At 69.5% G+C, this 55,763-nt stretch carries 54 protein-coding genes, 2 tRNA genes and 1 pseudogene (2 of these 57 cut by a window edge); 20 read left to right on the top strand and 37 right to left on the bottom strand.

The genetic code is table 11. The features are described 5' to 3' along the window. The 6 genes from ACH34T_RS07820 to ACH34T_RS07795 form a co-directional block, all read right to left on the bottom strand. On the bottom strand, positions 1–407 hold the 5' portion of the coding sequence (locus tag ACH34T_RS07820) for a TetR/AcrR family transcriptional regulator C-terminal domain-containing protein (protein WP_395991303.1). It extends 319 nt beyond the left edge of the window; only the first 407 of its 726 coding nucleotides appear in the window; its start codon is at positions 405–407; its stop codon lies beyond the left edge, outside the window. An 83-nt stretch (positions 408–490) separates the two neighbouring features. Next, a complete protein-coding gene (locus tag ACH34T_RS07815; protein WP_395991302.1) occupies positions 491–1,348 on the bottom strand; it encodes an SAM-dependent methyltransferase in 858 nt (285 codons plus the stop codon). 69 nt (positions 1,349–1,417) lie between these two features. Continuing rightward, a complete protein-coding gene (locus ACH34T_RS07810; RefSeq protein WP_395991390.1) occupies positions 1,418–2,563 on the bottom strand; it encodes an RNA polymerase sigma factor in 1,146 nt (381 codons plus the stop codon). A 5-nt stretch (positions 2,564–2,568) separates the two neighbouring features. Further along, positions 2,569–2,976 (bottom strand): YciI family protein, encoded by a 408-nt coding sequence (locus tag ACH34T_RS07805; protein WP_395991301.1) that lies wholly within the window; start codon positions 2,974–2,976, stop codon positions 2,569–2,571. 142 nt (positions 2,977–3,118) lie between these two features. Then, on the bottom strand, positions 3,119–3,616 hold the full coding sequence (locus tag ACH34T_RS07800; protein WP_395991300.1) for a pyridoxamine 5'-phosphate oxidase family protein: 498 nt from the start codon (positions 3,614–3,616) through the stop codon (positions 3,119–3,121). Between the two features lie 197 nt (positions 3,617–3,813). Beyond that, on the bottom strand, positions 3,814–4,212 hold the full coding sequence (locus tag ACH34T_RS07795) for a hypothetical protein (protein ID WP_395991299.1): 399 nt from the start codon (positions 4,210–4,212) through the stop codon (positions 3,814–3,816). Positions 4,213–4,843: 631 nt separating this feature from the next. On the opposite strand from ACH34T_RS07795, the gene ACH34T_RS07790 reads away from it, so the two are divergent. Next, positions 4,844–5,977, top strand: coding sequence for a serine hydrolase domain-containing protein (locus ACH34T_RS07790; protein ID WP_395991298.1), 1,134 nt, complete (start codon positions 4,844–4,846; stop codon positions 5,975–5,977). A 164-nt stretch (positions 5,978–6,141) separates the two neighbouring features. On the opposite strand, the gene ACH34T_RS07785 is transcribed toward ACH34T_RS07790, so the two are convergent. Next, positions 6,142–7,239 carry a tellurite resistance/C4-dicarboxylate transporter family protein gene (locus ACH34T_RS07785; RefSeq protein WP_395991297.1) on the bottom strand — a complete coding sequence of 366 codons (1,098 nt, stop codon included), beginning with the start codon at positions 7,237–7,239 and terminating at the stop codon, positions 6,142–6,144. Positions 7,240–7,564: 325 nt separating this feature from the next. On the opposite strand from ACH34T_RS07785, the gene ACH34T_RS07780 reads away from it, so the two are divergent. Further along, positions 7,565–8,905 (top strand): ADP-ribosylglycohydrolase family protein, encoded by a 1,341-nt coding sequence (locus ACH34T_RS07780; RefSeq protein ID WP_395991296.1) that lies wholly within the window; start codon positions 7,565–7,567, stop codon positions 8,903–8,905. 179 nt (positions 8,906–9,084) lie between these two features. Here ACH34T_RS07780 and ACH34T_RS07775 read toward each other — a convergent pair whose 3' ends face one another. From ACH34T_RS07775 to ACH34T_RS07765, 3 genes are all read right to left on the bottom strand, one after another. Then, positions 9,085–9,549 carry an NUDIX domain-containing protein gene (locus tag ACH34T_RS07775; RefSeq protein ID WP_395991295.1) on the bottom strand — a complete coding sequence of 155 codons (465 nt, stop codon included), beginning with the start codon at positions 9,547–9,549 and terminating at the stop codon, positions 9,085–9,087. A gap of 143 nt (positions 9,550–9,692) precedes the next feature. Further along, positions 9,693–10,427: a class I SAM-dependent methyltransferase gene (locus tag ACH34T_RS07770; RefSeq protein ID WP_395991294.1), complete on the bottom strand. Its 735-nt coding sequence runs from the start codon at positions 10,425–10,427 to the stop codon at positions 9,693–9,695. A 470-nt stretch (positions 10,428–10,897) separates the two neighbouring features. Then, on the bottom strand, positions 10,898–11,110 hold the full coding sequence (locus ACH34T_RS07765) for a hypothetical protein (protein WP_395991293.1): 213 nt from the start codon (positions 11,108–11,110) through the stop codon (positions 10,898–10,900). Between the two features lie 52 nt (positions 11,111–11,162). Here ACH34T_RS07765 and ACH34T_RS07760 point away from each other — a divergent pair. The 4 genes and pseudogenes from ACH34T_RS07760 to ACH34T_RS07745 all read left to right on the top strand — a co-directional run. Next, positions 11,163–11,279 (top strand): annotated as a pseudogene (locus tag ACH34T_RS07760) (GntR family transcriptional regulator); the annotation flags it as partial. A gap of 321 nt (positions 11,280–11,600) precedes the next feature. Beyond that, positions 11,601–12,200, top strand: a complete 600-nt coding sequence (locus tag ACH34T_RS07755) for a dihydrofolate reductase family protein (protein ID WP_395991292.1) — start codon at positions 11,601–11,603, stop codon at positions 12,198–12,200. A gap of 752 nt (positions 12,201–12,952) precedes the next feature. Beyond that, complete coding sequence (locus ACH34T_RS07750) at positions 12,953–14,086, top strand: serine hydrolase domain-containing protein (protein ID WP_395991291.1); 1,134 nt, start codon at positions 12,953–12,955, stop codon at positions 14,084–14,086. After that, positions 14,083–15,597, top strand: coding sequence for an alpha/beta fold hydrolase (locus tag ACH34T_RS07745; protein WP_395991290.1), 1,515 nt, complete (start codon positions 14,083–14,085; stop codon positions 15,595–15,597). The genes ACH34T_RS07750 and ACH34T_RS07745 overlap by 4 nt, the downstream gene beginning before the upstream one ends. Before the next feature lie 470 nt (positions 15,598–16,067). Here ACH34T_RS07745 and ACH34T_RS07740 read toward each other — a convergent pair. Both ACH34T_RS07740 and ACH34T_RS07735 read right to left on the bottom strand, forming a co-directional pair. Next, positions 16,068–16,156 (bottom strand) — tRNA-Ser (locus ACH34T_RS07740). A 154-nt stretch (positions 16,157–16,310) separates the two neighbouring features. Next, complete coding sequence (locus ACH34T_RS07735) at positions 16,311–16,745, bottom strand: hypothetical protein (RefSeq protein WP_395991289.1); 435 nt, start codon at positions 16,743–16,745, stop codon at positions 16,311–16,313. Between the two features lie 188 nt (positions 16,746–16,933). Here ACH34T_RS07735 and ACH34T_RS07730 point away from each other — a divergent pair. Next, positions 16,934–17,006: transfer RNA gene (locus ACH34T_RS07730), tRNA-Arg, on the top strand. Positions 17,007–17,075: 69 nt separating this feature from the next. On the opposite strand, the gene xerC is transcribed toward ACH34T_RS07730, so the two are convergent. From xerC to ACH34T_RS07680, 10 genes are all read right to left on the bottom strand, one after another. Continuing rightward, a complete protein-coding gene (xerC, locus tag ACH34T_RS07725) occupies positions 17,076–18,407 on the bottom strand; it encodes a tyrosine recombinase XerC (protein WP_395991288.1) in 1,332 nt (443 codons plus the stop codon). Then, on the bottom strand, positions 18,407–18,586 hold the full coding sequence (locus ACH34T_RS07720; RefSeq protein WP_395991287.1) for a helix-turn-helix domain-containing protein: 180 nt from the start codon (positions 18,584–18,586) through the stop codon (positions 18,407–18,409). The genes xerC and ACH34T_RS07720 overlap by 1 nt, the downstream gene beginning before the upstream one ends. Before the next feature lie 52 nt (positions 18,587–18,638). Further along, positions 18,639–19,982, bottom strand: a complete 1,344-nt coding sequence (locus tag ACH34T_RS07715) for a replication initiator (RefSeq protein ID WP_395991286.1) — start codon at positions 19,980–19,982, stop codon at positions 18,639–18,641. Positions 19,983–20,124: 142 nt separating this feature from the next. Continuing rightward, the gene (locus ACH34T_RS07710) at positions 20,125–20,280 is read right to left on the bottom strand and encodes a hypothetical protein (protein WP_395991285.1); all 156 of its coding nucleotides are present in this window, start codon (positions 20,278–20,280) and stop codon (positions 20,125–20,127) included. 19 nt (positions 20,281–20,299) lie between these two features. After that, the gene (locus ACH34T_RS07705) at positions 20,300–20,449 is read right to left on the bottom strand and encodes a hypothetical protein (RefSeq protein WP_395991284.1); all 150 of its coding nucleotides are present in this window, start codon (positions 20,447–20,449) and stop codon (positions 20,300–20,302) included. After that, on the bottom strand, positions 20,449–20,871 hold the full coding sequence (locus ACH34T_RS07700; protein ID WP_395991283.1) for a hypothetical protein: 423 nt from the start codon (positions 20,869–20,871) through the stop codon (positions 20,449–20,451). Before ACH34T_RS07700 ends, ACH34T_RS07705 begins: the two co-directional genes overlap by 1 nt. Positions 20,872–20,895: 24 nt before the next feature. Next, positions 20,896–21,705: a DUF2637 domain-containing protein gene (locus ACH34T_RS07695; protein ID WP_395991282.1), complete on the bottom strand. Its 810-nt coding sequence runs from the start codon at positions 21,703–21,705 to the stop codon at positions 20,896–20,898. Further along, positions 21,702–22,007 (bottom strand): hypothetical protein, encoded by a 306-nt coding sequence (locus ACH34T_RS07690; RefSeq protein WP_395991281.1) that lies wholly within the window; start codon positions 22,005–22,007, stop codon positions 21,702–21,704. Before ACH34T_RS07690 ends, ACH34T_RS07695 begins: the two co-directional genes overlap by 4 nt. Positions 22,008–22,104: 97 nt before the next feature. Then, complete coding sequence (locus tag ACH34T_RS07685) at positions 22,105–23,448, bottom strand: FtsK/SpoIIIE domain-containing protein (protein WP_395991280.1); 1,344 nt, start codon at positions 23,446–23,448, stop codon at positions 22,105–22,107. A 14-nt stretch (positions 23,449–23,462) separates the two neighbouring features. Next, complete coding sequence (locus ACH34T_RS07680) at positions 23,463–23,852, bottom strand: hypothetical protein (RefSeq protein WP_395991279.1); 390 nt, start codon at positions 23,850–23,852, stop codon at positions 23,463–23,465. Positions 23,853–23,942: 90 nt separating this feature from the next. Between ACH34T_RS07680 and ACH34T_RS07675 the strand changes: the two genes are divergently transcribed. The 5 genes from ACH34T_RS07675 to ACH34T_RS07655 all read left to right on the top strand — a co-directional run bounded on the left by ACH34T_RS07675 (position 23,943) and on the right by ACH34T_RS07655 (position 26,444). After that, a complete protein-coding gene (locus ACH34T_RS07675; RefSeq protein WP_395991278.1) occupies positions 23,943–24,695 on the top strand; it encodes a GntR family transcriptional regulator in 753 nt (250 codons plus the stop codon). Positions 24,696–24,791: 96 nt separating this feature from the next. After that, entirely contained in the window at positions 24,792–25,058 is a 267-nt protein-coding gene (locus ACH34T_RS07670) for a hypothetical protein (RefSeq protein ID WP_395991277.1), read from the top strand. An 86-nt stretch (positions 25,059–25,144) separates the two neighbouring features. After that, on the top strand, positions 25,145–25,285 hold the full coding sequence (locus ACH34T_RS07665) for a hypothetical protein (RefSeq protein ID WP_395991276.1): 141 nt from the start codon (positions 25,145–25,147) through the stop codon (positions 25,283–25,285). Between the two features lie 202 nt (positions 25,286–25,487). Continuing rightward, on the top strand, positions 25,488–25,880 hold the full coding sequence (locus ACH34T_RS07660; RefSeq protein ID WP_395991275.1) for a hypothetical protein: 393 nt from the start codon (positions 25,488–25,490) through the stop codon (positions 25,878–25,880). Between the two features lie 183 nt (positions 25,881–26,063). After that, complete coding sequence (locus ACH34T_RS07655; RefSeq protein WP_395991274.1) at positions 26,064–26,444, top strand: DNA-directed RNA polymerase subunit alpha C-terminal domain-containing protein; 381 nt, start codon at positions 26,064–26,066, stop codon at positions 26,442–26,444. A 291-nt stretch (positions 26,445–26,735) separates the two neighbouring features. On the opposite strand, the gene ACH34T_RS07650 is transcribed toward ACH34T_RS07655, so the two are convergent. Together ACH34T_RS07650 and ACH34T_RS07645 are read right to left on the bottom strand one after the other, a co-directional pair. Then, positions 26,736–29,324: a class I SAM-dependent DNA methyltransferase gene (locus ACH34T_RS07650; RefSeq protein ID WP_395991273.1), complete on the bottom strand. Its 2,589-nt coding sequence runs from the start codon at positions 29,322–29,324 to the stop codon at positions 26,736–26,738. 1,369 nt (positions 29,325–30,693) lie between these two features. Next, the gene (locus ACH34T_RS07645; protein WP_395991272.1) at positions 30,694–31,443 is read right to left on the bottom strand and encodes a glycosyltransferase family 2 protein; all 750 of its coding nucleotides are present in this window, start codon (positions 31,441–31,443) and stop codon (positions 30,694–30,696) included. A gap of 97 nt (positions 31,444–31,540) precedes the next feature. Between ACH34T_RS07645 and ACH34T_RS07640 the strand changes: the two genes are divergently transcribed. Beyond that, on the top strand, positions 31,541–32,197 hold the full coding sequence (locus tag ACH34T_RS07640) for a dihydrofolate reductase family protein (protein WP_395991271.1): 657 nt from the start codon (positions 31,541–31,543) through the stop codon (positions 32,195–32,197). On the opposite strand, the gene folP is transcribed toward ACH34T_RS07640, so the two are convergent. Both folP and ACH34T_RS07630 read right to left on the bottom strand, forming a co-directional pair. Then, positions 32,194–33,096, bottom strand: coding sequence for a dihydropteroate synthase (gene folP / locus ACH34T_RS07635; protein WP_395991270.1), 903 nt, complete (start codon positions 33,094–33,096; stop codon positions 32,194–32,196). The two genes, ACH34T_RS07640 and folP, sit on opposite strands and share 4 nt — an antisense overlap. A gap of 52 nt (positions 33,097–33,148) precedes the next feature. Continuing rightward, positions 33,149–34,303, bottom strand: coding sequence for a tetratricopeptide repeat protein (locus tag ACH34T_RS07630; RefSeq protein ID WP_395991269.1), 1,155 nt, complete (start codon positions 34,301–34,303; stop codon positions 33,149–33,151). Between the two features lie 154 nt (positions 34,304–34,457). Here ACH34T_RS07630 and ACH34T_RS07625 point away from each other — a divergent pair, with 154 nt between their 5' ends. Next, entirely contained in the window at positions 34,458–34,646 is a 189-nt protein-coding gene (locus tag ACH34T_RS07625; RefSeq protein WP_395991268.1) for a hypothetical protein, read from the top strand. A gap of 546 nt (positions 34,647–35,192) precedes the next feature. Here ACH34T_RS07625 and ACH34T_RS07620 read toward each other — a convergent pair. The 4 genes from ACH34T_RS07620 to ACH34T_RS07605 form a co-directional block, all read right to left on the bottom strand. Next, on the bottom strand, positions 35,193–36,524 hold the full coding sequence (locus tag ACH34T_RS07620; protein WP_395991267.1) for an ATP-binding protein: 1,332 nt from the start codon (positions 36,522–36,524) through the stop codon (positions 35,193–35,195). Then, positions 36,521–37,213, bottom strand: coding sequence for a response regulator transcription factor (locus ACH34T_RS07615; RefSeq protein WP_395991266.1), 693 nt, complete (start codon positions 37,211–37,213; stop codon positions 36,521–36,523). The genes ACH34T_RS07620 and ACH34T_RS07615 overlap by 4 nt, the downstream gene beginning before the upstream one ends. A gap of 54 nt (positions 37,214–37,267) precedes the next feature. Then, positions 37,268–37,777, bottom strand: coding sequence for a DUF5666 domain-containing protein (locus tag ACH34T_RS07610; RefSeq protein ID WP_395991265.1), 510 nt, complete (start codon positions 37,775–37,777; stop codon positions 37,268–37,270). A gap of 118 nt (positions 37,778–37,895) precedes the next feature. Further along, positions 37,896–38,483, bottom strand: coding sequence for a TetR/AcrR family transcriptional regulator (locus tag ACH34T_RS07605; RefSeq protein ID WP_395991264.1), 588 nt, complete (start codon positions 38,481–38,483; stop codon positions 37,896–37,898). Between the two features lie 60 nt (positions 38,484–38,543). On the opposite strand from ACH34T_RS07605, the gene ACH34T_RS07600 reads away from it, so the two are divergent. Continuing rightward, positions 38,544–40,241, top strand: a complete 1,698-nt coding sequence (locus ACH34T_RS07600; RefSeq protein ID WP_395991263.1) for a flavin monoamine oxidase family protein — start codon at positions 38,544–38,546, stop codon at positions 40,239–40,241. A gap of 759 nt (positions 40,242–41,000) precedes the next feature. On the opposite strand, the gene recQ is transcribed toward ACH34T_RS07600, so the two are convergent. Both recQ and ACH34T_RS07590 read right to left on the bottom strand, forming a co-directional pair. Beyond that, complete coding sequence (gene recQ, locus ACH34T_RS07595) at positions 41,001–42,839, bottom strand: DNA helicase RecQ (RefSeq protein ID WP_395991262.1); 1,839 nt, start codon at positions 42,837–42,839, stop codon at positions 41,001–41,003. A gap of 43 nt (positions 42,840–42,882) precedes the next feature. Further along, on the bottom strand, positions 42,883–43,542 hold the full coding sequence (locus ACH34T_RS07590; RefSeq protein ID WP_395991261.1) for an HAD family hydrolase: 660 nt from the start codon (positions 43,540–43,542) through the stop codon (positions 42,883–42,885). A 246-nt stretch (positions 43,543–43,788) separates the two neighbouring features. On the opposite strand from ACH34T_RS07590, the gene ACH34T_RS07585 reads away from it, so the two are divergent. Continuing rightward, entirely contained in the window at positions 43,789–44,307 is a 519-nt protein-coding gene (locus ACH34T_RS07585; RefSeq protein WP_395991260.1) for a hypothetical protein, read from the top strand. A gap of 105 nt (positions 44,308–44,412) precedes the next feature. Beyond that, on the top strand, positions 44,413–44,823 hold the full coding sequence (locus ACH34T_RS07580) for a phage holin family protein (RefSeq protein ID WP_395991259.1): 411 nt from the start codon (positions 44,413–44,415) through the stop codon (positions 44,821–44,823). Between the two features lie 3 nt (positions 44,824–44,826). Here the strand turns inward: ACH34T_RS07580 and ACH34T_RS07575 are convergent, their stop codons facing one another. Both ACH34T_RS07575 and ACH34T_RS07570 read right to left on the bottom strand, forming a co-directional pair. Continuing rightward, positions 44,827–48,054, bottom strand: a complete 3,228-nt coding sequence (locus ACH34T_RS07575; protein ID WP_395991258.1) for a hypothetical protein — start codon at positions 48,052–48,054, stop codon at positions 44,827–44,829. 80 nt (positions 48,055–48,134) lie between these two features. Beyond that, the gene (locus tag ACH34T_RS07570; protein WP_395991257.1) at positions 48,135–49,094 is read right to left on the bottom strand and encodes a cation diffusion facilitator family transporter; all 960 of its coding nucleotides are present in this window, start codon (positions 49,092–49,094) and stop codon (positions 48,135–48,137) included. A gap of 63 nt (positions 49,095–49,157) precedes the next feature. Here ACH34T_RS07570 and ACH34T_RS07565 point away from each other — a divergent pair, with 63 nt between their 5' ends. After that, positions 49,158–49,502, top strand: coding sequence for a hypothetical protein (locus tag ACH34T_RS07565; protein WP_395991256.1), 345 nt, complete (start codon positions 49,158–49,160; stop codon positions 49,500–49,502). Here ACH34T_RS07565 and ACH34T_RS07560 read toward each other — a convergent pair. Continuing rightward, the gene (locus ACH34T_RS07560) at positions 49,479–50,492 is read right to left on the bottom strand and encodes a hemolysin family protein (RefSeq protein ID WP_395991255.1); all 1,014 of its coding nucleotides are present in this window, start codon (positions 50,490–50,492) and stop codon (positions 49,479–49,481) included. The two genes, ACH34T_RS07565 and ACH34T_RS07560, sit on opposite strands and share 24 nt — an antisense overlap. Continuing rightward, positions 50,480–52,123, bottom strand: coding sequence for a hemolysin family protein (locus ACH34T_RS07555; protein ID WP_395991254.1), 1,644 nt, complete (start codon positions 52,121–52,123; stop codon positions 50,480–50,482). The genes ACH34T_RS07560 and ACH34T_RS07555 overlap by 13 nt, the downstream gene beginning before the upstream one ends. 446 nt (positions 52,124–52,569) lie before the next feature. Here ACH34T_RS07555 and ACH34T_RS07550 point away from each other — a divergent pair, with 446 nt between their 5' ends. Then, a complete protein-coding gene (locus ACH34T_RS07550; RefSeq protein ID WP_395991253.1) occupies positions 52,570–53,784 on the top strand; it encodes a hypothetical protein in 1,215 nt (404 codons plus the stop codon). Between the two features lie 232 nt (positions 53,785–54,016). Here the strand turns inward: ACH34T_RS07550 and ACH34T_RS07545 are convergent, their stop codons facing one another. After that, positions 54,017–54,355, bottom strand: coding sequence for a hypothetical protein (locus tag ACH34T_RS07545; protein WP_395991396.1), 339 nt, complete (start codon positions 54,353–54,355; stop codon positions 54,017–54,019). Here ACH34T_RS07545 and ACH34T_RS07540 point away from each other — a divergent pair. Continuing rightward, positions 54,291–55,763, top strand: partial view of a tetratricopeptide repeat protein gene (locus ACH34T_RS07540; protein WP_395991252.1) — the 5' portion only. The gene runs 564 nt beyond the window's last position; only the first 1,473 of its 2,037 coding nucleotides appear in the window; the start codon lies at positions 54,291–54,293; its stop codon lies off the right edge, out of view. The two genes, ACH34T_RS07545 and ACH34T_RS07540, sit on opposite strands and share 65 nt — an antisense overlap.

Below are 55,763 nucleotides of genomic sequence, written 5' to 3'. Positions count from 1 at the left end.
ATGACGTGGTCGTAGTAGGCGATGACCAGCGGGCTCGTGGTGGTGCGGCTTTCGAGGACCTGCGGGGCCCAGCGGTGCCGCAGCAGTACCTCCCGGGCGGCGAGGATCTGCGCGCGCAGCGCGGCCTGCCAGTCCCGTTCAGGAGGTGGCGCCTCGACCTCCTCCACCGCCGCCACGATCTCCCCGAGGACCACCTCGACGATGCCGTCGAACACGGCCCCCTTGTTGGCGACGTGGTGGTAGAGCGACATCGCCTCGACCCCGACCTCCTGCGCGAGCCGGCGCATGGTGAGCGAGTCGAGGCCGTCCCGGTCGGCGAGCTCCACGGCCGCACGCAGCACCCGCCCGCGGCTCAGCGGGACGCGGGGCCGCTCGGTCACCTCGTCGGCGTCGGTCCGTGGGGTCATGGATCTTCCTTCCGGCGCACTCTACCCATACACGGTAAGCCGACAGCCCCCACCCGGACGGTCGCCGCCGTCCGGCCACCGCGTCATGGCTTGCGCAGGACGCCGCCGTATTCGCACATGTCCCGTGCCATCCGGGAGGCGCCGACGAACTGGGCCAGCTCCTCCGGAGCGGGAGGCAGCGGCGGCTGATCGGGGTCGGGTCGCCAGTGCAGCAGGTTGACGAGGCCCGGCTCGACCGGGTCCAGGCCGTCCAGCAGGAGGGCGTCGACCTCCTCGCGGGCGCGGTTCTGCCACGGGATTCCGGCGGCGTTCATGCGGGCGTCCAGGTCGGCGGCCCGCTCGGGTTCGGAGCAGACGATCTGGGAGAACGCGAGGTGGCTGCCGGACGCCGCCCGTCCCATGAGGGTCCGGACGATGCCGCGCGGATCGTCGGCGTCGGTCAGATGGTGGCCGACCGACAGGAAGAGCACGGCCAGCGGCTCGTCGAAGTCGATCAGCCGCCGGAGGTCGGGATGGCCCAGGACGGCGTCCACGTCGCGGAAGTCGGCGTTGATGACGACGGTGGAGCCGTCCCCGGCCAGCAGCGCGCGCCCGTAGGCCAGGACGATCGGGTCGATGTCGACGTAGACGACGCGGGCGTCGGGCGTGAACTTCTGGGCGACCTGGTGGACGTTGTTGTCGGTGGGCAGCCCGCAGCCCATGTCCAGGAACTGGCGGACCCTGCCCTCGGTCGCCAGGTACCGCACCGCGCGGTAGAGGAACAGCCGGTTCTGCCGCGAGATGTCGATCGACTCGGGGAACACGGGCGCGGTCTTCAACGCGAAGTCGCGGTCGACCTGGTAGTTGTCCTTTCCGCCCAGCGCCCACCCGTACACCCGCGCCGATGCCGGTACGTCGTGACGGATCTCGATCGGCGGTTCACGATGCTCAGCGTCCACCATGCGCTCCCGCTCCCGTCGTGCAGTCGTCCGAGCAGCCAACGGTAGCCGTCCGTCCTCGCCGTGCGGCGTTCAGTCCCGCAGTTGGGCGTTGAGGCGTGCGGCCTGTCGTGTGAGGTGGTCGCGTTCGGGGAGGTTGGACGCCGATCGGGCGGCTTCGGCGTAGAGCCGCGCCGCGGTGGCCGGGTCGCCGTCGCGCTCGTGGAGGTAGGCCGCGGCGGCGGTGTGGCGGGGCAGGGCGGGGTCGACCTCCGCCAGCGCGGCCAGTCCGGCCCGCGGGCCGTCGGCCTCGCCGACGGCGACGGCGCGGTTGAGGCGGGCCACCGGATTGTCGGTGAAGCGCAGCAGTTCGTCGTACCACTCGACGATCTGCACCCAGTCGGTCTCCTCGGCCGCCGGGGCGTCGGCGTGGAGCGCGGCGATGGCGGCCTGGGCCTGGAACTCGCCGAGCCGGTCGCGGGCGAGGGCCGCCTGGAGAATCTCGACGCCCTCGGCGATCAGGCGGGTGTCCCACAGGCCGCGGTCCTGGTCGGCGAGGGGTATGAGCCTGCCGCCTGGGCCGGTCCGGGCCGGGCGCCGCGCGTGGTGCAGCAGCATGAGCGCCAGCAGGCCCGCGACCTCCTCATGGTCGATCTTGGCGGCCAGCTGGCGGGTGAGCCGGATCGCCTCGGCGGCGAGGTCGACGTCGCCGGAGTAGCCCTCGTTGAACACGAGGTAGAGCACGCGCAGGACCGTCGCGACGTCACCTGGCCGATCGAACCGGACGCCCGAGATCGTCCGCTTGGCCCGGCTGATGCGCTGCGCCATGGTCGCCTCGGGGACGAGGTACGCCCGCGCGATCTGGCGCGTGGTCAGACCGCCGACCGCCCGCAGGGTCAGCGCGACGGCCGATGCCGGCGTCAGGGACGGGTGCGCGCACAGGAAGTACAGCTGGAGCGTGTCGTCCGCCGCCCGGCTCGGGCCCGGCACGGGCTCGGTCTCGACGCGTTCCTCGCGGTGCCGCCGGGACGTGTCGGCGCGTGCGGCGTCGAGGAACTTGCGCCAGGCCACGGTGAGGAGCCAGCCCTTGGGGTCCCGCGGCGGATCGTCCGGCCACACGCGCAGCGCTTCGACCAGGGCGTCCTGGACGGCGTCCTCGGCCGCCGCGAAGTCTGCTCCGCGACGGCCGAGGATGGCGATCACCGTGGGGGTGAGGGACCGCAGCACGGCCTCGTCCACGTGTGTCACTCCGTGATGGTCGGGGGCACGCTCAGGAACGGGCGCACCTCAAGCCATTCGTGGATCGGCTTGCCGCCCGCGCCCGGGGCCGCGGACAGTTCCCCGGCCAGCTCGACCGCCCGCTCCTGGCTCTCGACGTCGATCACGTACCAGCCAGCGATCAGGTCCTTGGTCTCCGCGAACGGGCCGTCGGTGACCGGCGGCCGCCCCTCGCCGTCGTACCGGACGAACATGCCCTCCGGGGCGAGCGCCTGGCCGTCGACGAACTCGCCGGTGGCCTCCAACCGGGCGGCGAAGTCCTCCATGTACTGCACGTGGGCCGAGATCTCCTCCGGCGTCCACTGGTCGATCGGCACGTCGTTGACCGCTGCGGGCGCGCCCCGGTAGTGCTTGAGAAGCAGGTACTTGGCCATCGTGTTCTCCTTGGTGCGGTACGGCCCGTTCCGGCCGTGTTCACTGCGGGGACGGAGCCGTCCTCAGGATCTCGACATCCCCTCCCCGACATTTCCGGGGGAATGTCAGCGGTCCGGCCGACGCGGGCGACCGTGCCGCCGCTCAGGCGCGCTGGCGCTCGTCCCGCTCCCGGATCAGTTCCTCGACCGCGCTCGGCAGGGTCGTCTCGAAGTCGATCAGCTTCGCCCACGTCGGGGTCACGACGATCCGGACCATGCCGTCGTAGAGCGAACGCACCCCGGCCTCCCACTCCACCCGTTGCTCGGGCGTCATCTCGTAGGTGCCGCTCGACTCCAGATACTCGTCCGGGATGCCGTCGACGACGTCCAGCTCGGCCCGGCCGCGGATGAGCAGGATCTTGGGCGGGTGCACCTCGGTGTCGATCGTGAGAGCGACCGCCGGGTTCGCCCGCAGCGACGGAAGCTTCGGGGCGTTCTTCGACGTGCACATGACGATCTCCGACCCGTTCCAGGTGAACCCGATCGGCACATTGCGGGGCGTGCCGTCCTTGGCGACGTAGGCCAGGCGGGTCAGGTCCCGGGCCAGCAGTTCCTGGCTGAGCGGCCGGTTCAGAACCTCAGTGACCTCGTTCGGTTGCATGGTCGTCTCCCACTGTCGTCTTCCCGGCCCGTCATGGCCGCTGGTGATCCTAGGACGGAGCCGTCACCGCATTCTCGACACCGGCGCGGCTAAAAGGATTTCAAGAGGCTCATGACGTCGCGTGCCGCCCAGTCGAGCCGTTCGGCGTCGTAGGAGTCGTGCAGGCTGCCGACGATCCGTTCGAGGAGATCCCGGTCCTAGTCGCCGCCGTGGTCGACGATGGCCACGACGCTCATCCACAGGTCCCAGTAGGACCATTCTGCGTCGGCGAAGGTGTCCCACTTCTCCGGGCCGTAGACGATGCCGAGGGGGAGCGCACGGTTGAGTTCGTCGTCCGCTATGCGGCCTGGCCGGGCCTTTCGGGCGACGTCCACCGGTACCGGCCTGGGGGCGGTGATCGCTCGTCCGGCCCACGCCAGGAAGTCGGTGCGTGCGGTGTCCGGACCGGCCGGAGGGAGGAGCCCGTCGGCCAGGAAGCGGACGGGCCAGGTGATCAGGGTGCCGGGATCCAGGTACACCCCGACCTTGCCGACGCGGTAGAGGTCGTCGACGTCGAGCCATGCGTGTGCGACGAGGTGCTGCAGGCGCCTGGCCACCCGGGTCCGGTCGCCGACGCACACCGCGATCAGGGCGCCGTCGAGGACGAGGTCGCCTTCCGCCCATCCGCGGACGAAGACCGGCTCGGCGACGCCTAACGCCCTGCCCGTCCGTGTCGATCCACCCGGGTGCGGTGGGGCGCAGGTCGGCGGCCTTGTCCTGGAAGGGCGGCGTGAGTTTTGCGTGTGTGGAGTACTGCCCCGCCATGCGGTCCGCCCATCCGCCGGAGACCAAGGGTCGGAGAGCGCGCGGCGCGCGATAGGGCGGCGCCTTCTGCGCGAGAATGCCCATCCGCAGGGCGAGGGCACGTTCGGCGTGCGGCCCGTGTGCCGCGGCGGACGTGGACGGCAGTTGCCCGGCCACCACCGACGCGTCGGCAAAGGTACGCGCACACCATTCGGTGACCAGGCCGAAATCCGATCCCTCGTTCCGTGATTCCGCCATCGGGCCCCTCGTGCCGGGATTCCGTGTATCGCGGGCGTATCGAAAAGCGCATACGCCACCGCAACATTCTCCCGTCTTCGGTGGGGGTGATTCACTGCGGTTTGCGCTGAGGGCATGGCGTGCCCGCTTTGGAAAGTGATGATGAGAGGAGCACGCTTCGTGTCCCACAAGAACGTTCGTCGGCCGTTGAAGACTGCCGGCCTGGCCGCCGGTGTCGTCATGGTGATGCTGGCCCAGGCCGGGCCCGCCATCGCCGCCCCGGCCCGGGTCGACAACGTGCAGAAAGCGATGGAGGAGCTGGCCAAGGCCCCTGGGGTGGTGGGGGCCGTCGGCGGCGCCTACGTCGACGGGAGGGCCATCGGGCAGGGCGGCGCCGGTTCCCGGTTGCTCGACGGAAAGGGCGGGAGCATCCCCGCGACCGCCCGCTTCCGGATCGGGTCGCAGACCAAGCAGATGGTGGCCACCGTGGTGCTGCAACTGGTCGACGAGGGCAGGCTGGGGGTGGACGACAAGCTCGGCGACCTGCTGCCGGAAGTGGTGGAGAAGGACCTGGTGACGCGGGCCGACGAGATCACGGTGCGGCAGATGATCCGGCACACGTCCGGCATCCCCGACTGGTACGCCAAGCCGAACCCGGACGGGAGCGAGGGAGAGGACCCCTCGTTCGACGTGTTCGACTTCACGACCCACTATCGGCCGCTCGATCTGGTGAAGTGGAGCCGCGGCCGGCCCCGGACCGGGGAACCGGGCGAGAAGTGGTCCTACTCCAACACCAACTACACCCTCCTCGGCGTGGTCATCGAGAGTCTGACCGGCCACGACCTGTCCGCCGAGCTGCACAGACGCCTGTTCGGCCCGCTCGGGATGACCAAGACCTACCTTCCCGTCAAGCCGCCTGAGGGCATCAAGGGGCCGCACGGGCACGGCTACTATCCCGACGCCCACGGCAGGCTGCGCGACGTGGACCGGTTCAACGCCAGCATCGCCGGAGCGGCCGGAGGGGTGGTCTCCACCGCGCACGACGTCAGCGCCTTCCAGCGGGCGTTCACCCAGGGAAGACTGCTGCCGCCGGACCTCCAGCGAATCCTGACCGACCCGCTGCCCAATGTCCCGCACCCCCGAGGCGAAGGCCGCGGCAGTTGCGGCGACGATCTCAAAATCGCGGGCGGGACCGCTCCCGGCTTCCTCGCCATGACCTTCTACTCGGAGGACGGCCGCCGCCAGCTCGCGGTGTCGGCCACTGTGAGCGTCAAGGACATCAGCGAGCCGGCCCAAGCCATGGGCAAGGCCGTGGAGACCGTATTCTGCCCGTCCTCGTAGCGCCGGCCGCGGGGCGCTACGCCCGCGTCCACGTCGTCCGGGACGGCGCCCGCCCGTCCGCGTCCCGTCGTCCGGGACGGCGCCCGCCCGCGCGCGTCCCGTCGACCGGACGGCGCGATCCGCCTCCGCGCGATCCGCCTCCGCGCGGCCTGCTGGTGCGGGGCTCAGCGGCGTGTCGGGCGAGCCGCGAAGGGTCGCCACAGGAGGGTGCGCCCCAGGTGGACGATCATGGCGGCGAAGACCAGCGTCCATGCGGTGAGGGCGATCCAGATCTCGTCCTCCCCGACCATCCGGACGACGGGCAGGCGGTCGGCCGCGCCGAGGTAGTGCCCCGCGACGCCGTACATCCCCAGCGGGAACACCAGGCTCCACAGCGTCGCCTCGTAGCGCAGCGGAACCCGGTGCGTGACGTGCCGCCACCATCCCGCCGCGACCAGCGGGGGGATGAGCCAGCTGCCGAACGCCCAGAACACCACCGAGGCCCCGGCGACCAGGTCGCGCGTCGCGGTGACCGCGGGCGCGTCCGCCATCTGGACGATGCGCGCCCCGGCCAGCACGGTGATCGCGGTGGCGCCCATGGCGACCCAGTACGGCGGGGTGAGGTCGTCGGGGCGCAGCGGGTAGAGCAGCAGGCGGGCGGCGACGAAGACACCGACGGCGGCGTACAGGAACACCCCCACCGACCAGGCGGCGACCGCGAGAAGGGCGAGCTCGCGGCGGCCGACCGCGGCCGACGGCTCCAGGACGGCGGCGAGCACGGCGACGGACTGGCTGGCGACCACCCAGATGAACCAGGTGCCGTTGGCGCCCGCCACGACCGGTCGTTCCGTACGTCCGATCACCGCCGTCCACGGCACCACGTAGCCGAGGATCAGCCAGCCGAGGCACCCCAGCCCCAGCAGCGCGAGCGCGATCCGATGATGGCCGGCCATGACCAGGCGGGTACCGAGCACATCGCCCGCGGCGACGAAGGTGAAGAACCCGAAGCCGCGCCGGGGGTCGGCGAAGTCGTCGCGCAGCTCGGCGGGAAAGGCGGCGGCCCGCCAGGCGGTCAGGACGACCAGAACGGCAAAGCCCCCCGCGGCCACCCACAACAGAACCATGGACAACACGACCAGACCATGGGCACTCACACCGATCGACACGATGCCGGTGCCCATGACAAAGGCGAAATAGCCAGGGTTGAGCGTGGCCACGGCCCGCGTAGCCGCGGCGGCGGAACGAGCACCCGCGCCCAGGGTGCCCGCGCCCTGGACGCTCATCTCAGCCGTTCATTTCGCTGACCGCACGCGTCCACCGGCGCCCGCTGCGAGACGGATATCCGCATCCGCATTCCGCTGACGGTACCGGACCATGAACGCTCACCGACTCCCGCCGCAGCTCCGGTCGATGCGAACCATTCGCACCAGATGCGAGCGGTAGTGAAAAAGAAATCCTGGCCAGTCCCATGGGGCCGTTTCGCTGAACTGAAACTGGCGCATACGCGCGATTCCGCAGCCCCCGCCAGTGGACAAACATCGCCCCAGGAATACCTCGAAGCGGGCGGAGCCATTCGCCGACGCGGCGCCCCGAGCATAATGGGACGTTGTGGATCTCGAAACCGCCCAGTTGGATCGCGCTTGCGGCGTTCTGCTCGCCGCCGCCGCCGGGGACGCGCTCAGCGTCGAAAACGAGCCCGGTGCGCCCCCGCCCCCGGACGCCCCGACCACCATGAAAAGTGACTCGGCACCGGGAGAATGGACCGACGACACTTTCAGGACGCTGGTGGTCGCGGAGGTGGCCGCCTCCGGCGCTGACCTGCGCACCGCGTCCGCCCAAGCCGCGATCCGCGCCCGCTGGGGGAAGGACGCCGGGAGCGGCCCGCTCACGTGGGCCGCCCCGGTCGCGCTGGCGTTCCTCGACGATCCCGACGGCCTCACCGAGGCGGCGACCGCGATCGGCGCTCTCACCGACGACACTCCGGAGGCGGGCGAAGCCCGCATGCTGTGGTGCCACGCCATCCGGCACGCCGTGCTCACCGGCACCCTCGATGTCCGCGTAGGCCTGGAACGGCTGCCCGAACCGGGCCGCACCCGGTGGGTCGAGCGGCTGAGGAAGGCGGAGCGCGCCCGGCCGCGGGACTTCACCCGCACCGGCCAAGCGGCAGAGGCATTGCAGGCGGCATGGTGTGCCATCACCACGACCGCGGTCCCGCAGGACGAGCCCGTCGACGGCTCCTTCCGCGTAGACCACCTGCGCCTGGCGCTAGAAGACGCGACGCTCGGCCGCCGAGACGCCGGTGCGGTCGCCGGAGGTCTGCTCGGCGCGGCCTACGGAGCGTCGGCCGTCCCCGCACGCTGGCGGCTGGACCTGCGTGGCCGATCCGAACGTGGGCCGCAGGACCTGATCGCCCTGGCGGCCGCGCTCGCCACCGGCGGAACGTACGCACCCCCGGTCTACGGCGGCGGGGACCGTCCCGCGATCACCGTGCCGCATCCCGACGACCCCGGCGTCCTGCTCGCCGATCTGGCCGCGGTGCGCGACCTGCCCGCGACCGTGACCGCGGTGGTGTCGCTGTGCCCGGTCGGCGAACAGGAACGGCGAACGATCCTGGCGCGGACGCCGCACTGGATCGAAGTCCGGCTCGCCGACTGCGACGAGCCCGCGGACAACCCGAACCTGGACTTCGTCCTGCATGACACCGTCACCGCCATCGAACAGCTGCGCACCGGTGGACACGTGGTGCTGGTGCACTGCGTAGCGGCCTACAGCAGGACCCCCACGATCGGCGCCCTGTACGCCATGCGCCGCACCGGCGCCGACCGGGACCAGGCCATCGCCGCGATGGAACGCGCCCTACCCGAGGCCGACCCAACCGACGCCTTCCGCGCCGCCCTAAGACGAGCACGCCCAGACAACGGCTGGCTGGCCAGACTCCACCCAGCCTAAGAACCACCTGACAACCAGCGCATCCACTGCCCCACGCCCAGCCGCGCGCGCCGAAGTCTGGCAGTAGGCCACCCGCGTCACCAGCATGCCCACCACCCACCCCCACCTGCACCCCGCGCGCCGCCGTGCCCGGACGAGCGACGAGCGTCGTAGCCGCCTCTGGCTCCCGGATGGTCCGGTCAAGACGGCAGGTAGGCCACGTAGCCGGTGCGGCGCGAGGTCAGCGCACGCCGCATCCGGTGGGCGGTCGTGGCCGGCATGCGTGAGGCGACGCTGTCGGGCGCCAGGAAGGCGTACTCGGCGATCTCGTCTTCCTGCACGGTGATGGTGGGGTCGGTGATGGTTCCGCCGTCGAAGACCAGGTAGATCATCGAACGGAGCCGGTCGCCGCTGGCGGCGACGAAGTCGACGGCCAGCAGCGGTCCGGCGGGACGGTCGAGGCCGAGTTCTTCGGCGATCTCCCGGCGGCATGCCAGGTGCGGCGGTTCGCCTTCCTCCGCGACGCCGCCGGGCAGCCCCCAGTCGTCGCGGTAACAGGTCTTGACCAGCAGCACCCGCCCATGGGTGTCGGTGAGCAGCATGCCCGTCGCCAGATAACAGGCGGGCAGCGCCGCGTACCAGGCCGTCGGGTCGATCCACGCCACCAGGCGATGCTAACCGCGCCCGCCCGGACCATCGGAAGTGATGACGACCGCGCGGGCCGCCCTGCTCGCCGGTGCGCAGCACGAAACCGCCGCGTAGCCACGCCAGGTGGCCATGGGGCCCGGGATCGTGCCGGTAGGTGTGTTCAGGGGGTGTCTGGTTTGCGGGCGGTGAGCAGGCGGGTCGGGACCCACGGACTGCCCCACCACGCGCGCCAGCCGAGGCCGCGCACGCGGATGTCCTGGGCGTTCAGCCGGGCCAGCACCGCAGCGTACTCGCGGGGGGTCCGCGCCAGGTCGGCGATCAGCAGGCGGCCGCCCGGCCGCAGTACCCGGTACGCCTCGGCGATCGCTTGGGCGCGGGCGTCCGCGCCGAAGATGGTGTGCACCGTCAGGCTGGACACCACCAGGTCGAAACTTGCCTCCGCGTACGGGAGTCTGCGCAGGTCACCCCCTTGCACGTGAACGCGGTCGGCGACGCCTTCGGCGCGGGCATTGCGCAGGGTCGCCGCTGGGGTGTTGCCGGACTGGTCCCGTCCGCGCCACAGGTCCACGCCGACCGCCCGGCCCTGCGGGAGGCGCCGGGCGGCGGCCAACAGGACGGCGCCGCGTCCGCAGCCGAGGTCGAGCAGCCGTTCGTCGCCGCGCAGGTCCAGCTCGTCCAGCACGTCCCGCCAGACCAGGAACTTGCCGCGCAGCGTGGCGTGCAGGCTCAAAGCCAGGCATCCCGCCAGCAGGGTGCCGGAGACCAGCGCGGGCAGCGCGGCGGCCAGATCGGCGGTGACCGCCAGCACCAGCCCGGTCACCCAGAACCCCAGCACGACCAGGCCCACGAAGCCGAACCCGTAGGGCGCATCCATCCCGTACCGCGCGCCAGGCATCCCGCCACCCTGCCACGAACCGGCCGCTCGGGGGCCGGCTATAACGCACTGGTCCAACGCCGACCAGCTCACCGCCGAATACCCGACACCGTGGTGACACCGACCCGGTCTTCATCCGCGACGGCGACGCGTGGACGGGCCCCGGGCTGAACGCGTGCCCAGACCTGACGCTCACGCCGGTCACCCACAACCACGGGCAGAACGTCGCACTGCGCGTGGCACGGCAGCTGGTGATTCACCGGAAACGGCCCGGCGGGCAGAGCCAGTTCAACGTTTCGCTCGACCCAGTCTCCACAGTCATGGGACAAGCTGTAGTCCGCACCCGCGCCAGCGACGGCGTCCTCATCAAGAACTTCACCGAACCCGATGGGCTCCACGTGCTGACCGGCCTCGCCGGGGCCGGCGCCGGCATCGTCATGCAGCTGCGCCAGGCGCTGACGCCCGGCGGGTGGCGCAGGACGAGGCGTCGCTCACGGCCGATGCCATCGCGGGTCGAGGGCGCCCCACGCCCTCGCAGCGCCCAGTCTGGTGTGGTCGCTGCCGACCATCTTCTTGTACGCAGACTCGTTCGGCTGGTGGAACGCAGTCGCGCTGGCCTCGTGGTGGCGGCCGGTCATCGCGCTCTGGCTGATCCAGATCCGGAGCGCCGGTGACGCGACGGCGGCGCGGCGAGCCATGGCCACCCGATGATCGTCATCGACGCCGCCTCGCCGACGCCGCCGTTCGAGCAAACTCCTGGCCCAGCCGGCGCGGCAGATCCAGAACCGCCCGCTCGCCGTCGGCACCAGGCCGCCGCCGATCCGCCGCCTCGCAGCCGACCTCGGCCTCGCCGGGAACACCGTCGACCGGGCCTACCGAGAACTGGAGGAGGCCGGACTGATCGAGACCCACGGACGGGCCGGCTCGTTCGTCTCGGCCGCCGGAGAGCCGGCCCGCGAGCAGGCCCGCCACGCCACCCGCGAAATACGGGCCGTCATCGCCAGCATCGGCATCGACCACCGAGCCGATCCAGATCGCCAAGGCGGCACTAGGCCATGCTCAAGCCCACAAGACCATCGGCTAACCGCCACCACCGCGTCCCCTGACAGGTGTCGGATCGGGTCAGTCGTGTTCGTGGAAGGGGTGAAGGCCGCTCACCTGAGGCGGCGCGAGGGCAAGGAAAGGGAGAGCACCATGAGCACCACCTTCACCGTCGACTTCTTCTGCAGCCTGGATGGCTACGGCATGGCCACAGGTTGGCCCGGATATTGGGGGAAGGAGGGCCCCGAGGTCCGCGAGGACCGGGTGCGTACGTTCGCGCAGGACCAGGTGCTCGTCTTCGGCGCGACGACGTTCCGGGCGTTCCGGGAATTCGTGGTCGAGTATGACGAGCCCTACTACGACAGCCTGAACGAGCTGCCGAAGATCGTGTTCTCCAGCACGCTCGAAGAGCCGCTCGGATGGCGGAACTCGACGGTTCTCAACGAGGATGCGGTGACGGCGATCGAGCGTCTGAAGCGCACCACTGACGTCCCGATGCGGTCGCACGGCAGCATCTCGCTGAACCGCGCTCTGCTCGCCGCGGGCCTCGTCGACCGTCTCGAGATCCTCATGTTCCCCGCCGTCACGGGTCGCGCCGGCGGGGCGGCGCTCCTCCACGACGGGGCCGAGTTCGACCTGGAGCTCGTCGAGTCGACCGTGCTCGACGGCCGGACGCAGAAGCTCGTCTACATCCCGCACCTTCACGGCGAGATCCCCGAGGGCGTCGGGCCGCAGCGCCGAAACGCGGACTAGACGGTACGACGTGACCGACGGCGTTGCGGCGCGACGTGGCGCGGCCACCGCGCGATCTTGCCTGGCTTGTCGAGTCAGAGCATGCCCGCGGTGGCCGCGCACCGGAGGGTAGACCCTGCCCGTTGGCAGGAGCATTTCCACGCTCTGGCGGCCCGGATCAGTGGCCGGTTCACGCGGGTCGAGCGGCGGGCGCGCCGGCTGGCGATCTGCCGCGCGGACCGGTCTCGGATCTGGCGGTCAAGAACTGCTGGACGACCGCTGAACATTTGGGCGGCGGCCTAAAGAAGGGCGTCCACACCATCGGGGCGCAACCGCACTGCACCGGCACCGCGGGACGCATCGAGAACGGTCAGGTGGCGTAGGCCTACCTGACCTACGCCACCAGCCGCAGGCAGGATTCGTCGCCTTGCCGGGGAATGCTCAACATCCTGTAACCCACCTTGTAGCCGCGACCGCCGAAACGCCGATGACGCGTTTCGCCCGGCGATGAAGGTGCCGCAGTCGGCGTCCGCCTTCGTGCAGCAGTTGGCGTCCGCCCTTCGTGTCGCAGTTGGCGTCCACCCTTCGTGTCGCAGTTGGCGTCCGCGTTTATGCCGCTGAAGTCGTCGACTTCTCGCCCTTGCCCGGGTGAACCGGCGCCGGCCGGGTGGTCGATGGGGCTGTCCCTAGGCTCGCCGTGCGGGCAGCCCGAGGACAGGTCAGGGTGATCGCCTCAGTGTGCTCTGGGCGGCCGCAGCCTAGCGTCCATGGCCATGACTGGAGCAAGGCGGCGGCGCGCCGTCCTGGGGACGGTTGCCTTGATCGCGGCGGGAACCGGTACCGCGGTCCCCGCGCGGGCGGCGTCCGGGTGCGGCGATCATGCCGATACCCGCGACGCGTTGACGCGGATGACGGGCGTCCACCGGCTGACCGGGGCGGCCGTGCGCGTCGACGACCCGCGGTGCGAAACGTGGACGGCGGCGAGCGGCGTGGCCGACCGTCGCACCGGACGTCCGATGAACGCCGCGATACGGCTGCGAATAGGCAGCATCACCAAGACATTCACCGCGACCGCAGTGCTCGCCCTGGCCGCCGAAGGACGGCTCGCGCTGGACGCCCCGGTCGCCCGCTACCTGCCCGGCCTCATCGACACGAACGGATACGACGGCCGGAAGATCGCGGTAAGGAGCCTGCTCCGCCACACCAGCGGCCTTCCCGACCACATGGACACTTTCGCGACCACCGAGGAATTCCGTTTCCGGCATTTCGTGCCAGAGGAATTGGTCGAGCGGGCCCTGTCCATGCCGCCTCCGAAAACCGCCTGGCACTACTCCACCACCAACTTCGTCATCGCCGGGCTCATCGTCGAGAAGGTGACCGGGCGCCGCGCGGAGGACGAGATCCGGCACCGGATCATCCGGCCGCTCCGGCTGCGCGAAACATACTGGCCGGGCGACGAGACCCGGATCAGGGGTCCGCACGCGCGCGGCTACGTCCGGCAGGAGGACGGCCGCCGGGCCGACTACACGGAGCTGAACACCACCGTGGCCTGGACGGGAGGCGCCATGATCTCCAGCCTCCGCGACGTGAACGCGTTCTTCACCGCGCTGCTCGGCGGACGGCTGCTGCCACCGGAACCGCTCGCGGAAATGAAGCAGACCGTCCCGGTGGATCCGGACCGCGTCTGGGACGGCGGCGCCTACGGCCTCGGCCTGATCGGCACACCCCTGCGCTGCGGCGGGACGTGGTGGGGCCATGCCGGTGACATCGACGGCTCCACAGCGGTCTCGGGGGTGGCGCCGTCCGGGCGACGGGTGTCGATCGCCTTCAACGAGAACCCCTCGACCAAGGAGGCGTTCGACGACGAGCTGAACCTCGTCCAGACCGCCCTGTGTGATCCGCGATGATCGGGATCCGGACGGCGGCGGTCCTGGTGGCCGCCGCGCTGGCCGCGACAATGGCGCCGCCGCCGTCGGAAGCCGCCACCAACGGCCTTGACCGCTTCTACCAGCAGCGTCTCGACTGGAAGGCGTGCACGCTGAACCGCGGCGACGAGGTCGGCAAGGCCCTGGACGAGGCGGGCGCCCGATGCGCGGACGTGACCGTCCCCCTCGACTACGCCGATCCCGGCGGCCGCACCATCACGGTCGCGATCTCCCGGCTGAAGGCGTCCGGGAAAGCGCCCCGGATCGGCACGATGATCCTCAACGGGGGCGGGCCGGGCCCGGCCATCGACCTGCCGCCGTACATGCGCGACCTCATGGGTGCCGCGGGCCCGCGCTACGACCTGATCGGCCTGGACCCGCGGTCGCTCGGACGCAGCGCCGGGGTCGACTGCGGCTGGCCCGCCGCCACCTGGATCAAGGGCCCGGGGACGACCCGCCGGTCGTTCGACCGGTCGGTGTCCTTCGCGCGGGACCTGGCGGACAGGTGCGCACGCACGAACGCGACCCTGCTCCCGCACATCAGCACCCGCAACATCGCCCGCGACATGGACATCGTCCGGGGCGCGCTCGGCGAGCGGAGAGTGTCCTACAACGGCGCGTCCTACGGCACGTACCTGGGATCGGTCTACGCGACGATGTTCCCTGGACGGTTCGACCGGGTCGTCCTCGACAGCTCGCAGGACCCGTACAGCTGGGGGCCGCGCCTGCTGGCAGGCACCGAGAAGGCCAACGAACGCGCGCTCGACGCGTGGGCCGCGTGGGCAGCACGGCGCGATGGGACGTACGGCCTCGGCGACACCCGGGACGAGGTCCTCGGACTGGTGCAGCGGATCTTCGCGGCGTCCGCCCACCGGCCCCTCGCGATCGGTCCGTATCGTCTCGACGCCTCGATGCTGCCGGTGGTGCTGGTCGACAACCTGGGGACGGACGAGGACGGGGCACGCGTGGTGCTCGCCGAGTCCGTCCAGGTGCTCCGGGAGGCGGCCGCCGGACGCCCCGCCCGGCCCACCCCGGAATTGGCCGACGAACTCGCCTACCTGCTGACCGGCGCCGACTCGCGCGACGGCAGCGGGCAGGCCGCCCTCATCTGCGGGGACAGGACCGCGCCCGGCGACCCCGAGTTCTACTGGCGGGACGTCCAGCGACACCGCCGCGGAATGTTCGGCGCGCTGAGCCACGGCATCGGCCCCTGCGCGTTCTGGCCGACACGCCCCGCCGAGCCGCCGACCACGGTCGCGGCGGACCTGCCCGCCCTGATGGTGGCCGCGACCGGCGACACCCGAACCACCTATCCGCGCAACCTGATCGTGCACCGCCTGCTGCGCGGCTCCCGAATGATCACACTGGACGCCCGCGTACACGCCCCTTACCAGCGCGGATACCCGAGCACCTGCGTCCGCGACCGCGTCAACGACTACCTACTGACCGGCCACCTCCCGCCCCACGACCTCACCTGCGACCCGAACGCATAACCTCACCGCTGACCCAGACGAGAAGGCACTGCACCAGCGGACCCCGCTCGGTCGTGAGCAGGGTCAAGCCGAGCGAACCGCCCCCCACAAACACGCCGCCGCGCGGTGTGGTGGCTAGCGGCGATGTTGCAGCCCTCGGTGGTTTTGAGGGTCATGGTGGCGAGTCCCGCCGTGTGGGCGAGGTCGAAGACGAGTTCGTGGGGTGGTTTGAGGCAGGGAGAGACGCGGGGGCCTGGGGTCCAGACGAAGTCGGCGCGGAGGAGGCGACCGAGGCGGAGGACGAGGTCGCTGGCGTCGGTTGCGTGGCCGTTTGCGGGATGGCCGTAGTGGCCGACGTATGCCTTATTCAAGGAAGCCGCTGAGGCGGGCGCGGCCGTGGTCTCCCGTCGCATCGGCCCCCCATCGGCCGGCCAAAAAGAAACCAGCGGTTCACTCGATCCGACGGGATCAAGATAACCGCTGGTGAGAGGCGGAGGATCGGGGATTTGAACCCCGGATGGGCTTGCACCCAAACCGCATTAGCAGTGCGGCGCCATAGACCGGACTAGGCGAATCCTCCAGTAGCCGTCAGGCCCAGACAGGTTACCGGTTCGGCGCGCCAACCGGCAAAGTCTGGCCCGTGGGTCCCAGCAGCATAGTCCGTGGCGCCGCCACTGCGCGAAGACGACGGGCCGGCGTCCGCTCCCGGGGCCGCGGGAGCGGACCGCCGAAGGTCAGCTGCCCAGCCGGAAGGCGTTGAAGCCGCAGGCCTCGGCCAGGTCGTTGCCGTGCCGCTGCATGGCTGCGGTGTCGGGCCGTCCGAAGGACGAGGTGTCGCCGGAGCTCAGCTTCCGGAGCATCTCGGCCGTCTGGTCGAGGTCGCCGGCGAACGCGGTCGCGGCGGTCTCGACGTCGCCGCCGGCGTTCTGGCCCTCCGAGCGGACCTTGGCTGCCGTGTCGGAGAACTTCTGGGCCGTCGTCGAGGCGCCGCTGGGCGAGGTCGCCGACACGCTGCCGGTGGAGAAGCTCCGCAGCTCGCTCTCGATGTTCTTGCACGCGGTCGACTTCTTGCCGCCGGCGAGGGCGTCGACCGCGCCGCAGCCCGTCGAGCCGAGCATCAGGCCACCGACGGCGAGAGCGCCGACCAGCTTGGTGGCAGACATGCGCATGGGGATTCTCCTTCAGGGGGGATTGGGCTTCGGACGGGTGAGACCACACAGGTCACTCCCGTCTCGATCAGCACTTTGGCGTCTCTTGGCCACAAAGGGTTCCGTGACTCAGGTCACACTCGCGCGGCCTGGCGTCGGCCAACCGATTCGCGGTCAGGTCAGCGGAGCCGGTACAGTTATCCCGGCAAGCACCCGTAGCTCAACGGATAGAGCATCTGACTACGGATCAGAAGGTTAGGGGTTCGAATCCCTTCGGGTGCGCCCAGGTCAAAGCCCCCTTGCGATCTTCCGCAAGGGGGCTTTGCTGGTGGGTACAGCAGCGAAGTACAGCTACACGGACGCCTCACCGCTGTCGTCAGCTTGCCGCAGATGATCCCCAAGCCGCTTGAGGGCCGCCCGGGTGTCCTCGGAGGGAACCTCCGTGTAGATCTCCATCGTGATGCCGATCCGGCTGTGCCGAAGGATCTGCATCGCGACGCGAGGATGGACGTCCAGCGCGGCCAGCAGCTTGCCGCACGTGTGCCGCGTGTCGTGCACCCGGATGACCCGGACACCGGCAGCAGCACACCGCGACTCGAACGCGCGGTTGACGTTGCGAGGTTCGATCGGACGGCCGGTCCGCGTGGTGAAGACGAGTCCGCTTGTCTGCCAGTCGTCGCCAGCGGCGTCCCGGGCCGCGGAGAGCTGGGCCTCTCGCACGCGCAGCGCCGAGAGGCACACCGACGGGAGCGGAAGCACGTCGGTAGAGCTGTCCGTCTTGGTCCGCTCCTTATGGATGAGCCGGGAGCCGACGCGCTGTAGCTGCCATCCGATGGTCAGTTCGTCGGCTGCGAAGTCGATGTCTGCCCAGCGGAGGCCGAACACTTCGCCCTTGCGCACCCCCATGACGAGGATGAGCACCCACGCGGCATACAGCGGGTCGTCCGATTCCCGGGCGTATTCGAGGAACCGTCGCGCTTCTTCCACGGTCCAGGTGGACGCCTTGCGGGTGCGCTTCCGCGCGGTCGGGACCTTGACGAGGGTGGCGACGTTGCGAGAAATGATCTCTTCCGTCCTGGCTTGGTTCAGCGCCGCGCGGAGCGTGTTACGGGCTGCGGTGATGGTCCGCCGACTCGGGTAGTCCTGGCAGCACTTCCCGAGGGCGCAGCACCGTTGCCGCTTGCGCGGGTCCTTGTGCTCTTTGGGGCGTCGCGCGTCCTTGCCCTGCGCGCAGCACTGGCACTTGCCCGGAACGCTGTTCAGCCACTTCTGAACGTCCCGCACGGTGAGCCGGTCGAGGCGCTTCTTGCCCAGGCCGGGGACGATGTGAAGCCGGGACATCAGCTCATAGTGTGAATACGTGTTCGGCTCCCGATTCGGCTCGATCACGTCCGTGAGCCAGTACGTGAGGTACTGCTCTACGGTCGGCATGCTGGTAGCGATCGGGCGTTGCTTGGCCTCGTTGAGAAGCTTGATGTACTTGTCGTGGACGATGTCGCGGGTCTTGCCGTAGACGTACTTCCGTGTGCGTTCCCCGGCGGGGGTGGTGACCCAGGCGTAGGCGGCATAGCCGTTGCGGTAGGGGTAGATGGAGCCCTCCCCGTTCGCTCGACTGCGCCGGGTATTCTTGCGCTTCTTCCCGTCCTCCGGCTCTTCGGGGACGGCGGGGGCGACTCTGGGCATTAGGCGGCGTCCTCCGTGAGTTCGTTGAGGAGTTCGGCGATTGCATCGACGGGGACGAGTCGGCGTCGGCCGATCTTCACCGTTCGGAGTTGGTTGGAGCGGATGAGGTTGTAGAGCGTCCAACGGCTTACGCGGAGCCGTTCGGCCGCTTCATCGACCGTGAGGACGATTTCTGACATGTCAGCGTCTCCAGATACGGGACCGGACCGGAACGAGTGACCCGCCCGGGTATCACGGCGACGCATGTAGCGGCGGCATCCGCTTGCCGGTCAGCGCAGCGGTTAGCAGCGCTTCACCAGGTGTGAGGCCCTGACCGACGTAACGCCAATCGGCGATGACGAGGACTTCGTCATCCTCGAAAGGCAGCCGACCGGTAGTGATCTGGTGTTCTTTCTCGTTATGCGTGATCCTTTCTGTGCGCAGCTCGCCGAGGGTGACTGAATAGCGGCGGGATTTGGTGGAGAAGTGGCCGCGGAAGCCGAGCATGTGTGCCCACTCGGCGAGCCGGAGTCCGGCGAATTCCTCGAAGGTGCTCAGCCGGAGGCATTCCACGATCAGCCGCCGTGCGTGCTCGCTCACGGGCAGGTCGGCCGGGTTGTCGGTGGGGCGTATGCGGCGATCGAGGGTGCCGACGCATTCGGCCGCTTTGGTGGCGTACTTAGCGACGTAACCCGCCACCGCCTGATCGGTGAGTTCCCCTGTGCTCGAAATCGCGCGTACATCGATCTGTGCGCCCCACACGTGAGTTCTGGTCGGGACGTCACCCGCCGCCGGGGTCGACACAGAGACGGCGGCTGCCGCGTGATCTACGGCCGCCTTGAGTAGGTCGAGAGTGGCCCAGGACGGCGGGGCGGCGTTCGGGCCGCCTGGTCCGTCGAGGCGGATGACCGCGTGGAAGTGGACCAGGCCGCGCCGCTGATACTCGGCCACCTTTGCGAACGAGACGGTGAGGACGTCGCGCAGGTCCGAGACTCGCAATCCTGCCGACCGTGCCACGTAGCGGCGGAACGCCATGGTGAACCGGCGCCACAGTTCAGGGGCTTGCGAGTTCCACAGCACCGCCCCGGCGTAGTCGAAGCAGTCGGGGCAAATGGGTTGGCCGAGGCGGGGGTCATCTGCGGAGTGCCGGACGCTGCACGAGACCGGGCGACCATGCCCACACGTTCCACCGTTCCGGCGAGGATGGCACGCGGTCACGACACCACCAGCGCCGGTACGCCGGGAGTGCACAACACCGAACGAGGGTGCCGTCAGCGTGACGAAAGCGGCCGGGTGCGAGGTGACCGACGCCGGGACACCCTTGCCGCCGACCAGGCCCGCCCGCACGAGCTGGTAGGTGTCGGCGCGGTAGATCTCGGCGCACGCTGGGCACCGGGACGCCCGCCGCGTTTTGCACGCCATGCGCAACGAACCGTTGGGTTCCTGCGCCGTCGAGTAACGGTGTAGAAGGGCTCCGGTCAGCGAGTCTCGATACTCGACGCTTCCGCGCAAGTAGATCGGTTGGGCACAGCCGCCGGTGGCACGGGCACGCGCCGCCCACCGAGCGAAGTCGCGGCGGTTGAATCGCGCGGCCATGTCACGCGCTGCGACGTCGGTGACGAGCGGAGCAGGGTGAGGCACGATGGACGGGTCTCCCTATCCGGGTTGTGTGGCAAGTGGGGATGGCCCCGGCGCGGCGTTCATTGCTTGGCGGCGTGTCGCCGCGCCGGGGGCGAACTCAGAGCGCGGAGACGAACCGCGACAACGCGTCGGCGAGGAGGGCCAGGCCGCCGACGAGGGCACGGGTGGCGTGCGCGGCGTTTTCGGGCTGACGGATCACGAACAGGCCCAGCACGAGCCAGAAGGCGATGAAGGCGCAGCGGCGCAGGAACATGACCGGGTTCCCTTCTCTGTCAGGTGTGGCCGTGGCCGTTGCAGTCGGGGCAGGTCGAGCCGTCGGAGGCGACGCCGCCCCCGCCGCAGGTGCCGCACACCCAGCCCACGAGGAGTCCGACGAGCCGGACGGGTATGCGCGGCGGGTGCGGGTGCTGGTCGGTGGTCATCAGGCCGCCCGTCCTGTGGTCTCGTCGCCGTCCTGGTCGGCGTCAAGGACGGCCATCACGTTGTTCTCGTAGCTGCGTACGGCGTAGTGCCGCGCCATGCGGTGGGCCGGGACGTGAACCGCTTCGTAGGTGACCGGGCCGAAGTGCTTACGTGTGATGTAGTGGCCGCCGTCGGTGGTCTCGTCGGAGACGGGCACGCCGAGCGCATCGGCGATTCGGTCGATTTCCGCGCGCTGGCGAAGGTCAGTTGTGCTGTCGGTGCTCACGCCGGACGGGACGCTCAGGGTCCAGCTGTACGGGCGCACGGGCACCGCCGGGTTGGACTCCAGGAACGCCACCAGGTCACGAAGGCCCTGGATGGTCCGGTCACGGTGTGACTGATCGTCGGCGTTCGGGGTGAGGTTGTGTTCAGGTTCAGACACGGTGATCTCCTGATCTGGCCTGATTCAGGCCGCTGATTGACTGCGGGTTTGGTCGGTGCGGATTTGGCGGAGCAGGTCGGAGGCGAGTTGGTTGGACACCCCCAGCCGGGCGCGGAGCGCGTCACGGGTGATCGGCCGTCCGTGCTGGGTCTGGTGTTCGGTGGCGACCCGGCGCGCGAAGTCGACCAGTGGCCCCGGCGCTGCCGACGAGGACGACCCCGAGGAAGGGGAGGGCGCGGCCGGTGTCTGCTCGACGGGGACGGAGGTCTGTCCGTCCCGCTCGTCGTTGCCCTGGTCCTGGTTGGTGCCGTCCTGTGTGGCCTGGACGGCAGCGGCGACAGTGGGACGGTCGTCCTCCCACACCACCCACGGCGACGAGGACGGGTCCGACGGGTCCGCAGACGAGGACGGGCGCAGGTCCGGGACTGGCGAGGGCCGCGCCGCCGTCGGGGTGCCGGCTTTTCGACGTTCGAGCATGGAGACGGCGACCAGGAACGCGCCCGCGGGTGTCCCGGCGGTGATCCAGCCCCACACCGATGGGTCGGCTTGTGCGAGGTTGGCGGCCAGCGAGAGCAGGATGCCGCCGACCAGGACGAGGGTCGGCCAGGACATTCGCCCCGTCTGGCGTCCGGTGCGCTTGTCACGCTGGCGCTCCCCCGCCGCCATCACGCAGGTCAGGTCGATGCACACCGCGATGGCCCAGGCCATCCAGCCGTGTTGACCGTGTTCGGTGGCGGTGTCGCGGATGTGGGTGAACGACCCCGCCGCCGCGATCGCGGCCAGCACCACGACCGGCCCGGAGTCGGCCACCGCTCCGAAGACGCGGCGACTCATGCCGCCCGCCGGTCGGTGACGAGCGCCAGCAGCGCGGCCAGTTCGACGTCACACCGGTGCACCTCGGCCCAGTCGTCCACCTCGGCCGCGCGGGACGAGGCGAACGAGTCGGCGCAGCGCTGGCACCGGGCGACGTGCAGTGAACCGAACTCGTCCCACTCGACACCGACCGGCCACACGTCCCAGGACGAGACCGGGGACGGCCGGGACGAGACCGCGGACGACGGCGAGGACGAGCCGGACGAGACGGCGACGAACCGAGGACGAGGACGGGGACGAAGGGCGAGGACGCGGACGGTCATCGGGAGCCTCCAGAGTCGGTTTCGGGCATGGTCGGGTAGGGACGTGGCGTGATCAGGGCTCGCGCCGAGCCGAAGGAGAGGAAGGAGAAGACCCCGGTTATGCGGCCGGGCGCGCGGTCGGGACCGAGCCGATCAGGGCGTCCCAGTCGGGGGTCAGGTGGGCGTGATCCCGGGCGGCTTGCTCGGCGGCGGATTCGGGGACGTAGACCGACCGGGCCCGGTGCCAGGAGCCGTCTTGACCGGCGACCACGCACACCCCCGGAGTCTCGGCCGGGATCGCGCGGGCCGCGTCTTCGGCGGCCGGGTCCAGGTCCCCGAGCGTCATGTTCGCCGTCTCGGGGTCGTTGACCCGGTGGCACACCCGCCCCGACAACTGCGCCCGCAGCGCAGTCACCCCGGGCCCCAGGTCCGAGCCGATGCGTTGTCCGCAGACCACCAGGTAGACCGCGAACGCCCGGCCGAGCTGCGCGAGCCGCAGCAGCGCGGTAGCGGTCCGCGCGACTTGGTCTTTCTCGGATTTGTCGGCCATCAGGAACAGTTCGGCGACTTCGTCCACCAGCACCACGACCGGCACCGGCCGCAGCGACTCGGGCAGCGTCCAGACGTTGCGGGCACCGTGTGTGCGGCACAGCGCCATGCGGTTCTCGACCTCTCCGACCAGATCGGCCAGCAGGTCCACCGACTCCTTGCGGGTGGTGGCCAGCGCCGACAGGCGAGGCGCGTAGGGGGTGAACTCCACGCCGCCCTTGAGGTCGAACCCGACGAGCGCGACCGGTTGCGGAGCCAGCCCCTTGATCAGGGCATTGGCGAGGTTGGACTTGCCGGACTGGGTCGCCCCGGCGTTGATCCAGTGCGGCACGGTGCGGAAGTCGATCACCCAGTCGTGCCCGTTCTCCAGCTTGCCGGGACGGACAGTCAGCAGTTCACCGGTCTCCGGTTCGGTGATCACCTCCACGAGCGGGTCACGCATGGTGGCCCACAGCGTGACGAACCCGGGTCGGACGTCGACCACGCGCACCGAGTGCACCCGCCAGGCGTGCGCGATCCCCTCGGCCGCTTTCTCGTAGTCGGCCGGGACTTGGCCGTCATGCAGCCGTAGCCGCATCCGCCAGCCCAGCCGGGTCGGCCGCAGCAGACCCAGTCGAGGAGCGCGCTCGACGTCGATCCGCCGCATCCGCCGTTTCTGCTCGACCACGGTCGCGGCGTTGCGGCTTGCCGGGCCCACCACGGGGACGGCGTCGAGGGTGAGCCGGAACCGCCGCCGGTTGCGGGTCAGGCGGCACCCGGAGGCGACGTGATGCCAGGTCAGGTACACCAGCATCGCACGGGCCGGGAAGCCGACGCCGTACCAGAACGAGACCGGGTGCCACCGGCGCCAGGCCCAGAGCCCGACCGCCGTGACGGCGGCCAGGGCTCCGAGCACCAGGACCATGTCAGTCATGATCGGGTCGCCGTTCAGGCCACGTCCGCCGCAGCGGACCCCGACGCCGACGAGGGCGAGGACGAGGGTGAGGTGGGACCGGTCGAGGAGACCGGGGCGACCCGCTCAGCGCGGAAGGCCACGCCGAACCGCTTCTCACCACCCAGAACGGCCTCCCACGAGAACGCCACCAGCCCCACCGGCGTGACGATCTCGCCGATGGTCACCGACTGGTCACCGGGCACCGACACGTTGAGCAGTTCCACTCGCCCCGTTGCGTCGGCGGCGGACAGACCCACCGTGAACACGGTTTCGCCGTTGCGGTCCACCTTCACCTCGCCCGTGTCCTGGTTGACCACCTTCGGACGCGGCGCGGAGACACACACGAACGTCAACCCTGACGTATCTACCGGAATGTTGCGCATCGGATCCTCTCCACTGACTGGTTGATGCACTTAGTACGTTAACCCACTAAGTACCCATGGTCTACTATGAGTATGAAGGAAGGAGCTGTGATGGCGATCACACAACCGGCGTACGCCCGAGTTGCGGATGTCCTCCGAGACCGGATCAAGCGCAACGAGTACGAGCCCGGCGACCTGTTGCCGAGCCAGCGCGAGCTCCGCGAGGAGTTCGACATCTCCACGACGACGGCCAAGGCGGCAATAGCGCAGCTTGAGAAAGAGGGTCTGGTCTACTCCCAGCAGGGCAAAGGCGTCTTCGTCCAGACCACGCGGGAACTACTGCGGTCGACCGGCGGACGGTACGGGCAGGGACGCCCCGCCAACCTGATCGAGGAAGAGGAAGGCAACTACGCGTTTGACGTCCAGGCCGAGCGCCGACAGGTGCAGGTAGACCCCGGCATTGCCGAGCGCCTCTCGATCGAACCGGGTGACCGGGTGAGCGAAGCCGTCTACACGTGGAACTACGACGGGGAGACGGTCATGATCAGTACCCAATGGGAACCGTTGGCGATCACGGGCGGGACCGAGATCGAGACGCCCGCAAGCGGGGAGCGCGGGCAACCCGATGTGATCACTCGGTTCTCGTCCATCGGGTACGACGTCACCGAGGTCCAAGAGGACATCCGTACTCGGATGCCCACCCCGGAGGAGACGCACAGGCTCAAGATCAACGCTGGGGTACCTGTCTTCCACATCCAGCGAACGCACGTCGCCGGGACACTCCCCGTTGAGACGGCCGAGATCATCATGCGCGGTGATCGTTTCGTGCTCCGGAATCACCAAACCCTATCCCTTACCAGGTAAGAGTCATCTCCGAGGGCGGGCAGACGCGACACGGTTTGGAGCGTTGCTAGCCCGCCCCGGAGAGGACTTCACCTCGCTCTTGGAGGGTGGAGGCCCATGAGTTCGACTCCGACAGATACCGCTGCGCAACTGGCCAAGCTGCGCGTCGACTTTCCCGAATGGGCGTGCCGGTACGAAGAACTCTTCGACCTGGCGTGGGAGGCGCATCGGCGGCCCTACCGGCATCCGACCAGCGGGTGTTTCACCTGGATCCGTGCTGAGTCCGCGGAACGGCTGCGCGAGATGCTCGCTGGGGCGGGAGAGGTCGAGGCCAAGGCCGCCAAGGTGAGCACCGACGCTCGCGACGGAAGGTGCACCCGGTGAGCGCCCCGAGGTACGCGCGAAGCAGGCGCAGCGTTCACGAGGCCAGCGACGACATGCAAGCCCGAACTCGCGCCGCAAAAGAAGTCATGAGCCGGTTCGAAGCGCTCGCCTGGTATGGCACCTACACCGAACTTTACTGGGCGATGATCGACAACCGGTTCCTCGTCCAGGCCGAGACCCCTCAAGCGCTTGGCGAGAGGATCATGTCCGTGCGACGAGCACGGTAAGGACTCCCGCGGCCCCTCGGTGGAAACGCGGCGGTTGGGGTCGCGGGCGGGGCGGTACCGGGTTAACCCCGAGGCCCGGTGCCGCCCCTTCCACACGTCGCACCCCCCTTTTGCCGCGCGCTATGTCCAGGAGTGCGACCCGAAGGAATGGAAGACAGTCATGGCTTGCCGTCCTGATGACTTGAGGAAGCAGGGGACAGCAGTGATCGACACGTCGACCTTCGCACTGAGGCTATGGAGCCGCCGCGCCCGAAGGTTCGTCCGATGGGTCTTCATCCGCGACCGCCACGACCGCCTAGCAATGTGGCACCTTGACCGCCTAGCGGTTGCTCTTGCCGCCCGCGGCTGGCACACACGGCGCCGCTTCAACGTGTCCCCGGCGAAGCTGCTGATTGGCCCGACCATGTACGCGCCGCCGACTGTGGAACTGACGGCTACTCACTTCGGAAGGTGGGTCTACCTCGTCCGAGGGGAATCGGCTCCCATCCGTTGCGCTGAACTGGCCGAAGCCGTGCGCGAAGTCGAGGACCTCACTTGGCGACGGCTGAACAAGGCCAACCTGACGACGGTGCCCGAACGTGAGCGCCAGCGGTGACAGACAGCAGGCCGCCCGGGGATTCACGGTTGAGTTTCCGGGGGTAAGCGCCTGGTACGGCGAACAAACCCGAGAGTTCTGGGCCATGGTCCCCCTGACCAGCGGCGCGTACCTCGTGTCAGCGCCTGACCTCCGGCGGCTACGTGAAGAGATCGTCAACTTGAGAACAAGGCCGAAGCCCCAATGATGAACGAGACCGAACACCACCCCCACCACCCAGGCGTGACCGTGGACTGTCCAACAAGTTGTCTCGGCGTGCGCACCGTGGGTGATCTCGTCGGCTTGCTCACCAGGGCCGCCCAGACCACACTGCCCGACGCGCCGTCACCCTTACGGCCGCATGAAGAGCACTTGCTGACGTGCCCGATCTCCTGTCTGAGGCTGCCAGCACGAATCATCAGTGCTCTAAGAGCCTATGATCCCGACGTGCGGAACATAGGTCAGCTCATCTCCATGTTTGAGCGTGATGAGCTCTCGGAGGTCCGCAACATCGGACACAGCAGCGTATGGGACGTCCGGAAAGCTTTGGACGCCGAAGGCTTCATCCGCTCCCACCGGTCCTAAGGCCGGCACAGAGGGTCGCCTCTCGCGTTCCCTCCCACTGGATGCCGGACGGAAGCACGGGGGTCGCCGCATACCCAGAAGGCCACGACCCGAGTCGCCCGATCGCTCGGATGAGAACTTTCTCTACGGTTTCAAGGGCGCCCGCTTCGCGGCCGCCGCCCGCCGGGCGTGCGGCCTCTTCGGGCCGACCCGGCGCGCCAGCCTGCCCCAGCGCAGATCCACCACGAGTTCAGACCTGAGCAGGCGTTTAACGTCTCCTACTCCACGAGGTTCCTGCTGTGCGTGAAGCGACTAGACAACGGATGTGTGATGTGGGCGATCCGGCGGCCTGGGGATCGGAAGACGTCCCTCATCCAGCAAGGCTGTCACCTTTGCCTCGACACTGGTATATCCAGACCGCAACTGATCGACAAAGGGTTTGAGCTCCTCACGAACAACCGGGTCCTTAACGTAAGGAAGCACCACTTCAGCCGCATCGAGGGAGCTGATCTCAGCCAGCCCATCAGAACCACGAGCAAAGGACCGCATCTGGGTTCCAAAAGCTTCGGAACAGAGCCCCGCCACTATGTCGAGCAACAAATCGTTGTGATCAGGTTTGAGGCGGAGTCGCAAGAAGCCGTTAGTTACAACCATGTCGTCGCAGTCTCTGGCTGCGAGAAACCACTTTCGGACGCAACTCCAGATGGAACCGATATAAATGTCGTCTGGTTCCGCATGGTGTTTGCCCCTTGAAGGCACTTCCCAACCGCGAAGACTCTGCCAACGATAAGTGCCGATACTCACATCGTTGATCTCTACATATCGATAGAGCTTGTCAGCAACTAGCGTCCGACGCTCCCCATCGACGGAAGATCCTTCCACCATAAAATCAACGACATCACCGAGCCGGAAGTATGGGTTCGAAACAATAGCATTCTGCACTTCTCGAAGCTTACGCGAATGACGCTTCGGGTCCAAGGTACAGAACTCGTCATGCGCAACTTCGGTGCTTTGAACTGTCCAGCCCGGCTTCTTTCCAACAGCCTCTGGCGGGAGTTCCCGAGTTAGCCAGGGGAAGTACTCTGCAGCATCACTGGCGCGAATGCGCGACAATGTATCCGCGAAATCGCTATCTAGGATTAGTTCGTCGGCCTCATCGTATAGATAGGTGCCGTCGCTAGGGTCTCTGCGATAGAGCGTTTCCCCTCGTTTGTCGCCGAGCTTCCAGCCGACGCGGTCCACAATTTCCACACAGAGTTCGTAGTCATCCGCCTCGCTCGCATTCGCAAGAGGCTCTTCTCGCTTCTCGCAGAAGATGATGCTGGCAGCGACACTTGCGCCGGAAGACTTGAAGGCGAAGCGAGGAAGACCGACCACGACCGCGGGCCGGCAGTGGCGCAGCAACCACTCGCGTAGAACGAGATATCGCTGAGAACGATTGCCCAAGTACCCGTTCGGCACGATGAGGGCAAATCTGCCCCCGGGGTGCACCAAGCGAGTACAGGTCTCGGCGAAGAGAATGCCCACTTCCTGCTTACCAAGAAGCTTGTCTGTGACTTGCCACTGTCCTTGTTCGTCCAGGAGCCATTCGTGGCCTAGGTCAAAGTTGTTGAGTACCTCAGTACGGCGTTCAGTGATACTTGTACCGAACGGGGGGTTGCAGATGACGATATCGCATGATTCTTGATTGGCGACGATCTTCTGAAGAGAATCCTCCTTGTGAATATTGGTCTTTCCGTCACCGTTCAAGATCATATTCAGTACGGCAACTTGGACGGCCTCGCCACTTACGTCACTCCCCCAAACACTGCTTGCATAGTCTGGCCAAGCCTGGCCTCGCCTAAACGCTGCCGTCAAGAAGTCTGCGCTGCCACAAGCAGGGTCACGAATATGCTCGCCGAAGCGTGGGTTCAAGACCTCTACAATGAAGTCGGTAACCGTGGTTGGTGTAAAATACTGCGCAAGGTCCCATTTGTAGATATGTCGAGCAAAGTACATATAGAAATCTTGAATGACACTCTGCTTCATCGAAACGATCTTAATTGGCGCTAGGATTTGCATCACTTCGAGGAGCAGATCGCCCGGTATCGGGAACTTGTCCGCCACGGGCTCCGGGAGGAAAGCCTTATAATACTGCACTGCCTGCTTTAGCAATTTGTTGCTAGACTGCGCTGCGGTAGTAGCGCTAGTGCCGAGAGATTGAAAGTCCTGCAGAATCAAAGGCGTGTCGGGAGACGTCGAATGTAGATGTTCATCATGAAGTTTGGCGAGCAAGAGTTGTAGCAAAATATTGAAACGCTTGCTTTGGCCAATTGACGCCGAATGAAGTATGTTTTCAATGCGACGAAATATCGTCAGTAGAGGCTTGTCTGCGCTGATCGTGGCAAAGGTTAGGGGGACCGCTCCAGGAGCATGTCCCGGCGCTGGAAGATCGCTAAGAGGGCCTTCGTGGGAAACTTTGCGGCCACGCTCATGTGTTTGCCAATAGACTCGCCGCTCAACGTCGTCCCAATATACTGCAACACAGTCATCGCGCCCAGCAAAGTCAAGCATCGGCTTAACTTGATAGGCTTTAGCTGAGGCTGCCTTAGAATTGTCGCGTTTTACTTCGCCTAGGATGACGGCATGCCTGAGCAGTTCATCCACGTCGTCGCGCGGTAGAGTCGAGACTGGAACATCCAATACTGCAACATCGACTCGAAAACTATTGCGCCCAGAATTGCCAAACCGCTTGATTACCGCTTCGACACGAATGTTAGCTTTGTCATACCCGCGTTCAATTAGATGGCGAATCAATTCCACCCGCAGGCGTTCTTCGGAGGGGGTAAGACCATCCGCGCTGCGAGCCTTCGCCTTCAGGCGACCTCGAACTGGACATACAAGAGTCAACCCGGCAGCCATTGGTCCACCCTCCCAGCGCAGAGATTGTTTGTCTCGCAACGACACGCGCGCATGGCCGTACCGACGATGGCGGACCCTGATCCTAGCCGCCAAGCCAAGTCCTCCGCCGACCGACCCGGGTATCTCGTCGATCGATCACGCGGGCAGTCGCACGCGTGACAGCATGGGCCTCGCCTGTGATGTAGCGGGGGACCGAGCTAAGCAAGGACGAACCGACGACAGTCCTGACGAGGTCAACGGTCCTGTACAGATGGCCGCCCGGGACCAGTCAGCGAGCACGAAGCGGGGGCCTCGCGGCCCCCAGCCCCCCGCGGGCCGGAGAGTACGCCCGCGCGAATCTGTCTGTCACACCGTCTCACCGTTCGCGCGGGCGCACCCTCCGGGACGGGCGTCGGTGCTAGTGGTGGTGCTAACAACGAGGTCAGATGACCTTGGACGAGCGTGGACGTCCGGGAGGGTGTCGAAGGCAGGGATCTGTGAGGACCGCGTTCGGATATCGCTGATGCTACGGATCAGAGGTCCTCCCGGATGGGGCGTTCGGCGGTTCGCTGAGGTTGTCGTGTCCTCAGAGGGCCCAAGCGGAAGCGGACTCTTCCCAGTCGTAGATCATCCGTACAGGGACCTTTGCTATCTGAAGTTCGTCGGCAACCACCCAGCGGTGGACCCCGTTGATCAAGTGGGGTGTAGCGTTCGCCAACGCCCATGCCTCCAGGGCGTACGTGCACGTGATTTCCCCAGCCGCTTCAATACGAGACCGTAACTCCTCGCGCGGCATCTCACAGCGTCCCTTGGCCCAGATGGCTGGCCTGGCCGCCCACTCCCGTACAGTCGGTGACCCGGGAACGCCGTGGATCCAATCGCCGATCTCGGCGACAGTGCGCAGCTCATGGCCGCCGCAGCGGCAAACTTCGGGAGGACGCTGCATGTACTGATCATCCCGCGGTTAGGCTACTTTTGCGCATCTCCGCGGCATACGTGCAGGTGCGCATGACGGCAACCTTGACGGCAACGACGGCAATCAACCGGCACCAGGGCGCACGTCGGGCACCGTCTGACCTCGGTCGACGGGGTGGCGGCAGGGTGGTTGTTACTTCTGAAAAGCGGACGGTCGGCGCGTTGCAGGGTTGGACGTGCCCGAAGCGGGGGCTTCGCAGCCCCCAGCCCCCCGCGGGCCGGAGGGCACGCCCGCGCGAAACTCTCTGTCACACCGTCTCGCCGTTCGCGCGGGCGCACCCTCCGGGACGGGTGTGGACGGGCGGGAGGTTGCCGCGCTGGTCAGGAGGCGTGTGGGGACATGCCTGGACATGTCTTATCTTGCTCGTAATGAGAAGGTCTCGCGGGACTCGTTAGTTCGCCGACGAGGCTCTGATCAGGTGAGAGTGCAGTCGGCAGCGGGACGTAGCAGGTTGCCGGTGCGTACGGCGTTTAGGCGTTGTCGGATGAAGCGGTCTTGATACTCGCCCCAAGTGTCGAGCTTCGTCGGGTGGGTGCTTTGATCAGGGTGCTTTCGGTAGAGCCAGGTCACGGACGGTTCTTGGTAACCGTCGAATACCTCGCTGAGCGCGATGAAGAGAGCCACGTCCTGGGCACGAGGTAGAGCGCCCCAGCCGCCGAACGCGCGAACCAGTTCGGTGGGAGCGACGAGGCCGGCGCAGGCTGCTTGGCATAGGCCCGTCTCTTCGTACAGACGACCGATCGTTCCCGCTGGCACCAATCCGCACGGGTAGGCCAGGGGGTAAGCAACGCGATGCCCGTTGATCAGGTCGTCTGCCTGACCGATCGTCCAGCCGATGCCGGGATGTTCGTCGAAGGCGGGGATGAGCGTCGCGAGGCCATCGGGAAGAAGGACGTCGTCATAGTCGAGCACCGCTACCAGTTCGCCGCGTGCCCGGGTCAGTGCGAAGTTCCGAGTCGTTCCGGTACCGAGCTGGGCGCCGTTCGCCTCGTAGAGCGCGCCGGGACATAGGGCGCGGGCCGTTGGTGTCTCCCCGTCCTCTTGGACGAGCCATTCAAGCTCCCAGCCGGGCGGGAGGCGTTGAGCGGCAACGCTGGCTGCGGCTTGCCGCAGGTAGTCACCTATTGGCGTGCGTACGGCGGTGATGATGGAGATCAGCGGCATGTCACTCCCTCTCATGAGGATCAGCTCACGACGTTCGGCACTGATCGTCACACAGCCCGAGGCGGAGGGACGAGGCGGTTTCTCCTACAGTGCTTGGATGGACGTCAGCGCGATGCTTGAGGAGTACGCCTATCCGGAGACGACGCCGTGGCTACGGGCGAACATGATCGAGACGCTTGATGGCGGTATCCAGTACAGGGGCGACACGAGCGCGCTCGGCTACGAGGGTGATTGGGCTCTCATGCAGCACCTCCGGACCTTGGCCGACGTTGTGATCATGGGAGCCACAACCGTCCGGGAGTACGGGACGTACCCGCCCGCCGCGCCGAAGTTGGCGATTGTGTCCCGGAGTCTTCGACTCGACTTCGATGGACCGCTTTTCGCCGACGCGCCCACGCCGCCTATCGTCATCACCTGTGACACGGCCCCAGCCGAGCGCCTCCGTGAGGTGGAGCGGCGCGCCGAGGTCATGATCTGCGGGACTGGGGCCGCAGACATGGGCGTGGCCTTGCAGCAACTGGCGGACCGCGGTTACGTGCGCCAGCTCTGCGAGGGTGGCCCGACAGTCCTTGCTGAGGTCGCCGCGGCAGGTTGGTTGCATGAGCTGTGTCTGACGTTGAGCCCGATCATCACCGCTGGCGACGCCGCCCGCATCTTGGACGGGCCGGTAATCGACATGCAGAACATGGAGCTTCGCCATACGGTCCAGGACGGCAACTATCTATATCTGCGCTATCGCAAGGCGAAAGCTTAGATGACGTTGTGGCGCATATAGGCGGGAGGCCTCCAGCCGAGAATACTCTCGACCATGTTCACCGCTTGCCTTGCTTCATCGATCTCGTGGACCCGCACAATGCGCGCACCGCTCAGGATGGACACAACGAGGGTGGCGATCGTGCCCTCGATACGTTCCTCTTGTTCTCGCTTCAGGGTCTCGCCGATGAAATCCTTATTGGATACCGCTACTAGCAGCGGATAGCCAATCTGGGCGATCTCCGGGAGACGGCGAGTCAGTTCGAGTGAGTGACGGGTGTTCTTGTTCAGGTCATGCCCGGGATCGATGATGATCCGGTCCGCTGGCACCCCGCGTTTCTCTGCCAGGTCGACCCGTTGACGAAGGAACTCGGCCACTTCAACGACCACGTCGTCATAATGCGGACGAGGATAGGGGGTCCGAGGGTCGGCGAGGCTATGCGTGATGATGAGGCCGGCGCCCGTCTCTGCGACCACATCGGCGAGGGCAGGGTCATGGAGTCCGCTTGTATTGTTCAGCACGTCAGCGCCTGCGGCAAAGGCGGCGCGAGCTACCTCAGGGCGGTAGGTTTCGACGGAGATCACCGCGTCAGTGCGGGACCGGGCTCCCTCGATAACGGGTACCACGCGGTCGATCTCTTCTTCCACGCTTACGGGAGGGCCAGGCGCGAAGGGAACACCGCCGATATCTAGCCAATCGGCCTCGTTGACGAGTGCGTTTTCGACGGCGATTAGTGCCTGGTCCAGCGCAAAAGTGCGACCGCGATCATGGAAAGAATCGGGCGTACGGTTGATTATCGCCATTACGGCCACTTGGCGTGAGAAGTCGAACGTACGCCGCCCGATCACCCGCTGCGGGCTGAGGATCTCGGGATAGTAGATCGCGTTACTTTCGGTCACCGGAACCACCTAGGTCGAATCAGACGCCAAGCATAGCAAGCTGACGGGCCTGCTAGCCGTTCGCCCGCGCGCGCCGACCCACACTTGTCACCAGGCGGAGGAGGACGAAGAAGATCACGGATCCGCCGAGTACCAGGCTCATGGCGAGCGCCCGCTCTCCGAAGTCGTGCGCCTTGACCACCACGGAACCGGATCCCACGACAAACCCAACAAGGGCTACGAATAGACCGAGTATTTCTACCATCTTGAGCAGGCCGGAGGAGACCATCTCTTGTGCCACATCAACGCGCTGAGCAAGCCTTAATGAAGCCTCATTCAGTCGGTTCTCTAGTTCTGTCGAGGCTGCCGCTACTCTTTCGTCCACTCGGCGGGTGATGGCGTCCGCGACGCTTTCGGCGCTCTGTTCAATTTGTCTTTGCAGGTCTTGCGCAAGGACGATGGCGCGCCGCTCCTGAGTGAACTGCTCGTGGCGTAGAACGTCGCCGACGCCCAAACCGTCTATAGCGCGATCAATCTCGAAAAGCGCCTCGTCGAACTGGCGTAGTTTCCGATAGGCCGTCGCTCGGCGGTAGTATACGACCTCATCTTCTTGGCCGCGTGCCATCATCTCGTCCGCAAGGCGCAGCATCATTTGCGGCTGCTCTGGCAAATGATCCGCGAACCAGATGGCCGTTAGGCAGACTTGATTGCTCTTGCCGTCCGCGTCCGGTGCGTCGACCGCACGCCGGAACATGTTGAGCCCATTCGAAGAACGCGAACCGAGGGCAGCGAACGCCGCAAGGCTTCGCACCAGGGCGTCATCCTCGAACTCGGTCAGCCAGTCGAGGCACCTACGGCGCAGCTCCTCGAACCTGTAGTCAAAACGCAACCTCTGACCTTGGATGTAGACGAGACAGAGCCGCGCGGTACGGGTGTTGGAGGCACGAAGGACCCGCGTCCAGTCATCATCCCCTAGGTAAGGTTGAGCATTTATCCGCGCTATCCAGGCGAGGTCTGTGGTCGCACGCCGTATCTCTGGTATGGACAGTCCGAAATCCTCGATAAGAGAGACCAGTTCACCCACCCAGGCCGAGGAAGGCTGTGAGGTTCCGGGTGCCAAGTGGTCGACAAGTATGGTCACCTTTTCCATACCTGACGCCGCTGCCATGCGTTCCGCCAGCTCGTCACGTTCTGGGCTTTGCCGTTGAGGCGGAACGCCATCACTCATGAGATCTCCTGTTCTTCAAGTGGATTTCAACCCAGCCACGCAGTCTAGAGCCAAGCGGCGCAGTGATCCGGCCAAGGTCGGATAACCCCTCCCCCCGGCAATGACGGTGTGACCCGGCTGGCATAGATTCGCAGGAGAGAGAGGATGGAGCTACATGGACGCCAGCGGCCCGAAGTACAGCCCTGACAGTGTTGTGTGGGTCGTGATGACACACCTTGCCGACGAGGGCATCAAGGATGAGTTCACCGTCCCCGACGCCGACCCCGTCAAGGCGCGCCAGGCCGCCGCGGACTTGCTCCGGGCTCTGGGGGTGACCCCGTCGGATCCTCAAGACCCTTGGTGATCCCCCCCCGTGCACTTTGCTGGCCCCGAGCAGGCTGGGTGGCAAACCGACGAGCCGCCGTCATCCAGGCCGAGCAGCGCGCCACCAGGGGAGACGCGAGGGTGAAGAGTCCCGGTCGGTAGCACAGCAGTACAGCAAGGAAGTACCGCAACAGACGCTCACAACCGCACCCCCACGCAACCAGTGACACACTCTCTGACCTGCTCCGTTGCCGCCTACGTCGAGTCTGCCATTGGCTACGGATCAGAAGGTTAGGGGTTCGAATCCCTTCGGGTGCGCAGCAGGTCAAAGGCCTCTTCCGATCTTGGAAGGGGCCTTTTGGTTTGCGTGCGGGCGGCCGCGAGGTCGATCGGACGCCGAAGAGTGCGCAGCTCATGGGCCTTGGGCGCCGTGTTGTCGTCGACGGACTGATGTTCGTGTCGGGCTTGCTGATCACCAGGCTGTCCGGAGGCGACGTGCGGGCGGGGACGGTGATCGAAGCACTGGCCGTCTGGTCCGTGGTCAGATGCCGTGGGTGCTTGCCGGGCCTGGGGCGGGGTGTCTTGTTCAGTGGGGGAGGGTGACTCGGACGGTCGTTCCCCTGGACGGGGCCGAGAGCAGTTCGGCTCGTCCGCCGTGGGCGGCGGCTATGGCGGCGACGATGGGGAGGCCCAGGCCGGCGCCGGTGGAGTCCCGGTCGGTGCGGTGGAAGCGTTCGAAGGCCCGGGCGGCGTCCTCGGGGGACATGCCTGGTCCTTCGTCGGTCACTTCGATGAGGCCTGGGGCGAGATGGACTGTCGCGGGCGTTCCGGGGGGTGTGTGGGACCGGACGTTGGCCAGCAGGTTCGCCAGGATCTGGCGGATGCGCGATTCGTCGACGGTGGCGATGAGGGAGCCGGGGGCGTCCAGGGTGAGGGGACGGTCGGGGTCGGCGGCGGTCGCGTCCGCGATGGCGTCGCGGGCGAGGGGGACCAGGTCGGTGGGGGTCGGACGCAGGGACGCCTCGCGGTCCAGGCGGGCTAGTTCCAGCAGGTCGGTGACCAGTTTGTTCATGCGGCTCGCCTCGTCCTCGATGCGGCGCATGGCGTCGGGGAGTTCGTCGGGCCCGAGGGCGCCGTGGCGGTACAGCTCCGCGTAGCCCTGGATGGTCGTGAGCGGTGTGCGCAGTTCGTGCGAGGCGTCGGCGGCGAACTCGCGGACGCGGGCCTCGGAGCGGCTTCGCGCCCAGAACGCCTGCTCGATCCGTTCCAGCATCACGTTGATCGCGGCGGCGAGGCGGGCGGTCTCGGTGCGCGGGCCGGGGGCGGGCATGCGGGCGCGCAGGTCGCCGCCGGCCGTGATGGCGTGCGCGGTGGCGGCCATCCGGTCGAGCGGCAGCAGGCCGCGGCCGATCAGGCGGCGTCCGAGGACGATCAGGACGGCGAGCAGGAGCGCGGCCGTGGCGATCTCCGACAGGACGAGGTTGCGCACCGCCGAATGGATCTCGCTGAGCGGGGACGCGACGACGACGATGCCGTTCCGCCAAGGACGGGCGACGGCGCGCAGGCCGGGGAGGGAGAACGGTTCGAGGGTGCGGGCCCGGTTCGCCAAGGCGGCGTGGCCGAGTTTCCCCACTTCGGCGACGGCCCGGGGGGTGGACGGCTGGTCGCCGCTGAGGACGCGGACACGTCCCGTGGGGCCGACGGCCAGCACGACGAACTGTGCCGGGGCGACGCCCTGTTCGGGCAGCCCGGGGCGCAGGAGGCGGGACACGGCGCGGTCGCGGGTGCCCTGGAGCTGCTCGTCCACCCGGTGCATCAGGTAGCCGCGCAGGACGAGCGCGCTGACCAGGCCCATGATCGCCAGCCCGGTGAAGGTGACGGCGAGCAGGCCGGCGAGGAGCCGGGCGTTGAGCGTCATGGCCGCAGCGCGTAGCCCACGCCGCGCTGGGTGTGGATGAGCGGCGTGCCGAGCGGGTCGAGCTTGCGCCGCAGGTAGCTGATGTACGTCTCGACGACCTGCGGGTTTCCGTGATCCCAGCCCCAGACGCCGGCGAGGAGCTGGGTCCGCGACAGCACCATGCCCGCGTTCCGCATCAGGTAGGCGAGGAGGCGGAACTCGGTGGGCGACAGGTCCACGTCGACGCCGCCGCGCCGGACACGCCAGTGCGCCTCGTCCAGTTCGAGGTCGGCGACGCGGAGCACGCCGGTGTCGGACGGCGGCGCGGACGGCGGCGGCGCGGCCCGGCGCAGGACGGCCCGCACCCGGGCGATCAGCGCCTCGATGGAGAACGGCTTGGTGACATAGTCATCGCCGCCGAGCGTCAGCCCGGTGACCGTGTCGGACGGGGTGTCCCGCGCCGTCAGGAAGATCACCGGGACCTGGTCGCCGTCCGCGCGGAGCCGGCGGCACACCTCGAAGCCGTCGAGGTCGGGGAGCATGACGTCCAGGAGCACCAGGTCGGGGCGCTCCTCGGCCGCCGCGCGCAGCGCCTCGCCGCCGGTGCCCGCGGTGACGGTCGCGAAGCCGTGGAAGCGCAGCGCGACGTCGATCAGGTCGCGGATGTTGGGCTCGTCGTCCACGACGAGCACCCGCCGGTTCTCGCTCATCGGCTCCCGCAGATCGTGCCGTACGCCCTGGTCGTGGCACCGACGGTACCCGTCCTAGCGGGGCTTGGGGACGCGGACGAGCCGTGCGGTGCGGGTCGCGCCCGAGCGTTCGCCGGCCACCAGGACCTGGTCGCCGGACGCGAGCGCCTTGAGCGCGGACTTCTCGCCGTGCTTGCGGACGCGGGTGTCCGCGTTGGCGGTCCATGTCCAGGATGTGCCGTCGGCGCTGCGGACGGTGAGGGTCGTGGCCGAGACCGCGCTGATCGTGCCGCGCTGCCAGGCCGCGACGTGGAAACCGTCCTTGCGCCGGACGGTCGCCTCGCCGTGGACGCCGCGGAAGGGACGCGCGTGCCAGCGGGGGTGCCGCTTGCCCGGATGGCCCTTGCCGTCGTGGCGGTGGGGGCCGTCGCCCGGACGCGTCGTGGCCGACCCGGAGCCGGAGGCGGACGGCGATGGCGATGGCGACGGGTCGGCGGCGGCCGCGGGCACGGCGAGGTAGAGGCCGAGTCCGAGGAGGCCTGCGGCGCCGACCCCGGCCGCGATCGTCTTGCGGTTGGTTCGCATGCGGGCCATGTAACCGGCGGCGACTGGTAGAAGTCCGTGCGGAATCCTGGGAGAACCCTGGGAATCGGCTTCGCGTCCGTCGCCGTTGGCGGCGGGACGTTCGGGCCCGCGGGGTGGGCTACTTCAGGGCGGCGAGCATCGTGGTGATGAGGTGGAGTGCCTGGTCACGGGCCTGGGGCGGGTCGTCGGCGTCGGCGACGGAGAGGGCGAGCTCGGTCAGCGCGCCGTAGAACGCGGCCGTGGTGAGCGCGAGGGGATGCGGGCCGGAGTTGCCGAGCAGCGCGGTCAGACGATCGGTGAGGATCGCGCCGAGGTGGCGCTGGTCGAGCTCGCGCCAGCGCCGCCAGCCGAGCGCGATCGGGCCCTGGAGCAGGACGATCTCGCGGTAGTCGAGGTCGGAGCAGATCTCCAGGAACGCGCGGACGCCCTCGGCGGCCTGGTCCCGGGGGGTGCCGGCGCCGGCCATCGCGGTGGTGATCCGGGCGGCGGCCTGGGCTTCGAGGTCCTCGAAGACGGCCTCGAACAGGCCCTGCTTCCCGGCGAAGTGGTGGTAGAGGGCGCCGCGGGTGAGCCCGGCGGCGCGGACGAGCTCCTCGGCCGAGACCGCGGCGTAGCCGCGTTCCGCGAAGAACCGGCGGCCGGTGTCGAGGAGGGCGGCGCGGGTGCTTTCCACGTAGTGCGCGCGCCGGGCCTTGACCTGCTCCATGCGGCATGTATAACACATACAAGACGTATGTCAGATGCGTCCTGCATGCTGGGAGGGGACATGGTCGACGTCGCGATCGTGGGGGCGGGCGTGGCCGGACTGGTCGCCGCGCGCGACCTCGTCCGGGGCGGGCACGACGTGGTCGTCCTGGAGGCGCGCGACCGGGTCGGCGGACGGCTGCTGAACGGCGAACTGCCCGGCGGGGAGCCGATCGAGGTCGGCGGCCAGTGGGTCGGGCCCGGCCAGGACGAGGTGCTCGGCCTGATCGGCGAGCTCGGGCTGTCCACGTACCCGACGTACGACGAGGGGCGGCGCATCGCCGAGATCGGCCGGACGCGCGGCGAGTACACGGGCCGCGTCCCGCGCCTGTCCCCCGTCACGCTCGCCGACATCGCGCAGGGACAGTGGCGCATCGACCGCCTGATGCGCGGCATTTCCGTGGACGCGCCGTGGACCGCCCGGCACGCCGCCCGGCTGGACGGCCAGACGTTCGAGACCTGGATACAGCGGAACCTGCGCACCTCCGCGGGACGCGCGTTCATGCGGCTGATCACGCAGGCGGTGTTCTCCGCCGAGGCCGGGGACCTGTCGGCGCTGTGGGCCGCGTTCTACGTCGCGTCCGCGGGCGGGCTGGACCCACTGATCGAGACGACCGGCGGCGCCCAGCAGGACCGGATCTCCGGCGGCTCGCAGCGCATCGCGCTGGCGATGGCGGACGAACTCGGCGACCGCGTCGTGCTGAACGCGCCGGTCACGGAGATCGAGTGGACGGACGGCTCCGTCCGGCTCCGCATGTCCGGCGGCCGGGCGGAGGTGCGGGCCCGCCGGGCGATCATCGCCGTCCCGCCGCCGCTGGCCGGACGGATCCGCTACACGCCCGGGCTGCCCGGCGACCGCGACCAGCTCGTCCAGCGCATGCCGATGGGACGCGTCATCAAGGTCAACGTCGTCTACGACGAGCCGTTCTGGCGCCGGGACGGATACAGCGGTCAGGTGACCAGCGACCGCCGTCCGTTCGGCATCACCTTCGACAACACACCAGAGAGCAGCACAACCCCCGGAACCGGCGCGACGCCCGCGACCGGCGCGGCGTCCGCGACCGGCGCGGTGTCCGCGAGTGGCGCGGCGTCCGCGAGCGGCGCGGTGTCCGCGAGTGGCGCGGCGTCCGCGAGCGGCGCGGAGCCGGAGCGGGGCGCGGTGTCCGCGAGTGGCGCTGCTCCGGAGAGTGGCGCGGTGTCTGTAGGCGGCGCGGCGCTGGAGAGCGGCGCGGAGCCCGGGAGTGGTGCGGTGTCTGGGAGTGGCGCGGAGCCCGGGAGCGGCGCGATGTCTGGGAGCGGCGCGGAGCCGGAGCGCGGCGCGGTGTCTGGGAGTGGCGCTGAGCTGGGGAGCGGTGCGCCCGGTGTGCTGGTCGGGTTCCTGGAGGGACGGCACGCGGACGTCGCCGCGCGCCTGACCGCCGCCGAACGCCGCGCCCAGGTCGTCGCCGACCTCGCCGGATACTTCGGGCCGCGGGCCAAGGAGCCCGTCGCGTACATCGAACGGGACTGGGCCGCGGAGGAGTACTCGCGCGGCTGCTACGGCGCGTTCGCCACGCCAGGGACGCTGACCCGCTTCGGCCCGTCGCTGCGCCGGCCCGTCGGCCCCTTGCACTGGGCCGGTACGGAGACGGCGACCAGGTGGGCGGGCTACATCGACGGCGCCGTCGAGTCGGGCCACCGCGCCGCCCGCGAGACCGCCCCGAACCAAGCCCCCGCCTAGCCGCGCGCTTCGGGAGCCACCGCGAGGGTCCGGCCCGCCGGGGCCGTGGGCCGGGAGCCACAGCGAATGTGCGGCCCGCCGGGGCGGTGGGCCCAGGCGGTGGGCCCGGCAGGTGCCGGACACCAGGATCTCCGGGTCGCCCAGCAGCGCGGCGGCGAGCCCGAGCCGCTGCCGCATCCCCAGCGAGAACACGCCGGCCCGGCGGCGCGCCGCCCGCGTCAACTCGGTGACCTCCAGGACGTCCTCGACGCGGTGGCGCGGCAGCCCCGCCGCCAAGACGGCCAGGCGACCTGGGCGACGACGACGTACGCCTGCCGGGGCGGTGCGTCCGGACTCGCGCGGGTCGGTGGCGATCTTGCTGGGTCTCGTGGGATCACCGCCGTGCGCTGGTCGCGGTGGGCCGGGAGCCGCCGCGAATGTGCGGCTTGCGGGGGCGGTGGGCGCGGCAGGTGCCGGACGGTTAGGCGATCTGGGTGGCGACGACGCATGCCTGCCGGGGCGGTGTGCTCGGCCTCGCGCGGGTCAGTGGCGATCTTGCTGGGGCCCGTGGATCACAGCCGTGCGCCGGTCGCGGTGATGTGCATGGTGGCTTGGTGGCGGATGGAGAGCTTGCGGGAGCCGGTGGCCATCGTCCGATGATGCTCGGGGTCTGTGGTCTGGGAAGTTCTTGGCCTGTGGTCCTGTGGGCGGGGTTGTGGGGTGGCGGGTTTCGTCGCGGTTCGCGTGTGGGGTGGGGTGTTGGTTCGCGTGGGGTGGGTGCTAGTCCGTGGTGGCGAGGGTTTCCAGGACCTGGTCTCCGTATTTGGCCAGTTTGTTCTCGCCGACGCCGTTGATCTGGCCCAGTGCGGCGAGGGACGTCGGGAGGGCGGTCGCGATCTCGCGGAGGGTCGCGTCGTGGAAGATCACGTAGGCGGGGACGCCCTGTTCCTTTGCGGTGGCGGCGCGCCAGCCGCGGAGACGCTCGAAGATCGGCATCGCCTCGGCGGGGAGCTCCACCGGGGCCTTGCGCTCCTTGGCGGTCTTGGCCGTCTTGGCGGCGGGGCGTTCCGGCTCGCGGCGCATCATGACCTTGCGCTCGCCGCGCAGGACGTCGGCGCTCGCGTCGGTCTGGAGCAGGGTGCCGTGGTTGCTCTCGACGGCGATCAGGCCCTGCGCGAGGAGCTGGCGGACGACGCCGCGCCATTCGGTCTCGCGCAGCTCGGTGCCGACGCCGAACGGTTTGAGGGAGTCATGGTCGAACTGGATGACCTTCGCGCTCTTCTTGCCGAGCAGGATGTCGATGATGTGCCCGGCGCCGAACTTCTGCCGCCGTTCCCGGTCGAGCCGGACGATGACGGAGAGGACCTTCTGCGCGGGGACGGTCGCGTCCCACGACTCGGGCGGCGTCAGGCACGTGTCGCAGTTGCCGCACGGCTCGCCGGACTGGCTGAAGTAGTTCAGCAGCTGGACGCGGCGGCACTCGACCGTCTCGCAGAGGGCGAGCATCGAGTCGAGGTGGGTGGACTGGCGGCGGCGGAACGCGGCGTCGCCCTCGCCGCCGTCGATCATCTTGCGGAGGTTGACGACGTCCTGCAGGCCGTAGGCGAGCCAGGCGGTGGACGGGAGGCCGTCGCGTCCGGCGCGCCCGGTCTCCTGGTAGTAGCCCTCGACCGACTTGGGCAGGTCGAGGTGCGCGACGAAGCGGACGTCGGGTTTGTCGATGCCCATGCCGAACGCGATGGTCGCGACGATGACGAGCCCGTCCTCGCGGAGGAAGCGCGACTGGTTGGCGGCGCGGGTCCGCGCGTCGAGGCCCGCGTGATACGGGAGGGCTTCGATGCCGTTCTCGGTGAGGAACGCGGCGTGCTTCTCCACGGAGTTGCGCGAGAGGCAGTAGACGATGCCCGCGTCGCCCTGGTGCTCGGTCTGGAGAAGGCGGAGGAGCTGGCGTTTAGCGTCGGTCTTCGGCTCGATCCGGTACTGGATGTTCGGGCGGTCGAAGCTGGCGACGAAATGCCGGGCGCGCTCCAGCTGGAGGCGGGACGCGATCTCGGCGCGGGTGGCCTCGGTGGCGGTCGCGGTGAGGGCGATGCGCGGGACGTCCGGCCAGCGTTCGTGCAGGCCGGACAGCATCAGGTAGTCAGGACGGAAGTCGTGCCCCCACTGCGACACGCAGTGCGCCTCGTCGATCGCGAAGAGGGACACGTCCGCGCGGCTGAGCAGGTCGACGGTCGCGGGGAGGCGGAGCCGCTCGGGCGCCAGGTAGAGCAGGTCGAGCTCGCCCGCGACGAACTGCGCCTCGACGACCCGGCGCTCGTCGAAGTCCTGCGTGGAGTTGAGGAAGCCCGCCTGGACGCCGAGCGTGCGCAGGGCGTCCACCTGGTCTTGCATGAGGGCGATGAGCGGGGAGACGACGACCCCGGTGCCCTTCCGGACGAGCGCCGGGATCTGGTAGCACAGCGACTTCCCGCCGCCGGTCGGCATGAGGACGAGCGCGTCCCCGCCGCCGACCACATGCTCGATGATCTCCCGCTGGCCGTCGCGGAACGCGTCGTAGCCGAACACGCGCCGCAGGACGTCCAGGGTCTCCGGGCTTTGCGGGCTCGCGGGGGAAGTCATCGGCCCATACTATGAGCCGCCGCCGACACCGTCCCCGGAACTCTCAGCTGTGGATAACCTCCACCAGCTCGGGGGTGATTTCGTCGAGGTCGTCCGCTATGTGGGCCGCGAGGTCCAGCGCGTCGGACGCGGGCGGGTGCGCCGGGCGGGGGACGGCGATCACCGTCATCTCGGCGGCGCGGGCCGAGCGGATGCCGTTCGCCGAGTCCTCGATGGCGACGCAGGCGCGCGCGGGCACCTCCAGTCGCGCGGCCGTGGTGAGGTATCCGTCCGGCGCGGGCTTGCCCCGGTCGACCTCCTCGGTGGACACGGTCGCGCGGAACAGACCGTCCACCCCGATCTGGGCGAGCACCAGGTCGATGAGGGCACGCGGGGACGAGCTGGACAGCCCGAGCGGGCGGTACTCCGCCATCCGGCGGACGGCCGACTCCGCGCCCGGCAGCAGCGGCAGCCCGTCCCTGTACCGCTGGGACATCCGGTCGACCACCTGGTAGGCGACGTCCTCGGCCGTCACGCCGTCGACGAGGTCGTCCGCGATGTACGCGGCCCATTCCAGGGTGCTCATGCCCATGAGGCGGTCCTGCGTGTCTGGCAGCCAGCGGCCGCCGTGCTCAGCGACGTACGCGCGTCGCACGTCCTCCCACACGGGCTCTGAGTCGATCAGGACGCCGTCCAGGTCGAAGACGATGGCCTCCACGGGCATGAGTTCCTCCACGGTCTGTCTAGCGCGCCCGGGCGCGGGCCCCGCCGCGGTTCTGCGGCGGTGCGGCGCGGGCCTCCCCGGCAACGGTCACTACCCGATGCGACCGGGACGGAACCGTGCGCATTGGAACGGGTGAATCTCATCTGACCAGGATTTATCCGGCGAAAGCGGCATGATCCAGTTTCGGTCTGGCATGGTGGAGACTCTCCGCCCCCCTCCGGAGTCGAACGCAGAGGAGAGCTGCCCATGGTGTTCCTCGGTTTCCTGCTGGTCGCGGCCGCCATCGCCGCCGTCGCCGGCGTCGTCCTCGACAACACCGATCCCGCGAGCCTGATCGTCTTCGGTCGGACCGTGCCCGGTGTGCACGAACAATGGCAGGTCTTCCTCGCCGGCGCGGGCGTGGCCGTTGTCTTCGTCACCGGCATGATGCTCGCCTTCGCCGGCACGGCCCGCCGCGTCCGCACCCGCCGCGACCTGCGCGACCTGCGCGAGGAGCACGAGGAGTCGCTGACGACCCTGGAGATGGAGAAGCGGCGCCTGCAGCGCGAGCTCGCCCGCGTCCGCCAGAACCCCGGCGCCGTGCCCGGCGCCGGTCCCGGCCCTGGTCCTCGCTCCGGCCCCGGCCAGTCCGCGCCGGCCGGCCACCTGGGCGGGCATCGGCGCTCTTCGCGGCGGGAACCGGCGAACGCCGCCGCACAGGGCACCCACGTCGCGCCCCGCTCGCAGATGCCGGCCGCGTCCCCGTTCTTCGACCGCACCGACTGACCCATCGCCGGTGCTGCCGCTCGTCCTGGATGATGAGCGGACCGTTCGCGCTAATCGCCGTGCAGGGGGATGACGGGTCCGGTTCGCGCGCACCAGGATCGTGGTGTGCGGACTCTTCTCAAAGTGGGCATCACCGCGGTCGCCCTGTGGGTCGCCACGGTGCTGATCGACGGCATCTCGCTCGACGGTGACTCGGCCGGACGCCGCGCCCTCACGCTGGTCGCCGTGGCCGTCATCTTCGGCCTGGTCAACACCTTCATCAAACCGATCATCAAGACGCTTGGCTGCGCCTTCTACATCCTCACGCTCGGCCTGATCGGCCTCGTGGTGAACGCGCTGCTGCTCTGGCTCACCAGCGAGCTCGCCGGTGAGCTCGACCTGCCGTTCCACGTCACCGGCTTCTGGCCGGCGTTCTGGGGCGCCATCGTCGTCGGCGTGGTCGGCTGGCTGCTGCACGTCGTCGTCCCCGAGAAGGACGACAACAAGGACAGGGACAGGGATAGGAACAGGGACTGACCGTCAGCGCACGTCCACCAGATGTGGAGACGCGGTCGCGGCGCGCCCGAACGGACCGTCCTCCAGCCCCCGTTCACCACCATTCGACGGACGAGCTCCGCTCGGCGACCCGTCCTCCAGCGCGTCGGCGTACTCGCGGTATTTCGGTGGGTGGACGCCGGGCGCGCTCACGAGGATCCAGCGCCGGGCCCGGACGGCGCCGATCAGGAACTCCGCATCCGTGACCGCCCCTGCGTCCGCGACGATCAGTGCGTCGAACTCTTCGTCGCGGGCGGTGAGACCGACCCCGGTCGGCGTCCCGACGACGAGGTCCGCGGTGCGCAGGAGGACGTCGCCCTCGGCGCTCCGCTGGCCGTCCATGTAGGCGGTGAGCTGCTCGATGCGGGCCATCGCGCGGCGCTGATGGGCGGGGACGGCGGCCGGGTTCTCCGCCGGATCCGAGCCGCAGATCTCCAGGACGTTCTCCCGCGACCGCGCCTCCGTCCCCGCCACCGTGTCCAGCTCGGCCTGCCGGGCGGACAGCTCCGCCGCGGCCTCGGCGGTGTGACGGTCGAGCGCCGCGGCCGTGTCCGCGGCCCGGGTCGCGGCGGCCTCCGCGTCCGACCGGGCCTGCCGCGCCGCCGCCAGGGCCTCGTCGCGGGCCGCGCGGGCCGCGTTCACCCGATCCTGGACGGCCTGCGCGGCCTGCTGCGCTGCGTGCGCGCGCCTGCCCTCCTGGTTCGCCTTCTCCACCGCCGCCGACGCCAGCCGGGCCTGTTCCTGATGCTCGCCGCCCGCGGAGTCGCGCTCTGTCGCCAGCCAGGTCAGCTCCGTGCCGAGACGTTCCTGCGCTTCCTGCGCCTGCTGTAGCCGCGCCCCGCCTTCCGACACGAACGACGCCAGCCCCCGACGCACCCGCTCCGCATGCTCCGCCACATCCTTGGCTTCCCGCGCGCGCTTCGCCGCCTCGTCGGCCTCGCGTGTCCGGGCCTTGACGTCGTCGCGCAGGCTCCGCAGCTCCGACGGCGGTGACGCGACATGGAGCCGTTGTCCGAGCGTCATCTTCCTGCGCATCGCCGACAGCGCGGACTCCGCCGAGACCAGCCGGTAGTACGCAGCGTGCCCTTCGGCCGCCGCGTCGGCGTCGGCCGCTGTGAGCCGGTGCGCCTCCTCCGCCGCCCCTGGCAGCGCCTCCCGTGCCCTTGCCAGCTCGTCGGTCAGGGACGCCTCCGCCTGACGCGCCCCCTGCAACTCGGCCTGCGCCGTCTTGGCTCGTTCGTCGAGCTGGACGCAGCGTGCGTAGGAGGCGTCCGCCGTCCGGGTCAGCGCGTTCGCTTCGGCCGCGGCTTCGTCCGCGATCGTCCGCAACCGCTCCGCCTCCGCGCGCGGACCGGCCAGCTCCGCCTCCGCCTCAGCCTGGACGGCGGTTAGCCGCTCGGCCTCCGCCTCCGCCTGCCCCGCGGCTTGCTCGGCGACCGCAGCCGCGTTCCGCGACTCCTCGATCGTGGCGGTCAACGCCGCCCGCTCAGCGTCCCGCGCCTCGCGGCGTCGCAGGTTCTCGGCCTGGACGGCCTGCAGTGCCGCCGCGTCCCTCGGCCACTGCTCAAGCCACATCAACCCACGCCGCAGCAGCCGCGCCTCCGTCTCCCACGACAGCCGCCAGGCCTCCCCCACCGGCCGCAACGCCGCCGACCGGACCCGCGTCTCCGGCGCCGACGGCCCCTCCGCCGGAACGACGGGCTCCCCCTCGGGCACAGCGGGAAGCGGTTCGACCCGTGTCGCGGCCGACGACGCTTCGTCGGCCCCACGGTCTGGCCCAGTCTCGGGTTCGGGCGGCCCGGTCTCGGGTTCAGCGGCCACGGTCTCGGGTTCGGGGGGCCCGGTCAGGGGCTTGAACTCGACCGTCCCGCTGGACCCGTGCTTCCGCACCGGAGGCGGTTCGGGGGCTCCTCCCTCGTCCACCGGGGGCAGGGCCTGCGTCTCCACCGAACGGGCCTCCGCCGTCGCCGGCTGCGTCTCGATCATCAGGGAGAAGACTTCGGGATCGTCCTCCAGGCTCCGCAGCAGCTCCGCCGCCCGCTCCGGCGTGGGCGCCACCAGCAGCGCCCGCCCGTCCGCCGCGGTCAGCTCCTTGACGGTGTCGTGGACGACGTCGTCCCCGTCCTCCGTCTGGACGAGACGCAGCGCTTCAGTCTCCTCCAACGATCCGGGCGCGACGAGGAACCGGGCCAGAACCTCCCAATCTCCCGCGACCCGCTGCTCCCGCAGGGCCCGCAACGCCGCGACATGCGGCACCCAGCCGACCGGCGGAACGTCCTCGGGTACCTCTCTCAGCCGCGCGTCTATGTGCTCATAGAACTCGGTCAGCGACCCGTACACGCTTTCTACCAGCTCACGTCCGCCCCAGCCGTCCTCGGCGGCCTCCGTCCCCAGCGGCGGGGTGTCTCCGATCTCCGGCAGCGGCATGGTGCCGAACCCCGACCGCGGATCCAACACCACGTCTTCTTCGTCTGGGACGTCGTCCGCACCGTCCGCACCGCGTGCGTCCTGGTCGGCGTCAGCACCCTGGCCGCCCAACGCATCGTCGTCCCCCGGCAGACCGACCGCGGACTCTGTGCCGACGCCCGTCTCGCCTGGCAACCGAACCACGCCGCCCGCAGCCTCCGCATCGTCGAACGTCGCGTCAACGGCGTCGTGAGGCGCTTCTTCGGCGGCGGCCGGCGCGTCGGCTTCCGGTTCTGCGTCGGCGTCCGCCTCGTCCTGCGACGGGACGATGTCAGCCACTGCTTCAGTCTCGGCACCGGTCTCGCTCAGTGGCGCGGCCAGGTCGCCTGCCGGTTCGGTATCGGTGGCGTGAGACGAGCCTTCAGCGGGTGTGGCTGGGGTGGACGCGGGCTGGCCGGTGGCGTCGCCCGGGAGCCCGTCATCGCCCGCGAGAATGTCGGACGTGGGCTCTACGCTCTGTGTCGGCTGGTCGGGAGGCGCGTTCTCACCTGCCGAATCGTCCTCGAACGTGGACATGGAAAAGGGGGTGGACGGGGCCTTTCCCGAGCCGGGCGGCTGAACGGCCTCGTCCTCGTCCTCGTCCGCGGACGCGTCAGACGGGTCGGACACGTCGGACGGGTCGTCGGGCAAGGGGAAGGTGACGGTCGGGATCTCGGATTCGGGGACGTAGACGGGCGTGTGCTGCCCGTGTTCCGCGGTCTCGGGGCCCTCGTCCTCGTGCCCGTTGCCTTCTGATGGTTGCTTCACCGACGCCATCCCGTCCCAGATCGACCGTCCGGGGCCGTATTTCCCCTTCCGCTCCGGACTAACGTCTCACAGGTGGGCGGTCATCGGTGTCCGGCCAGCACGGCGTGATGATCTTCACCGTCGCGGGGTTCCGGGTCGGGGTGGACCACGGCGCCGGACAGACGGGGCAACGCGTGCAGAAGGCTGTGCTCGGCGTCCACGGCGACCCGATGGGCATGGACGACGGTTGAGGCGCGGTCGACGACGACGTCGCATTCGGCGCGCAGGCGGTGGCCGATCCAGCGGAGCCGGACGTCGCCGACCGCGAGGACGCCAGGTGTCGAGGCGAGCGCGGTCTCGGCCCGGTCGACCAGGGCGGGGTCGACGGCGTCCATGAGACGGCGCCAGACCTCGCGGGCCGTCTGCCGTAGGACGGTCAGAATCGCGAGTGTGATGAGCAGTCCGACGACGGGATCGGCCCAGGGCGCGCCCAAGGCGACGCCGGCGGCGCCCAGAAGGACGGCGAGGGACGCGAAGCCGTCGGTGCGGGCGTGGAGGCCGTCCGCGACGAGGGCGGCGGAGCCGATGCGGCGGCCCACGCGGATGCGGTAGCGGGCGACCAGTTCGTTCCCCACGAACCCGACGAGCGCGGCGCCCGCCACGGCGGCCACGTGATCCACAGGCTGTGGATGGGCAAGGCGATGGACGGCCGCGTACCCGGCCGCCGTGGCGGAAGCGGCGATGGCGAGGACGATGACCACACCGGCGAGGTCCTCGGCGCGTCCGTACCCGTAGGTGTAGCGGCGGTTCGGCGGACGCCTGCCCAGGACGAACGCGATGCCCAGCGGGACGGCGGTGAGCGCGTCGGCGGCGTTGTGGAGCGTGTCGCCGAGCAACGCCACCGAGCCCGTGAACACGACCACCACGGCCTGGAGGACGGTAGTCGCGCCCAGGCCCGCCAGCGAGATCCACAGGGCGCGCATGCCTTGCGCGCTCGCCTCCATCGCCGAGTCCACCTTGTCGGCCGCCTCATGCGAATGCGGCCGCAGGACATGAAGCACCCGACCTTTCAGCCCCCACCCCAGCCAACGCACCCACCCACGTCCACCCCCATGCCCGTGCCCATGCCCGTGCCCATGGCTGGGGCCCTGCCCGTGGCCCTGGCCCTGGCCATGTTCATGCCCGTGGCCTTGCCCGTGCCCGTGGCCTTGCCCGTGCCCGTGCCCGTGACCCTGCCCGTGCCCGTGCCCGTGCCCCTGGCCGTGGCCCTGGCCATGTTCGTGGCCGTGGCCCTGGCCATGTTCGTGGCCGTGGGCCTGGGCGTGTTCGTGGCTGTGGGGCTGTGCGTGTTCGTGGCCGTGTGTGCCCATGGGTACCACGATGACGCGGAAAGTCCGTTGCAGCATCTGGACAAGTGCGCTGTTGTCGCAGGTACGCGGCTTGCGTCAGTGCGGGTTTGTGGCCAGTAGCTCCGCGAGGAGGTCGTCCAGGGTGACGATGCCGGCGAACTCGTCCGCGTCGTTGACGACGGCGAGTTGGGCGCGGGCGCGGCGCATGCGGCTGACCGCGTCCAGGACCGTCGTCTCCGCCGTGAGGACGGGCGCCGGGTGCGCCAGTTCCCCGGCGCGACGGTCGCCGCCGGGCTCGGTGATGGCGGCGCGGACGTGGACGATGCCCGTCATCGCGCCGTCCCGGTCGCGGACGAGGAGCCGGTTGTGGCCGCTGGCGGTGGCGGTCCGCCGGATCTGCGCGGCGGTCGCGTCCGCGCCGATCGTGGTGACGGACGTGGCGGGCACGACGAGGTGTCCGACGGTGGCCTCCCGGGCGGAGATCGCGCGGCGCAGCAGCTCGTGGTCGCTGCGTCCGATGAGGCCGAGCCGGCGGGACTCGCCGACCAGGTGGCTGAGCCGGGCCGGGTCGGTGTGCGGGTCGAGTTCGTCCTTCGGCGTGACGCGGATGGCGCGCAGCAGCGCGTTGGTCGCCGCGTTCAGCGCCGACAGGATCGGCCTGGACACCTTCGCGAACGCGCGGAACGGCAGGGCGAGGATCAGCGCCGAGCGCTCCGGGTGCGCGATCGCCCACGACTTCGGGGCCATCTCCCCGATGACCATGTGCAGGAACGTGACGACCGCGAGGGCGCAGCCGAGCGCGATGGCCTTCGCCCCGGCCTCCGGGACGCCGATCGCGTGCAGCGGCGGTTCGAGGAAGTGCTCGAACGCGGGCTCGGTGACGATCGCGAGGCCGAGCGAGCACATCGTGATCCCGAACTGCGCGCCCGCGAGCATCAGCGACAGCTCGCGGACGCCCGCGACGGCCGCGACCGCGGGACGGCTGCCCTTCGCGGCGGCGCGCTCCAGTTGCGGACGGTTCGCGGCGACGAGCGCGAACTCGGCGGCGACGAAGAACCCGTTCCCGACCAGGAGGAGGGCGGTGATCAGCAGCGTGGTCAGCGGGTCCATGACGCCTCCACCGTGCCGTCCCCGGCCGCGGCCTGCGTGGACTCGACGGTGACCTCCGCGGCTTCGACGCCCTCGGCCTCGACGACCTCCGCAGTTTCGACAACGTCGGTGGCTTCGGCGACCTGGGCTTCGGCGACCTCGGCGGCTTCGACAACGTCCGCGGCTTCGGCGACCTTAGCGGCTTCGGCGACGTCGGTGGCTTCGGTGACCCGGGTGGTTTCGGCCGGGCGGGTCGGGTCGGCGGGCCGAATGGTCTCGGTGGTCTCGGTGGGCTGGGTGGGGACCTTGCAGGGTGGGTCGGAGACGTGCGGACGTTCCGCCGGTGCGGACGTTGTCGCCGTCCGGATCTGGATCTTCTCCGCGACGCGGCGGGCGACGCTCATGACCTCCAGCTCGACCGGTCCGCCGTCCAGGTCGACGGTGAGGCGGTCGCCGGGGCACGGCAGCCGCCGCAGCTCCGCCATGACCAGTCCGCCGAGGGTGTCGTAGGCGTCGCCTTCGGGCAGGTCGAGCCCGGTGAGGCGGCCGACCTCGTCGATGCGCATGCCCGCGTCGACGAGCCACGACCCGTCGGGACCGGACGTCGGGGCGTCCTCGCTCCGGTCGGTCTCGTCGGCGATCTCCCCGACGAGCTCCTCGGCGATGTCCTCGAAGGTGAGGATGCCGGCGAGGCCGCCGTACTCGTCCACGACGCAGGCGAACTCCTCGCCGGCGTCGCGCATCCGCTCGATGACGCCGTACAGCGGCTGGCTGCCGGGCACGAGCAGCGCCTGCCGGGTGACCTGGCCGACCGGGGTGGACGGGTCCAGGCCGTCGTCGGCGACCTCGCGGACGCCCGCCACGCCGACGACGTCGTCCACCTCCTGGCCGTAGACGGGGTACGCGCTATGCCCGGTCTCGCGGATCAGCGCGACGAGGTCGGCGAGGGGCGCGGTGGCCGGCAGCGTCCGGACGTGGGGGCGCGGCACCATGACCTCGTCCGCCGTGAGGTCGCCGAAGGACACGGCCCGTTCCAGCAGCCCGGACAGGTCGGCGGGCAGGTGCCCGGAGCTGTACGACATGCCGATGATGACGCCCAGCTCTTCGAGCGTCGCGCCGCTGTGCAGTTCCTCGACGGGCTCGACGCCGACGGCGCGCAGCAGGCGTTCCGCCGCACGGTCGAAGAGCCGGATCAGCGGCCCGGCCACCGTCAGGTACACGAGCGTGGACGCGGCCAGCGCGCGCGCCAGCGACTCGGCGCGCGCGAGCGCGAGGTTCTTGGGGAACAGCTCGCCGAGCAGCATCTGGATGAGCGTCGCCAGGACGAACCCGGTGGCGAGCGCGATCGCACCGGTCGCGCCCTCGGGCACGCCCGCGACTTCCAGCAGCGGACGGATCAGCTCCGCGAGCGCGGGTTTGGCGATGAAACCGACGACCAGGGTCGTCATCGTGATGCCGAGCTGCGCGCCCGACAGCATGAACGACAGCCTGCCGATGACCTTGAGCGCGCGCCGGGCGGAGGTGTCACCGCGCTCGGCGGCCTGTTCGAGCGCCGCACGGTCGGCGGCGACGTAGGCGAACTCCTGCGCGACGAAGTATCCGGTGGCGGCGGTCAGCAGGACCACCGCGAGCACTCCCAGCGCCGCGCTCACCATGGAGCACCGGGTCTATGACTGGGGTCCGACACTGCGGACTCACCACTCCTCTCGTACACGGGCTACCTGTCGTAACGTCACCTCGGACAACGAGGTTCCCGAAGCACAGGGTACGGGCCGACAGGTCACCGGCCACGTGGACGTCGCGACAGTCGTCGCATGTCCGCCGCCCGCCGCGGCTGGAGTTCAGGCGGCCGCCGCGGCGGACCTCGCGGACGGCTGGAGATCGGCGGGCGCGGCCGGACATCGCGCGCGGCGATCATCTGGGGCACAATGACGCTTGTCTCGTTCAGTGTCACGGATCACACTTGTATGAGAGCGTAAGTCCGATACTGGGCAGGTCCGTGCTCCCAGACCGCCTTGCCGGGCATGCTCAGGGGGATGGTTGGAGAGCGATCGCGGGGCTGACGTTGGAGCAGAGCGGAGCTGGGGCTGCCGCGCCCATGAGCCGTGAAGGCGTCGACCATGCCCTCCGGAAGCTTCGCGAGGAACGCGACCGCATCTCCGCGTCGCTCCTCGACCTCGACGGACACCAGGGCAGCCGCCTCCTCGAAGGCGCCAGGCTCACCGGGGAGACGTGGCGGCGCTGGGAGAACGCGAAGACCAGGATGACGAAGCTGTGGGCGCTGTTCGACGCCTACCAGCGCGTCCTGGACGCCGCGTCGGAGCTGCGTGAACGGGCGTCCCGTCCGGACGCGGCGACGCTCGTGGAACTGACCGGGATGCTCACCGGCCAGTCGGTCGAGCTCCCCGACGGCGAGATCCCGCTGCAGGAGCGCACGCTCCTCGGACCGCAGGAACAGCGGGTGACGCTGGACGAGGCGGTCGCGATGATGTCCGACGCGTACGAGTTCGTCGCGGGCGAGGTCGCCGCCGCCGACGCCGCCTGGACGGCGCTGCTCCTCCCCCTCGAAGAGGTCGAGGAGTGCTGGCGGGAGACGGCTCGGCTGGCGCACACCCTCGACGGCACCCGCCATCCCGAATTGGACCGCGTCGGCCGCGAGCTGACCGCGCTCGGCCGCGTCATCCGCACCGATCCGCTGTCGCTCGTGCGGGACGGCCGTCCCGACACCGGCCGGCTCGACCGCGTCCGGTCCGTCCTGACCTCGCTGGGCGACGAGCTCGCGGGCGTCGCCCGAATGCGCGACGACTACGCGGAACTCGTCGCGCGGGTCACGGCGTCCATCGAGGAGGTCGAGAGCACGGAGCGGCGCGCCTGCGAGGCGCACGCCACCGCGCTCGTCAAGATCCTCTCGCCGAACCTGCCGGCGCCGTCCCAGGGACTCGGCGTCGCGCTCCGCGACCGCCTCGCCGCCCTGGAGCGGCTCCGTGAGGCGGGCCGCTGGGTCGAGCTGGCCGGACGGTTCGCCGAGCTCGAACGCGCCGCCGCCGACGCGCTGGAACGGGCCCGCGGCGACCTGCGTCTCAGTGCCGGTCTGCTCGACCGGCGGGGTGAGCTGCGGGGACGCCTTGAGGCGTACCGGGCCAAGGCCGCCCGGCTCGGCGTCGTCGAGGACGAGCAGCTCACCGAGCTCTACGGGGAGGCCCGCGACATGCTGTGGACGGCGCCCTGTGACCTGCGGCGGGCCACCACGGTGCTCGCGGAGTACCAGCGAGCGCTCAGGGCCTGCGAAAGCGAGACGGGGACCCGGCGATGAACCGATGCACCCAGCCCGGCTGCACCGGCGAAGTGGAGGCCGACGGCTTCTGCGATATCTGCGGCATGGCCCCGCCCGCGCAACCCATCCCGGGCCCACGGCCTGCTCAACCCGCGCCATCCGCCGAGGCCGCACAACCGTCCCAACCCGCTCAGCCCGCGCGTCCCGCCGGGGGCGGGGAGACCGCGCAGACCGCGCAAACAACGCAGTCCGCCCAGGGCGCACCCCCTGCTCAAGGGGCGCAGGATGTGCGGGCCGCTTCGCCTTTCGCCCATGGTGGGCACGGGATGCTGGGTGGGGCGCCGGTGACGCGGCAGAGCGCCGTGGCGCCCCCTACGACGAGGCAGCCGGGTGGGTCCGTTCCGTCCGGGCCCAGTGGACGGACGGGGCCGAGCTCGGCGTCGGGAAGTTCGGCGAGCAGCGGATCGAGGAGCGTCGGGTCCGGACGGACGGCGTCGCGCGGCGGGTCTCGCGCGACGGGTTCCAGCGGCTCGGCCAGGCGCGGGATGCTCGGCGCCGGGCTGGTGGAGGTGCCGCCGGTCCCGGCCCGCGACCCGGCTTCGGCGATCATGGAGCGGCCCGAGGTGCCGGAGAACCGGCGGTACTGCAGCCGGTGCGACGAGAAGGTCGGACGGAGCCGGGGCGGGCGTCCCGGACGCACCGAGGGGTTCTGCAGGCACTGCGGGCACCCGTTCTCGTTCACGCCGAAGCTCCGCGCGGGCGAGCTGATCGGCGGGCAGTACGAGGTGCTCGGGTGCCTGGCGCACGGCGGGCTCGGCTGGGTGTATCTGGCCCGCGACCACAATGTCAGCGACCGGTGGGTCGTCCTGAAGGGGCTGCTCGACACGGGCGACGCGGACTCGCTGGCGGCCGCGACGGCGGAGCGGGCGTTCCTGGCCGAGGTCGAGCACCCCAACATCGTCAAGATCTACAACTTCGTCCGGCACGGCGACTCCGGCTACATCGTGATGGAGTACGTCGGCGGCCGGTCGCTGAAGGACATCCTGCTCAGCGTCCGCGCCGAGCGCGGCGACGAGTCGGCGCTGCCGCTGGGCCAGGTGATCGCGTACGGGCTCGAAGTGCTGAGCGCGCTCGGGTACCTGCACGGCGTCGGGCTGCTGTACTGCGACTTCAAGCCGGACAACGCGATCCAGTCGGAGGAGCAGCTCAAGCTGATCGACCTCGGCGGGGTGCGGCGGGCGTTCGACGTCGACAGCCCGATCTTCGGGACGCCGGGCTACCAGGCCCCGGAGATCGGCTCGCGGGGCCCGTCGATCACGTCCGACCTGTACACGGTGGGCCGGACGCTGGCGGTGCTGAGCTTCCCGTTCCGCGGCTACACGGGACGGCATCTGCGCAGCCTGCCGCCCCGCGAGGAGGTGCCGCTGTTCCAGCGGCACGAGTCGTACCACCGGCTGCTGCGCCGCGCCACGCACCCGGACCCGGCGCGCCGTTTCCAGAGTGCCGCGGAGATGGCCGAGCAGCTCACCGGCGTCCTGCGGGAGGTGCTGTCGGCCGAGGACGGACGCCCGCGCCCCGCCGCGTCGCCGCTGTTCGGCCCCGAGCAGCACACGGCCGGCACGGAGATCGTCGGGACGGACGGCGCCGACGCCGCCGCGCCGCCCATCCTCGCGCCGCTGGAGCCGGGGCCCGCTGCGGCGGCGCTGCCCGTCCCGCTGGTGTACGGCTCCGACCCGGCGGCCGCTTTCCTCGCCGGGCTCACCGCCCGCGACCCGGGCGACCTGGCGGCGGCGCTGAGCGCGGCGCCGGTCGCGTCGCGGGAGGTCAGGCTGGCGCTGGTCAGGGTCCGGATCGAGGTGGGCGATCTGGACGGCGCCCACCGCCTCCTCGAAGAGATCGCCGCCGAAGATCCCGACGACTGGCGCGTCGACTGGTACCGCGGCGTCCGCGCCCTCGCGGACGGGCGCGCCGGGGACGCCGCCGCCGTCTTCAACGACCTGTACGATCTCGCGCCCGGC

Origin of the sequence: Actinomadura sp. 9N215, assembly GCF_044326345.1 — a bacterium.
Classification (GTDB): Bacteria; Actinomycetota; Actinomycetes; order Streptosporangiales; family Streptosporangiaceae; genus Spirillospora.
The sequence above is the reverse complement of the archived record's forward strand: the minus strand, read 5'-3'. Positions and strand labels throughout refer to the sequence as shown.

What these genes read in the sequence shown, in the direction of transcription:
- ACH34T_RS07745 (WP_395991290.1), top strand. Translation starts at nt 14,083, where the DNA reads ATGATCGGGATCCGGACGGCGGCGGTCCTGGTGGCCGCCGCGCTGGCC.
- ACH34T_RS07630 (WP_395991269.1), bottom strand. Translation starts at nt 34,303, where the DNA reads ATGAGTGATGGCGTTCCGCCTCAACGGCAAAGCCCAGAACGTGACGAG.
- ACH34T_RS07670 (WP_395991277.1), top strand. Translation starts at nt 24,792, where the DNA reads ATGAGTTCGACTCCGACAGATACCGCTGCGCAACTGGCCAAGCTGCGC.
- ACH34T_RS07690 (WP_395991281.1), bottom strand. Translation starts at nt 22,007, where the DNA reads ATGACCGTCCGCGTCCTCGCCCTTCGTCCCCGTCCTCGTCCTCGGTTC.
- ACH34T_RS07685 (WP_395991280.1), bottom strand. Translation starts at nt 23,448, where the DNA reads ATGACTGACATGGTCCTGGTGCTCGGAGCCCTGGCCGCCGTCACGGCG.
- ACH34T_RS07600 (WP_395991263.1), top strand. Translation starts at nt 38,544, where the DNA reads ATGGTCGACGTCGCGATCGTGGGGGCGGGCGTGGCCGGACTGGTCGCC.
- ACH34T_RS07640 (WP_395991271.1), top strand. Translation starts at nt 31,541, where the DNA reads ATGGACGTCAGCGCGATGCTTGAGGAGTACGCCTATCCGGAGACGACG.
- ACH34T_RS07720 (WP_395991287.1), bottom strand. Translation starts at nt 18,586, where the DNA reads ATGTCAGAAATCGTCCTCACGGTCGATGAAGCGGCCGAACGGCTCCGC.
- ACH34T_RS07650 (WP_395991273.1), bottom strand. Translation starts at nt 29,324, where the DNA reads ATGGCTGCCGGGTTGACTCTTGTATGTCCAGTTCGAGGTCGCCTGAAG.
- ACH34T_RS07590 (WP_395991261.1), bottom strand. Translation starts at nt 43,542, where the DNA reads ATGCCCGTGGAGGCCATCGTCTTCGACCTGGACGGCGTCCTGATCGAC.
- ACH34T_RS07735 (WP_395991289.1), bottom strand. Translation starts at nt 16,745, where the DNA reads ATGCGCATGTCTGCCACCAAGCTGGTCGGCGCTCTCGCCGTCGGTGGC.
- ACH34T_RS07770 (WP_395991294.1), bottom strand. Translation starts at nt 10,427, where the DNA reads ATGCCTGGCGCGCGGTACGGGATGGATGCGCCCTACGGGTTCGGCTTC.
- ACH34T_RS07695 (WP_395991282.1), bottom strand. Translation starts at nt 21,705, where the DNA reads ATGAGTCGCCGCGTCTTCGGAGCGGTGGCCGACTCCGGGCCGGTCGTG.
- recQ (WP_395991262.1), bottom strand. Translation starts at nt 42,839, where the DNA reads ATGACTTCCCCCGCGAGCCCGCAAAGCCCGGAGACCCTGGACGTCCTG.
- ACH34T_RS07715 (WP_395991286.1), bottom strand. Translation starts at nt 19,982, where the DNA reads ATGGCCGCGCGATTCAACCGCCGCGACTTCGCTCGGTGGGCGGCGCGT.
- ACH34T_RS07565 (WP_395991256.1), top strand. Translation starts at nt 49,158, where the DNA reads ATGCCCGTGCCCATGGCTGGGGCCCTGCCCGTGGCCCTGGCCCTGGCC.
- ACH34T_RS07655 (WP_395991274.1), top strand. Translation starts at nt 26,064, where the DNA reads ATGATGAACGAGACCGAACACCACCCCCACCACCCAGGCGTGACCGTG.
- ACH34T_RS07755 (WP_395991292.1), top strand. Translation starts at nt 11,601, where the DNA reads ATGAGCACCACCTTCACCGTCGACTTCTTCTGCAGCCTGGATGGCTAC.
- ACH34T_RS07710 (WP_395991285.1), bottom strand. Translation starts at nt 20,280, where the DNA reads ATGTTCCTGCGCCGCTGCGCCTTCATCGCCTTCTGGCTCGTGCTGGGC.
- ACH34T_RS07680 (WP_395991279.1), bottom strand. Translation starts at nt 23,852, where the DNA reads ATGCGCAACATTCCGGTAGATACGTCAGGGTTGACGTTCGTGTGTGTC.
- ACH34T_RS07585 (WP_395991260.1), top strand. Translation starts at nt 43,789, where the DNA reads ATGGTGTTCCTCGGTTTCCTGCTGGTCGCGGCCGCCATCGCCGCCGTC.
- ACH34T_RS07665 (WP_395991276.1), top strand. Translation starts at nt 25,145, where the DNA reads ATGAGCCGGTTCGAAGCGCTCGCCTGGTATGGCACCTACACCGAACTT.
- ACH34T_RS07675 (WP_395991278.1), top strand. Translation starts at nt 23,943, where the DNA reads ATGGCGATCACACAACCGGCGTACGCCCGAGTTGCGGATGTCCTCCGA.
- ACH34T_RS07750 (WP_395991291.1), top strand. Translation starts at nt 12,953, where the DNA reads ATGACTGGAGCAAGGCGGCGGCGCGCCGTCCTGGGGACGGTTGCCTTG.
- ACH34T_RS07620 (WP_395991267.1), bottom strand. Translation starts at nt 36,524, where the DNA reads ATGACGCTCAACGCCCGGCTCCTCGCCGGCCTGCTCGCCGTCACCTTC.
- ACH34T_RS07605 (WP_395991264.1), bottom strand. Translation starts at nt 38,483, where the DNA reads ATGGAGCAGGTCAAGGCCCGGCGCGCGCACTACGTGGAAAGCACCCGC.
- ACH34T_RS07645 (WP_395991272.1), bottom strand. Translation starts at nt 31,443, where the DNA reads ATGCCGCTGATCTCCATCATCACCGCCGTACGCACGCCAATAGGTGAC.
- ACH34T_RS07815 (WP_395991302.1), bottom strand. Translation starts at nt 1,348, where the DNA reads ATGGTGGACGCTGAGCATCGTGAACCGCCGATCGAGATCCGTCACGAC.
- ACH34T_RS07800 (WP_395991300.1), bottom strand. Translation starts at nt 3,616, where the DNA reads ATGCAACCGAACGAGGTCACTGAGGTTCTGAACCGGCCGCTCAGCCAG.
- ACH34T_RS07610 (WP_395991265.1), bottom strand. Translation starts at nt 37,777, where the DNA reads ATGCGAACCAACCGCAAGACGATCGCGGCCGGGGTCGGCGCCGCAGGC.
- ACH34T_RS07560 (WP_395991255.1), bottom strand. Translation starts at nt 50,492, where the DNA reads ATGGACCCGCTGACCACGCTGCTGATCACCGCCCTCCTCCTGGTCGGG.
- ACH34T_RS07785 (WP_395991297.1), bottom strand. Translation starts at nt 7,239, where the DNA reads ATGAGCGTCCAGGGCGCGGGCACCCTGGGCGCGGGTGCTCGTTCCGCC.
- ACH34T_RS07625 (WP_395991268.1), top strand. Translation starts at nt 34,458, where the DNA reads ATGGACGCCAGCGGCCCGAAGTACAGCCCTGACAGTGTTGTGTGGGTC.
- ACH34T_RS07805 (WP_395991301.1), bottom strand. Translation starts at nt 2,976, where the DNA reads ATGGCCAAGTACCTGCTTCTCAAGCACTACCGGGGCGCGCCCGCAGCG.
- ACH34T_RS07550 (WP_395991253.1), top strand. Translation starts at nt 52,570, where the DNA reads ATGAGCCGTGAAGGCGTCGACCATGCCCTCCGGAAGCTTCGCGAGGAA.
- ACH34T_RS07705 (WP_395991284.1), bottom strand. Translation starts at nt 20,449, where the DNA reads ATGACCACCGACCAGCACCCGCACCCGCCGCGCATACCCGTCCGGCTC.
- ACH34T_RS07545 (WP_395991396.1), bottom strand. Translation starts at nt 54,355, where the DNA reads ATGATCGCCGAAGCCGGGTCGCGGGCCGGGACCGGCGGCACCTCCACC.
- ACH34T_RS07615 (WP_395991266.1), bottom strand. Translation starts at nt 37,213, where the DNA reads ATGAGCGAGAACCGGCGGGTGCTCGTCGTGGACGACGAGCCCAACATC.
- xerC (WP_395991288.1), bottom strand. Translation starts at nt 18,407, where the DNA reads ATGCCCAGAGTCGCCCCCGCCGTCCCCGAAGAGCCGGAGGACGGGAAG.